The organism is Roseospira navarrensis (genome assembly GCF_009601025.1).
GTDB lineage: Bacteria > Pseudomonadota > Alphaproteobacteria > Rhodospirillales > Rhodospirillaceae > Rhodospira > Rhodospira navarrensis.
Genome location: NZ_WIVE01000006.1, coordinates 57,672 through 102,237 on the forward strand (window position 1 = coordinate 57,672; position 44,566 = coordinate 102,237).

Sequence of the window (44,566 nt, forward strand, 5' to 3'; positions counted from 1 at the left end):
GGCCGCCGACCATGAAACCCGGCGGCTCGCGATCCGGGCGGCCCAGACGCTCGGCCTTTCGGCCATGGGCGCGAGTGGCCTGTTCGCGGTCCTCGGCGTCGTGTTCGTCCTGCTGGCCGGTGACCAGCAACGCACCGACATCGACCTGTTCGGCTTCGGCGTCGGCACGGACAGTGTCGGCGTGGCCTGCGTGGCCCTGGGGGCCGGGACCTTTCTGTGGTCGCTCCGCGCCGTCCTGAAGGTCATGGACAGCGCCGCGCGCGCGGTCGGCGGAACCGCCCCATCCTCGCGGACCGAATAATCCCCCCTCACGGAAACACCCCCCGTTTGGTCCAACCGACGCGGTCGCGGGCGATCCAGGCGCGGGCGCCGTCCGGGTCCTCGACGCGCAGCAGGTCCACGACCTCGCCGCCCGCCGGACCCTGCCACCATTCGCCGCCGATGCGTTCGGGGATCGTTCGCCCGGCCTCCGTCGGCGGGATCACGGGGACGGGCCGGCGCAGCAGGCGCACCGGGCGCGGCGCGCGGTGCGCGGGCCAGTCCTGAGCCGCCTGCGGCGCGTCGGGCGCGACGGCGCGCTGGGCGCGCTCCGGCCGGTGGCTGCGCCAGGCCGACAGCCGCACCACGTTGTCGGCCCCGCAGCGCTCCACCAGACGGTCGATCAGGCGCGGCAGGGAGTCGCGCGCGCCGTCTGCCCCCGTCTCCGCCGCAAGAGTCGTCTGCGCCGGCGTCATCGGCTGGTGACGGGTCGCGTCCAGCCCCATCACCTCGATCCCGAAGCCGGCATCGAGCCCGTCGAGCCGCTCGCGGAACAGCCGCGCCAGATGCGCCGGATCGCGGCTGGGCCGCCCCGTGCCGATGCGCGCCCGGGTCACGGTGCCGTCCACCCGGTAGACCGTCAGGTCGAGCCGCCGCACCCCGCGCCCCGCCTGGTCCATCACCCCGCACAGCCGCGCCAGCAGATCGTCGAGCGCGGCGGCCACGTCCTCGGTGCGTCCGATGGGCTCGGCGAAGGCGATGCGGACCCGGTGCGCCACCGCCGGACGCAGCGGCGCCAGCGGCTCCGGCGCATGCCCGAGAAGCTGATCCAGGCGACGCCAGACCTCCGGCCCCAGACGGCGGGACAGCGGCGCGCGCGGCCGGCGCAACAGATCGTCGAGGGTGCGCAGGCCGAGGCGGCCCAGCGTCTCCCGCGCCGGCGGCGGCAGACGCAGCGCGGCCACCGGCAGCCCGCCCAGCAACTGGCGCTGGGCCCCGGGCGGGATCAGGGCCGCCCCCCCGTCCGGCACACCGTCCAGGAACCGGGCGGCCGCCCAGGCCGCGCCCGGGGTGTCGGCCATGCCGACCCGCACGGTCAGCCCCAGCGCCGCCAGCCGGTCCCGCACCGACTCGAGCAGGGCGGTCTCGCCCCCGAACAGATGCGCGCAGCCGGTCACATCCAGCCACAGACCGGCGCCGCCGGTGCCGCTCAGGCCCTCCACCGCAACCGTAGGCGTCCAGCGCCCGCACCAGCGCGCCAGCGCCCGGAGCGCCCGCAGATCGGCGGCGGGCTCCGACTCGGCCACGGCGAGGTCCGGCACCACCGCGCGGGCATCGGCCAGCGGCAGCCCGGGCGCGAGCCCCGCGCCGGCCGCCGCGCCGTTGACCGCGGCCAGACGACGCGCGCCGGCCACGGCCTCGGTGGTGGCGAAAGCTCGGTCAGCCTGTGCGGCACAGGAGGCATTCCGAATCCGCGTCAGACGGTCGGTCGCGAAGGTCGGCAGCCAGATCGAGATCACCCGTGTCATGGGTCCACTCCAGGGTCCAGTGGCGCGGCAGGCCGTTGCGGCAGTGTTCGAGGGCGACGGACCAGCGCGCGCGGCCGGGCTCGCCCCAGGGAGTGGGCACAGCCGGCGCCGGCGTCACCCGCCAGCGGGTGACGGCACCCGGCACGCTCTCGGCGGGCTCGCGGGCGGGGCGCAGCAGCACCGCGCCGCCGCCCCCGGCCTCCGCCGCCAGGGTGAGGCGCCGCCCGGCGGCCGGGTCGAGCCGCCCCGGGATCTGCCCCACCACCGCGCCCACATCGGGGCAGCGCAGGGCCTCCTCCATCGCCCAGGCCACATCGGCGGCCTCGGGCGCGCGGACCACGATCAGGCGGGCCGGCGTCAGCCCCAGGGCCGCGAGGCCGGGACCATAGAGACTGTCGTCGGGACTGCCCGCGCGCAGGCACCAGACCACCGGGCGCGGCCGCGCCATGCCAGAGGTGCGGGCCGGATCGGTGGTCGCCAGCCGGGCCGCCATCAGGGCGGCGAAGGCCAGCGCCGCGCCCCCCGCCCCACCCCCGGCGGCGCGCTCCAGGGGCGCCCCGTCGGCCACATGGTGCAGGCAACCCAACGCCAGCCCGCCGCCCCCGTCTCCGCCGTCCCCGTCTCCGCCGTCCCCGTCTCCGCCGTCCCCGTCTCCGCCGTCCGGCAGGGCCGCGTCCACGGCCGGCACCCCCAGCGGCCGGGTCGGACGCACAGGACGCCCGCCGCGCTCCAGCCGCCGCACGCGGGCGCGCAGGGTCTCCAGGTCGATCGCCGGTCCGCTCATGGGGGGGCCGCCTCGGGTCTGACGATGAGGGGAAGCGGGCCACCGGCGCCGCGTCATTGTGTTCCTATTTTGTTCTTTCGACGCCACCCCTGTCAAGCCCGGGGGCCCTCAACGGAGTCCGCATTTTACACTACATTTATGTCTTTTAATTATGTTTAACATTGCACAATGATCTATTTTCGAAGACGCTTGCCGCGCGCCCGAACCGAACTCATAGTCCGGCTCGACCCGCCGCCCCGCTCACCCCGCCGGAGTTCCCATGTCCAGCGCCGACCGCCTGACCCACCTGCAACGCCTGGAAGCCGAGAGCATCCACATCATCCGCGAGGTGGTCGCGGAGTTCCGCAAGCCGGTGATGCTGTATTCCATCGGCAAGGATTCGTCCGTGATGCTGCATCTGGCCCGCAAGGCCTTCGCGCCCGGGCCGCTGCCGTTCCCGCTGATGCACATCGACACCACCTGGAAATTCCGCGAGATGATCGCCTTTCGCGACCAGACGGCGCGGGATCTGGGCCTGGATCTGCTGATCCACACCAACCCGGACGGCCTGCGCGACGGGGTGGGGCCGATCACCCACGGCTCGGGCGTGCATACGGACGTGATGAAGACGCAGGCGCTCAAGCAGGCCCTGACCCGGTACGGCTTCGACGCGGCCTTCGGCGGCGCGCGGCGCGACGAGGAGGCCAGCCGCGCCAAGGAGCGCGTGTTCTCGTTCCGCACCGCGACCCACCAGTGGGACCCGCGCAACCAGCGCCCCGAGCTGTGGTCGATCTACAACGCCCGTATCCAGACCGGCGAGAGCATCCGCGCCTTCCCCCTGTCCAACTGGACCGAACTGGACGTGTGGCAGTACATCCACCAGGAGGACATCCCGGTGGTGCCGCTGTACTTCGCCAAGCCGCGCCCGGTGATCCAGCACAACGGCATGTGGGTGATGGTGGACGACGACCGGCTTCCCATCCCCGAGGGCGCCGCACCCGAGATGAAGAGCGTGCGCTTCCGCACCCTGGGCTGTTATCCGCTGACCGGCGCGGTGGCGAGCACCGCCACCACGGTCGCCGAGGTGGTCGCCGAAATGCTGAACTCGCGCACCTCCGAGCGCGCCGGCCGCGCCATCGATCACGATCAGGCCGGATCCATGGAACTCAAGAAGCGGGACGGGTACTTCTGATGGCCGACGACGGACGCACGTTCGATGCCGCCGCGACCGAGGCGGTTCTCAGCGGCAAGGCCGCCGAGCGCGACCTGCTGCGATTCCTGACCTGCGGCAGCGTGGACGACGGCAAGAGCACCCTGATCGGGCGCGTGCTGTACGACTCCAAGCTGATCTTCGAGGACCAGTTGAAGACCCTGGAACGGGACAGCAAGGCGCGCGGCAACGCCGGCGGCGCCCTGGACCTGTCGCTGCTGGTGGACGGCCTGCAGGCGGAGCGCGAACAGGGCATCACCATCGACGTGGCGTGGCGGCACTTCACCACCGACCGGCGCAAGTTCATCGTCGCCGACACGCCGGGCCACGAGCAGTACACCCGCAACATGGCCACCGGGGCGTCCAACGCGGACCTCGCCGTGCTGCTGGTGGACGCGCGCAAGGGCGTGCTGGTGCAGACCCGCCGCCATGCCACCATCGCGCGGCTGATGGGTCTGCGTCATGTGGTGGTGGCCATCAACAAGATGGACCTGGTGGGGTACGACCGGGCGACCTACGAGGCCATCCGCGACGACTTCGTGGCCTTCGCCCGCGAGATCGACCTGCCCGAGCCGGTCTGCATTCCGGTGTCGGCCCTGATGGGCGACAACGTGGTGAACCGGGGCGACGGCATGCCGTGGTACGATGGCCCGGCCCTGCTGCCCTTCCTGGAAGAGGTGGACGTGGTGCAGACCAGCACGCAGACACCGTTCCGCCTGCCGGTGCAGTGGGTCAACCGCCCCAACCTGGACTTCCGGGGCTACTGCGGCACCCTGGCGTCCGGCCGCGTGCGGCCCGGAGACCGGATCGTGGTCAACCCCTCCGGCCGCGAAACCACCGTGGCCCGTGTGGTCGATTTCAACGGCGACCGGGCCGAGGCCATCGCCGGCGAGTCGATCACCCTGACACTGGCCGACGAAGTGGACGTGGCCCGCGGCGACCTGCTCAGCCCGGCGGACGCCCGCCCGCAGGTGGCCGACCAGATGGCCGCACACATTATCTGGATGGGCGAGGACCCGATGCTGCCCGAGCGGTCGTATCTGCTGAAGATCGGCCACACGACCGTTCCGGCGCAGATCACCGAGATCAAGTACCGCCTGGACGTGAACACGCACAGCAAGCTGGCCGCCAAGCACCTGGACCTGAACGAGGTGGCGTTCTGCAACCTGTCCCTCGCCCGCCCCGTGCCGTTCGATCCGTACGAGGAGAACCGGGGCACCGGCGGCTTCATCCTGATCGACCGCACCACGCACCAGACCGTGGGCTGCGGCATGATCTCCTTCGGCCTGCGGCGGGCCAGCAACATCCACTGGCAGGCGCTGGAGGTGGACAAGGCCGCCCGCGCCCACCAGAAGCACCAGAAGCCCTGCGTGCTGTGGTTCACCGGCCTGTCCGGCGCCGGCAAGTCCACCGTCGCCAATCTGGTGGAAAAGCGCCTGATGGCCATGGGCCATCACAGCTACCTGCTGGACGGCGACAACGTCCGCCACGGCCTGAACCGGGACCTCGGCTTCACCGCCGAGGACCGGGTGGAGAACGTCCGCCGCGTGGCCGAGGTCTCCAGCCTGTTCGTGGACGCCGGGCTGATCGTGCTGGTCTCGTTCATCTCGCCGTTCCGGGCGGAACGCCGGCTGGCCCGCGAGAAGGTCGCCGCCGGCGAGTTCCTGGAGGTGTTCGTGGATGCCCCGCTGGAGGTCTGCGAACAGCGCGACGTGAAGGGGCTCTACAAGAAGGCCCGCGCGGGCGAGATCAAGAACTTCACCGGCATCGACTCCGACTACGAGCCGCCCGAAGCCCCCGAACTGCACCTGCGCACCGATCAGGCCGAACCGGATGAACTGGCCGATCAGGTGATCCAGGCCCTGCGCGCGCGCGGCCTGCTGCGGGAGTAGGCCGGGGCCCCATCTTGATTTGGTCCGGTCCCGTCGCAATGTCTCCCTGAACCGAAAAAGCACAGGGAGGCCCGCCATGACGTCTCACCCCCAGGCCCGACACCGTGACCGCGCCCGCGCCCACGCCATTCCGGCGGCGGACCCGCGTCCGCTCCAGTGGCTGGCCATCGCCGGCCTGACCCTGGCCCTGCTGGCCGGACTGGCCATCGCGCAGACGGCCCGGGCGGCCACCTGGACCCTGGACGGGGCCACCTCGTTCCTCAGCTTCGCCTCGATCAAGGCGCAGGACATCGGCGAGGTGCACAGCTTTGGTGACCTGTCCGGGTCCGTCGGCGAGGACGGCAGCGCGGAGGTGGCCATCGACCTGGCCTCGGTCAGCACCGGCATCGACCTCCGCAACGAGCGCATGCGCGAGATGCTGTTCAACGTGGCCCAGTTTCCGGTCGCGACCATCTCCGCCAATGTCCCCCTGGACAGCCTGATGGAGATGCCGGTCGGCGACTCGGCCGTGCGGGATGTAACCGCTCAACTGACGCTGGCCGGCGAGAGCAACGATCTGGCCATGCCCATGATGGTGACCCGATTGGGCGAGGGCCGCGTGATGGTCCAGCCGCTCCAGCTCCTGATGGTGCAGGCCGACGACTATGCGCTCGGCGAGGGCATCCGCAAGCTGCGCGAGGTGGCGGGCCTGGAGCACATCAGCCACGCCGTCCCGGCCACCTTCACGCTGGTGTTCACCCGCGACTAGCGGGAGGCGGCCGCCTCCAGGAAGGCCTTCACAATCGCCGTATCCGCCGGGTCGATGGCGTATTCGGGATGCCACTGCACCCCCAGGCAGAAGCGGCGGGTCGGGTCCTCGATGCCCTCGATCACCCCGTCCGTGTCGGTCCAGGCGTTGACGACGACCGGGTCCGGCACCGCCTTCACCGCCTGATGATGGGCGCTGTTGACGGCCGCCGAGGTCTGCCCGGTGATCCGGGCCAGCAGGGTGTCGGGCCGGATGGTCACGGTGTGGCCGGGCTCGGTGCGCGGGTTGGGCTGCTCATGGGCGAGCGCGCCGGGCACCTCGCCCGGGATGTGCTGGATCAGCGTGCCGCCCAGCACCACCGCGAGAAGCTGCTGACCGCCGCAGATGCCGAGCACCGGCATGTCCCGGTCGAGCGCGCCCTTCAGCACCGCCAGTTCGAAGTCCGTCCGGCCGGCCTTCAGGGTCACCGAGGCGTGCCGGGTCTCCGCCCCGAACAGCGCGGGGTCCACGTCGAATGCGCCGCCGGTGACCATCAGGCCGTCGATCATGTCCAGGTAGCGGCCCACCAGGGCGGATTCGTGCGGCAGGATCAACGGCACCCCGCCGGCCGCCGCCACCACGCCGGCGTAGTTCTGCCGCAGGGCATACCAGGGCAGTTTGGAGTAGCCGCCCGCCTCCTCGGCGTCGGCGGTGATGCCGATGATCGGCGCGCGATCGGACATGACGAAACCTCAAGGAACACGCGGGGATGCGGGCCGGCACTCTATCATCCCGGCCTTGGCCTGTCCCGCCCGACCGGGTGTTCCGGAACCGCCCGCGCGCCGGCGTATGATCGACCGGAGTACACCAAGAGTCAGGTTGATGCGGAAAGGCCGATCGACCATTCTTCCAGGAGCCCGGGCAGGCTGCCGGCTGACCACCACCGTGACGAGAAGGACTCGAGGCCGGATGAAAGAGGCCACCGCCGCCTTTCAGTGCGCCGACATCCCCTGGAACGAGTCCCAGCGGCTGCGCGCCCTGCGGCGCTACGGGTTGCTGGACGCGGACCCCGAGGTGCGGTTCGATCGCCTGACCAGCCTCACTAGCCGGCTGCTCAACACGCCCATCGCGCTGGTCTCGCTGGTCGATGCGAACCGGCAATTCTTCATGTCCCGCCAGGGACTTGAGGCGCACGAGACATCCCGGGACCTGGCCTTCTGCGCCCACGCCATTCATGGGGACGGCATCTTCGAGATCCCGGACGCGACGCAGGACCCCCGCTTCGCCGGCAATCCCCTGGTCGTGGGGCCGCCCCATATCCGCTACTACATCGGCAAGCCGCTGGTGGACCGGGAGGGCTTTCGCCTGGGCACCCTGTGCGCGATCGACCTGACCGCGCGCCCACCCCTTGACGCAGACGGCCGCGCCATCCTGACCGATCTGGCGGCCGCCGTCGTCGATCTCATCGAGATGCGGCAGACCGCGCTGGAGGCCGAGACCGAGCGTCAACGCACCCAGCGACTCATGGAGGTCAAGGAAGCCTATCTAGCCACCATGGCCCACGAGTTGCGCACGCCCCTGAATGCGGTCACGGGCTTCGGGCAGTTGCTCAAGATGACCGGGGCGGACGACTGCCTGTCGGACAAGCAGCGCGAATACCTGAACATGATCGTGGAGTCGGGCGAATACCTGACGATGCTCGTGGGTGAAACCCTGGATGCCGAGGCCCGCGAGGCCGGCCCGGGCGCCATGCGCTCGGAGCCCGTGCCCCTGGCGCCGGCGTTGGCGGGCGCCGCGCGGCTGCTCGCCCCGCTGGCCGTCAAGCGCGATGTCACGCTGTCGGTGGACGCGCCGCAGGACCTGTGCGTGTGGGGCGATCCCCTACGCCTGCGGCAGGTGCTCATCAACCTCGTCTCCAACGCGGTCAAGTACAACCGGGCCGGCGGCTCGGTCACGCTGCGCGCCGCCATGGGCGGGGAGGAGGGCGACAAGGTCACGATCCAGTGCCGGGACTCCGGCGTGGGTATCCCGGCCCGGGAAATCCCCAACCTGTTCCGCGCCTTCCACCGCGTCCCGGAAACCAGCGAGGACGTGGAAGGCACCGGCCTGGGTCTGCGCATCACCCGCCGGCTGGTGCGCATGATGGGCGGCGCCATCCAGGTCCAGAGCCGCGAGGGCGAGGGCTCCACCTTCACCGTCACCCTGGACCGCGCCGCGCCGGATTGAGCACGGCCCGGCCGCGTCCGGAAAATCCCTTGCCCGCGCGCGCGCGTTCCCTAGGATGCGCCATCATCATTGCGACCCGAGGGGAGAGTGCGGATATGGCGGACGCGGGCGGAAAACCTGTGATCGGGGTGATCGGCGGATCGGGCCTGTACGAGATCGACGGCCTGACCAACACGCGTTGGGAAACGGTGGAGAGCCCCTTCGGCCCGCCCTCGGACCAGCTTCTGTTCGGCGACCTGGACGGCCAGCCGATGGTGTTCCTGCCCCGGCACGGCCGCGGCCACCGGGTGCCGCCCTCGGGCCTGAACTTCCGCGCCAACATCGACGCCCTGAAGCGCGCCGGCGTGACCGAGATCCTGTCGGTCTCCGCCGTCGGCTCGCTGAACGCCGACCTGCCGCCGGGCATGTTCGTCATCGTGGACCAGTTCATCGACCGCACCTTCGCCCGCGAGAAGAGCTTCTTCAGCGAAGGGCTGGTGGCGCATGTCTCCATGGCGCACCCCACCTGCGGCCGCCTGGGCGATGCCGTGGAAGAGGCCTGCCGCGAGCTGGAGATCCCGCACCAGCGCGGCGGCACCTATCTGGTGATGGAGGGGCCGCAGTTCTCCACCCGCGCCGAAAGCGAACTGTATCGGGCCTGGGGCTGCGACGTCATCGGCATGACCAACATGCCGGAGGCCAAATTGGCCCGCGAGGCGGAGATGTGCTACTGCACCGTGGCGATGGTCACGGACTACGACTGCTGGCATCCGGACCACGACCACGTCACCGTGGACGCCATCATCAAGGTGCTGATGGACAACGCGGACAAGGGCCGGTCGCTGGTCAAGGCGGTGGCGCCGCGCCTGTCGGACCGCGCGGCGGCCTGCGAGAAGGGATGCCACGAGGCCCTGACGACCGCCCTCATCACGCACCCGGACGCCCGCGATCCGTCGCTGGTCGCCAAGCTGGACGCCGTGGCCGGGCGGATGCTGGGGTAGGCGGCCAGCACATTTTTTTCAGGGAGACGCGCCATGCCCAGGCCCGGCGTCGCCGCCGAAGGTCCCCGCATCACGTATCTTAAGGTCCGCAACTATCGGGCCCTTAGAGACGTGGAGTTGAAGGACCTGTCCCGGCTGACGGTATTCGTCGGGCCGAACGGCAGCGGCAAGTCCACCCTGTTCGATGTCTTCGCCTTTCTCTCGGAGTGCTTCAACGAAGGGCTGCGGCGGGCCTGGGATCGCCGGGGCCGCTTCAAGGAACTGCGCAGTCGTGGCGCCGAAGGACCCATTGAAATCGCGCTGAAATTCAAGATCCCGGGTGTGCCGCTCATTACCTATGGGCTGACCATTGACGAACAGAACGGCCAGCCGATCGTCACCGACGAACGCCTCTCCTGGACCCGGGGCTCCAGAGGACGCCCTTTCGATTTCCTCTCCTACAGCGCTGGCAAGGGCTTCGCCATCAAGGCCGACCAGCCCGATCCCGATGCCGAGCGGGAACATGAAACCCTGGCCGCCCCGGACATGCTGGCCGTCAACACCCTGGGTCAATTCGAACGACACCCCCGTGTAAAGGCCCTCAGAGAATTCATCACCGGATGGCACCTCTCTTACCTCTCGGCGACTGACACCCGGGGCACGCCGGAAGCGGGCCCGCACGAGCACCTGTCCCGGTCCGGCGACAATCTTGCGAACGTCATCCAGTACCTGCGCGAGCGCCATCCACAGACACTTGCGTCCATCCTGGCAAGACTGACACGTCGCGTGCCACGCCTCGAAAAGGTGTCGGCCGACATCCTCGCCGATGGCCGGCTTCTGCTGCAGATCAAGGATGCGCCCTTCAGCACGCCAATTCTCGCCCGGTACGCATCGGACGGAACGCTCAAGCTGCTGTCCTATCTGGTTCTGATGAACGATCCGGACCCGTTCCCGCTGATCGGGATCGAGGAACCGGAGAACTATCTCCATCCGATGCTGTTGCATGAACTGGCCGAGGAGTGCCAGACGGCCAGCGCCCACAGCCAATTGATGGTGACAACCCATTCGCCGCAGTTCTTGAATGCGCTGAGCCCGAAACAGGCCTGGGTCCTGTGGCGGGACCAGGATGGGTATGCCAAGGCAACCCGAACCGATCAGATCGAGGGCATTCCGGAGATGATGGAGGCGGGTGGCCAACTGGGCGCCCTGTGGATGGAAGGCTATTTCGGCATGGGAGACCCGGCCGGGGGCCCCGGCTGATGCAGCGTCAGATCCACGTCCTCCTGGAAGAACCGTCCGCGAAAGCGACCCTTGAGCACGTCCTTCCCCGGCTGCTGCCGCCGGACATTCACCATCGATGCATCACGTTCCAGGGGAAACCGGACCTCCTGCAGCAGCTTCCAAATCGACTGCGCGGTTACCGCAAGCGTCTGGACCATGAGCGTTTGCGCGTCGTCGTCCTGATTGATCGTGACACGCAAGATTGTCTGGTCCTGAAGCGCCGGTTGGAAGCCATGGCCCGGGAGGCGGGATTGACCACCCGATCGAGTCGTGGACCCGATGGAGAGTACGTCGTTCTGAACCGCATCGCGGTAGAGGAACTGGAGGCCTGGTTCCTGGGTGACGAAACCGCCTTGCGCGCCGCCTACCCGCGCCTCAAGAAGGGCGTCACGCGTGCCCAATCGATCCGGTGTCCGGACGACGTGAAGGGGGGGACTGCCGAGGCGCTGCACAGGGTTTTCAAAAGAGCGGGCTACTTCAAGGACAGCCACATGCCGAAGACGGATGTCGCCCGCAAAGTCGGGGAACATCTGTCCGTGACCCCGAACGACAATCGATCCCCCAGCTTTCAGGTCTTTCTTGCCGGACTGACAGACCTTGTCCAACGCTTCTCGGAGGAACCGCCACCATGAAGGTCAACGGCACCCCCACCCGCACCATCTGGCTGGCCGAGGACGGCCACACGGTGGAGATCATCGACCAGACCCGCCTGCCGCATCACTATGAGATCGCGCGGCTGGCCTCGCTCGACGACGCCTGCCGGGCGATCAAGGACATGCTGGTGCGCGGCGCGCCCCTGATCGGCGCCACGGCGGCGCACGGGCTGGCGCTGGCCATGCGTCAGGATGCCTCGGACGACGGGCTGGCGACGGCCTACGACCGTCTGTTCGCCACCCGCCCCACGGCGGTCAACCTGCGCTGGGCGCTGGACGACATGCGCCAGCGCCTGGCCCCGCTGCCGGCGGACCAGCGCGCGGGAGCGGCGCTCGACCGCGCCCGGGTCATCTGCGACGAGGACGTGGCCCTGAACGAGGCCATCGGCAATCACGGCCTGACCGTCTTCCGCACCCTGTGGGAGCGCAAGGGCAAGCCGGACCGCTTCAACGTTCTGACCCACTGCAACGCCGGCTGGCTGGCGACGGTGGACTGGGGCACGGCGCTGGCCCCCATCTACAAGGCGCACGACGCCGGCATCCCGGTCCATGTGTGGGTGGACGAGACCCGGCCGCGCAACCAGGGCGCCAGCCTGACCGCGTGGGAGCTGAACCAGCACGGCGTGCCCCACACCGTGATCGTGGACAACGCCGGCGGCCACTTCATGCAGCACGGCATGGTGGATGTCTGCATCGTCGGCACCGACCGCACCACGGCGACGGGTGACGTCTGCAACAAGATCGGCACCTACCTGAAGGCGCTGGCGGCGAAGGACAACGGCGTGCCGTTCTATGTCGCCCTGCCCAGCCCGACCATCGACTGGACGGTCAAGGACGGCGTCGCCGAGATCCCCATCGAGGACCGGGGGCCGGGCGAGGTCTGCCGCCTGTGGGGACGGCTCGACTCGGGCGACACCGGCTGGGTCACCGTTACCCCGGAGGGCAGCCCGGCCGCCAACCCGGCGTTCGACGTCACCCCGGCCCGGCTGGTCACGGGCCTCATCACTGAGCGGGGCGTCTGTTCGGCCAGTGCCGAGGGTCTCGCCGGCCTGTTCCCGGATCGGTCGGCGGCGGCGGAATAGGCCCCGGGCTTCCGGGGTCCGTCAGCAGCAGGTCTCATTTTGGCCGCGCTGCCTCCGATGGGTCCTGCTGGGAGGTCCAGGCGCGAACCGAACTCCCTCCCCTGGATAGGGGAGGGCTGGGGTGGGGTTGAAACAAAGCCCGTGGGGTTGAAAAAGGGCTCGTGGGGTTGATGCGGCAAGTGGGGTCCGCGCGAAAATGAACGCGCCCCCCTCCCAACCTCCCCCCGAAGGGGGGAGGCGAACAGGCCGGCACCAGCCGCAACCTTTGCCCTCCCTCCCTCCTGAGAATTGCTGGTCCGTCAGAGCAATCGGGTGAAAGGGCGTGTGGCCGGGACGCGGCCGTGTCGGGCGGATTCGACCCCGCCCATTTCCCGACAGGGAAACGCGGCGGGGCAATCCGCCGCAAGGCAGCGATATGGCGGGTTGCGCCTTCGGCGCGAACCCGCCCTACGAGGGCGCGCTCCCGTGAAACTGGCAGTCGGTCCCGCGCGGTCCGGTCTTTGATTCCCGCGCGCCGGAGGGGTAGAAGGAACGCGCCGAACGGCGCGTTCCAACCCGGAGGGGACCCCGAGATCCATGACCGAAAGCACGAAATACCTGCTGTCCGAAGACCGGATGCCCAAGGCGTGGTACAACCTCGCCGCCGACCTGCCCGGCCCGGTGCCGCCGCCGGTGCACCCGGGCACGGGCCAGCCGATGGGCCCGGAGGACCTGGCCCCGCTGTTTCCCATGGGTGTCCTGGAGCAGGAAGCCAGCACCGAACGCTGGATCGACATCCCCGAGCCCGTGCGCGACGTCTACCGGCTGTGGCGGCCGTCGCCGCTGGTGCGCGCCCGCCGTCTTGAGGCCGCGCTCGATACCCCCGCGAAGATCTTCTTCAAGTACGAGGGCGTCAGCCCCGCCGGCAGCCACAAGCCGAACTCCGCCGTCGCCCAGGCGTTCTACAACAAGCAGGAAGGGGTGAAGCGGCTGGTCACCGAGACCGGCGCCGGCCAGTGGGGCAGCTCGCTCGCCTTCGCGGGCAACCTGTTCGGCCTGACGGTCGAGGTCTACATGGTGCGGATCTCGTTCAATCAGAAGCCGTACCGCCGCGCCCTGATGGAGACCTACGGCGCCACCTGCATCCCCAGCCCCTCGCCCAACACGGCGGCCGGCCGGGCCATCCTGGAGACGAACCCCGACTCCAACGGCTCGCTGGGCATCGCCATTTCCGAGGCCGTCGAACTGGCCGCCAGCCGCGACGACACCAAGTACGCCCTGGGTAGCGTGCTCAACCACGTCTGCCTGCACCAGACCGTCATCGGCGAGGAAGCCATGCTCCAGATGGAGATAGCCGACGCCGACCCGGACATCGTGATCGGCTGCGTGGGCGGCGGCTCCAACTTCGCTGGGCTGGCCTTCCCCTACATGCGCGAGAAGATGAACGGCAAGGCGGTGCGCTGCATCGGCGTCGAGCCCACCTCGTGCCCCACCCTGACCAAGGGGCCGATGGCCTATGACTTCGGCGACACGGGCAAGCTCACCCCGCTGATGAAGATGCACACCCTGGGGTCCAACTTCATGCCGCCCGGCACGCACGCCGGCGGGCTGCGCTACCACGGCATGGCGCCCATGGTCAGCCAGGCCATGGAGCACGGGTTGATGGAAGCGCGCGCCTACCAGCAGACGGAATGCTTCGCCGCCGCCGTGCAGTTCGCGCGCGAGGAAGGCATCGTGCCCGCGCCCGAATCCTCGCACGCCATCAAGGCCGTGATCGACGAGGCGTTGCGCTGCAAGGCCGAGGGCAAGGCCGAGACCATCCTGTTCAACCTGTCCGGCCACGGCCATTTCGACATGCAGGCCTATATGGACTACTTCGCGGGCAAGATGACGGACACGCCGTTCGACGACGCCGCGCTCCAGGCCTCGCTGGAGACCCTGCCCAAGGTGGCGGTGTAGGGGAGCAAGGTGGCGCCCGCGACCCGGAGTCTGCGGGCGCCTTCCCCGAACCGTCATCCATTCGTCATGGCGCTGTCGCCGAGCGGGCCTAAAGTGGAGGTCGTCCCCCATGCCTCCACCAGCCCCATGAGGTCGCCATGCGTCGTGCCGCCGTTTCCTCGCTCGCTCTCGTCCTCGGCCTGACCGCCGCCGCCCTGCCCGCGCGGGCCGAAGCGCCGTTCGTCTCCGATCAGGCGTTCAGCTTCGTCGCGCTGGGCGACATGCCCTACGGCGACGCCGCCCAGGGCGCCTACGTGCGCCTGATCGACGCCGTCAACACGCTGGATCCCGCCTTCACCATCCACGTGGGCGACATCAAGGGCGGTGGCTCGGCGTGCTCCGACGCCCGCTTCCAGACCGAATACGACAACTTCATGCGCTACACCGGCGCTGTCGTGTACACCCCGGGCGACAACGAGTGGACCGACTGCCACCGCAAGGCCGCCGGCGGCTATGACCCGCTGGAGCGCCTCGCCGCCGTGCGCAGCCTGTATTTCGCCGAGGCCACCAGCCTGGGTCAGGCCCCCATCGACCTCACCCGGCAGGCCGATGTCTCCGATCATGACGAGATGGTGGAAAACGCCCTGTGGAGCCACGGCGGCGTGACCTTCGCCACGGTCCACGTGGTCGGCTCCAACAACAACTTCGAGATCCGCGACCCGGCCGCCGTCGCCGAGTTCTTCGCCCGCGACGCCGCCAACCAGGACTGGTTCGCCCGCGTCTTCGAGACCGCCAGGGCCGAGGACAGCGCCGCCGTGGTGCTCGCCATGCAGGCCGACATGTTTGGCGGCAAGGTGAACCGGCAGAGCGGCTTCGGCCCGACCCTGAAGACCCTGCAGGCCGAGATGGAGGCGTTCGCCAAGCCGGTGCTGCTGGTCTACGGCGACTCGCATGAGCTGGAGCTGGACCAGCCGTTCATGACCCGCGAGGGCGCGCGCATGGACACGGCCTATGCGTTGCAGGTGCCGGGCGCGGGCGACGTCCACGGCGTGCGTGTGACCGTGGACACCAGCATGCCCGGGGTGTTCGGGTTCATGCCGGTGATCGTGCCGGAGAACCTGCGGGTGAAGTGATACCGGCCGACGGAAAGGTTCATCCTTTTCGTCGGCCGGCCGGCCCGACTGGGCCGGCGCCGCGAAGCGGCGGAGCCGCGCGCCCCAAAGGGGCGCTGCGGCGATAAAAACAAAGACTCATTCTGACATGTCGTCGCAGCGACCTTTTTTCGAAAGAGTCATCCTCATCGTCGAGCGGTAAAAAAGCTGACCGGCCCGCGCACCACCGCGCGGGCCACCCCGTCTCCTACCGCCCCCGCCGCAGCGCCAGCAGGGCCACGGCCGCCAGCAGCAGACCGCCCCCCACGGCCCCCAACGGTCCCAGACGCTCGCCGAAGATCGCCCAGGCCAGCAGGGTGGCGCTCAGGGGCTCCAGCAGCACGACCACCGCCGAGCCGGTGGCGCTGGCCCGCCTCATGCCCCACAGGAACACGACATAGGCCAGCGCGGTCGGCACCACGCCCATGTAGAGCACCACGCCCCAGGCGGCGGGCGTTTCGGGCAGGATCGTGCCGCCGCCAGCCACGGCCACACCCGTCGCCACCGTGGCCAGCACGACCGCCCCGGCCCCGAACCCCAGGGCCACCAGTCGGGCCGGATGATGGCGCGGCGCCAGATGCCGGCTGGCGAGCGTGAACAGGGCGTAGCTGAGGCCCGACCCGCCGGCCATGGCGAGCCCCACCGCGACGGTGCCGCCGCCCGCCGGCAGCGGTCCGGGAAACCCGACCAGCAGGGCCGCGCCGACCACCGCCACGGCGACCGCGATCCAGGTGGTCCGACTCAACTGCTCCTTCAGCACGAGCCGGGCGAGCAGGGCCACCAGCACCGGCGCCGAGCACAGCGCCAGCAGCGTGGCCAGCGCCACGCCCACCCGGGCGACGGCGCCGAAGTAGAGGCCCTGATAGGCCGCCTGGGCCAGCCCCAGCAGCAGCAGGGCGCGCAGGTCCCGCCGGTCCAGCGGGGTGCCGGGCAGGCGCAGCGCCAGCAGCCCGACCAGCGGCGCGGCCAGCGCCAGACGCCACGCGCCGACGGTGAGCGGGTCGAGGGCGGACAGGTCGAACAGGACCCGGGACGCAATGCCGACGGTGCTCCACAACAGCGCGGCCAGGGCCACCAGCCCCAGGCCGGACGGCATCAGGGCGCGGCGGGACGTCAGGTCGAGTCGCGCCCCGCGCCCCGCGCGCCTGTTTTCTTGATGGTCCGACATGGGACGCATCCTTTCGTATCCGGTCGGCGGCCAGGGGAGGGCCGACCGCACACCAAAGCCCCCGGCCCGCGCCCGCTGTCAACGACCCGGACCATGGCCGCCGGTCCCGGGCGGGCCGCGAAAGTGTGGTCAGCCGGCCCGGAAGTCTCTAGACTGGTCGCGAGGGTTGAGGGGCCGGGGGGCCTATCCACGCTCTGAGAACAAGGGCGCTGCCGGATGAACAACGCCGACCCGATCACGGATCCAGCGGACGCGCTGACCGGCCAGGACATCGCACTGGCCGCCGGTGAGACGCTGTTCCGCGAAGGCGACATCGGCGACCGGGCCTATGTGGTGCGAAGCGGCCGGCTGGAAATCCTCCGCCATGTCTCCGGCCGCGACGTGGTCGTGGCGATCGAGGGCCCGGGCACCATCCTGGGCGAGATGGCCCTGATCGACGCCCAGCCGCGTAGCGCCACCGTCCGCGCCCTGGACGACGCCCGGCTGTCCGTGGTGCCCAAGCCGGCGTTCGAGTTTCACCTGGCGCGCACCGATCCGGTCATCCGGATGCTGCTGGAGCGCTTCACGGCCATCATCCGCACCACCACGGCGGAAAATGCCAAGCTGACCCTGGCGGCGGACCGGCACGCTCCGGAAAGTTGAGTCCATGGGTCGGCGCGCAATCCAAAATCGGTACGCCCGCGGAAAGTTGCACCACCGGGGGGATGTGATAAAATGGCTTGACAGGATTCAATTTCCTGTTGAATGCGCCAAACGTGAACCGGACCATCACCCTCACCGTAGACCGGATGGACACCGCGCCCAGAAGCTGGAGGCGGGGTGCCTGACTGATCCGGTGGCCCTTTGGAGGGGCCGATGTACAGTGCGCCTGATGTGAAAGCCGCCTATCGCCGCTCGATTCCGCTCGGCCTCGTCGAGAGCCGGACGATGCCGTCGTCGCGCACGCTGCGGAACACCCTGCTGGCGGGCCTGCGGCAGAACGGGTTCAGCAATGTGGAACTGTATCGGTCCGTGGACATGTTCCTGGATCACGAACACAGCGCCAAAGCAAAAACGGAATGCATCTTCCTGCAGTACAGCGCGGACACCCCTGCGCTGCTGGAGATCGTTGCGGATATCCGCAAGAACAAGACATGCCTGTCTCCGTTCATCTACATCTTCGTCATCGCCGAGCACATCGGTTACAGCGACATCGTCCATATCATCAAATCGGGCGTCGATGACATCATTCTGTTGCCGCTGGAATTCGGGACACTGGCGCACCGTTTTTCCTCGATCGTGCCCCGGCCCAAGAAATACCTGCTGTCCTATGACTACATCGGGCCGGAACACCCGGCCGTCCACGCCCATTTCCGCCCCGTGGCAACGCGCATCGCCCGGCACAACGGCGTCCTGGACTACCTGCGCGACGGCGTGACCTCGCCCCCGAACCCCTGGCTGACGGACAAGATCAACAGCGCCGTGGTCCTGAACGACCTGGGCGTGGACATCATGAAGATTTCCGCGAACATGCAGAAAGTGAGCACCCTGTTCTTCGAGGGCAAGAACACGGTGCGCAACTACAATGACATGTTCCGGTCCATCTTCTTCCTGCGCAAGTCCATATCCTCGGCGGTCAAGGCCACGTCGGCCACGGATCTGTCCTCGGTCAGCGACATCCTCAACGCCTCGCACATCATCCTGTCGCGGTTCCACCCGGATAAGGACCTGTCCCAGAACACGCGCGAGGTGAAGGTTTTCCAGCTCATCTCCAAGGCGTTCGAGGTCATGTACCTGGATAGCTGGGCGCGCGAGAACAGCACCCAGGACATCGTGTCGCTGATCGAACAGCATTTCCTGAAGACCAACATCTTCGAGAGCACCGGCCAGTGGCGGCAGTCCACGGCCAAGGTCTCGGTCCAGTCGGCGCCCGCGCGGGCCGCGGCCGCAGCCGGCGCGGTCCAGACCCCGGCCCCGCACGCGCCTCCTGCGCCTACGCCTGCGCCTGCGCCTGCGCCGATGCCTACGTCTACGTCTACGCCAGAGACCACCCCGCCTGCCGCCCCCTCCCCCACCAAACCCGAATCCCGCGAGTCGCGCCATCCCATCGAGTATGCCAGCCTGCGCGAGGCCTTCGCGGATCTGCGCGACGCCCGCACGGTCCCGGACCGCTTCATCGCCTTCCTGGCGGGCATGGCGCGGGTGCAGTTCACCCCCTACCGCTCCAACGCCGCCGTCGCGTCCAACGACTGCTACGCCCAGCCCTCGTTCGTGTCCGAACTGGCCACGCTGATCGAGGAGATCGTGGGCCCCGACATGCTGTCGTCGCGGTACGTGCGCTCGTGGGCCCAGGCCACCCTGGCCACGGGGTTTCGGCCGATGGAGGAGATCACCAACCTCCAGACCGACCAGGGCATGCGCCAAGCCTGGACCCTCAGCCTGCAGAAATGCCTGGAGGCGGGCGATCTGCGCGACCGCGTGGAGGCTCGGCGCGACCGCCTGCCCGGGCTGGTGGAGAGCCTGACCCCGCATGTGATCCGCGACCTGACCGAGATCATGTTCAGCGACCCGCGCGCCGTTCCCGACGCCGAGGCGGCGATCAACCGCGCCCGCTCGGAGCTGATCCAGACCCGCCACGGGTACTGGGGCGTGCTGCGGGCCATCAGCCGCAGCCGGGGCCGCCTGCCCGAGTGCTGCGACGGCTACATGATCCTGAAGATCGCCCACGCGGTGTTTTCCCGGCCACAGGCCAACGTGGTCGCCCAGTGCATGGCCCACGGCGGCGAGACCTGCTCGCTCATGCACTGCACGGAACAGCTCATGATGCCGCGCCACTGCGAGCGCGCGCTGAACCGCCAGCCGATGCGGAAAAGCGCGGCAGCCTTCCCGCAGGCGGCGGACTGACCGCCGCCGTGCCACGGTCCGCCCGCCCCCACCGATCCGGAGTCGCCTCCTCGTGGCCCGTCTGACCGCCGGCCTGCGCGCTCGCGCCATTCTGCGCGTGGTCGAGACCCGGGGCGGGTTCGGCGCGGTCCTGCGCCGCGGCGACGAGACCGCCGGGGACCTGCTGCTGCGCATCGCCGCCCCGGACGGGACGGTGGATCTGTACGCGCCGGCCACCCTGGCCGACGGCACCGCCGGCTGGATGCGCCTGGGGCAGCCGGGCTATGCGGACGCGGCCGCCGCCGATGCGGCCATCGCACGCGCCAGCACCCGGGACCCCGACCTGTGGGTGCTGGACCTGGAGCCTTCGCCCCCCGGATTCCCCCTGGACGAGCCGGTGACGGACGGACGACCCACGGCCGAGCCGGACCCGACCCTTGCGGCGGCGGAAGCCCTGTTCCGCCCCAGACGCCGGTGATGCCGTCTTGATCGACCGGAGCCGGTCGGGCATCGTCCGGGGCTCTTTCTTCTTCCAGGACCCGGCCCGTGACACAGCCCGCCGTGAACCACATCCCCGATCCCCTTGCGACCATCGCGCCCCTGGACGGGCCGCCGGTCCGCTTCCTGCTGTTCGAGGGCAATCCGCGCGTCTACCGCGAGGCGGTGCTGGAGGCCGGCGGCGGCATCGCCAGCGAGATCTATGCCCGTTCGCTGCTGGCGCTGGCGCCCCCGGGCTCGACCGTGACCACCGTCTTCCCGGCCGATCCGGACGGCGCGGCGCTGCCCGAGGGGGTGGACTGGGACCAGATCGACGCCGTCGCCTGGACCGGCTCGGCCCTGAACGTCTACGACGACCACAAGCCCGAGGTCGCCCGCCAGATCGCCCTGGCGGATGTCGTGTTCGGCCGGGGCGTGCCCTTCTTCGGCAGTTGCTGGGCGCTTCAGATCGCGGCCGTGGCCGCCGGCGGCACGGTCGCGCCCAATCCGCGCGGCCGCGAGGTGGGGCTGGCCCGCAAGGTGCTGCTGACCGAGGCCGGGCGCGCCCATCCCCTGCACGCCGGCCGGCCCTGGGCCTTCGACGCCATCGCCATCCACACCGACGAGGTCACGCGCCAGCCGCCGGACTGCACCGTGCTGTCGGGCAACGCCATGAGCGCGGTGCAGTCGGCCATCATCCGCCACCGGGGCGGCGAGTTCTGGGGGGTGCAGTACCATCCCGAATTCGATATCCGGGAGATTTCCCGCCTGTGCCGACGCTATGCGGACGGCCTGATCGCGCACGGCCTGTTCCGGGATCGGGACGCGGTGGACCGCTTCGTGGTCGAAGCCGACGCCCTGGCCGACGACCCCGCCGGACGGACCGATCTGGCGTGGCGGCTGGGTGTGGACGCGGACGTGCTGGACGCGGGCCGACGCCTGACCGAGATGCGCAACTGGCTCGCCCGTCAGGTCCTGCCCCGCCGGGACCCCTAGTACTGGCCGGGCGGTCTAAGACGCCGCACTCAAGCGGCCAGGACGGAGCTGTCCGCGCCGTCAGCGCACGCGTCTCGAGATCCCTCGCCTCGCTTCGCTCGCTCGGGATGACAGAATTCATTTTTTGGGATGTCATCCTGAGCCCCTGAAAGGGGCGAAGGATCTCGGGCGACCATCTCCATCGGTCCGGCCAGACCGGACACGCCAACCTGAACCCGATGCCCCGCCGGGACCAAAGGCCGGGTTGACAGCGGGGCCGGATCGGAGTCAAAGGCGGATCCGACACGCAGGATGCGCTTGATCCGGGACGTGTGGACCCTCCCCCCCCATTCTCGGAGCCCACGGCCATGTGGCACTCGTTCCGCCCGGTCGCCTCTCTGCTCATCAGCGTCAGCATCATGTTCCTCGGTCAGGGCCTGCTGAACACCCTTTTGGGCGTGAACCTGGCGGCCGCCGACCTGCCCTCGACGATCAGTGGACTGGTCATGTCCGGCTACTTCCTGGGGCTGGTGCTGGGCTCGATCCTGGCGGTCCACGTGATTCATCGGGTGGGGCATATCCGCGCCTTCGCCGCGCTGGCCTCGACGTTCTCGGCGGCGGCGCTGGCCCATGCGTTCTTCTCGGATCCGATCTTCTGGGGCCTGCTGCGCGTCATCGCCGGGTTCTGCATGGCCGGCCTCCTGATGTGCACGGAAAGCTGGCTGAACGAGAAAGCGACCCGGGAGACCCGGGGCACCGTGCTGTCCATGTACATGATCGCCACCTACCTGTCGCAGGGCGTTGCGCAGTTCATGCTGGAGCTGGGGCCGACCGCCGGCTACATGCTCTTTGCGCTGGTCTCCATCCTGCTGTCCGCCGCCCTTGTGCCGGTGGCGCTGACCAAGGTGCCCGGCCCGGCGCTGCCGACCCCGCGCCGCTTCGGGCTGCGCAAGCTGATCCAGATCTCGCCCACGGGCGTGGTCGGCTGCCTGTCCTCGGGTGTCGCGATGGGCGCCTTCTACGGCGTCGGCCCGCTGTTCGCGCGCAACGTGGGGCTGGACCTGTCGGGGACCGCCGCCTTCATGTCGGCGATCATTCTGGGCGGCCTGATCCTGCAATGGCCGCTGGGCTGGGTTTCGGATCGCTTCGACCGCCGCCCGGTCATCATCTTCGTGGGCATCAGCATGTCCGTCGTCAGCGCCGCGCTGGTGGCGCTGGGGCTGGCGAACCTGGACCTGAACACGCTGGGGCCCATCGCCGCGCTGCTCGGCCTGGGGGCGCTGTTCGGGGCCACCGCCTCGACCCTGTACCCGCTGTCCGCCGCGCTCGCCAACGACTGGATCGACCCGCAGGACATGGTGCCGGCGAGCGGCGGCCTGCTGCTGGCCTACAGCGTGGGCGCGGTCGCCGGACCCGTCGTGGCCTCGGTCATCATGGACCTGATGGGGCCGCCCGGCCTGTTCGCCCTGATCTCGGTGGTCGGGGTCGTGGTGACCGTCTTCACCTTCATCCGCCTGCAGGTGCGCGAGTCCATCCCGCTGGAAGAACAGGCGCCGGTGCAGATGATGCCGCGCATGACGGCGGTCGCCTACACCATGCTGCCGTCCGAGGACGAGGACGGGCAGTTGTGCTTCGACTTCGACGCCCCGCCCGATCCCGCCAACGAAACCGACGCCGAGCAAGACCCGCCGGACGCGGCCGGACAGGCGGCCTGACGCCATGGCCCCGCCATCCGATCGCGGCGGGCGCGGCACACCCGTTCCCGCGCCCCGCACCCGGCCCGAGACCCACGCCAAGCTGGCGGCGCACGCCCCCCGGACGTGGCAGCGCATGCTCTCCGGGCGGCGGCTGAACCTGATCGAGCCCTCGCCGCTGGACATCGAGATTGCGGACATCGCCCTCGGCCTGGCCCGCAACACGCGCTGGAACGGGCAGACCACGGGCGATCACGCCTGGTCGGTGGCCCAGCATTCCGTGCTCGTGGTCGAAATCCTGCGCCGACTCAATACCCCGCGCCGCGACACGACGCTGGAGATGGCGGCCCTGCTGCACGATGCGTCGGAATACGTGACCCACGACCTCATCACGCCGCTGAAGGCGGTCGTGGGCGACGTGTTCAAGGAGGTCGAGGACCGGCTGATGGTCGCGGTCCACCTGCGCTTCGGGCTGCCGGCCCGGCTGGATGCCGAGCGCAAGGCGCTGGTCAAGCGGGCCGACCTGATCGCCGGGGCGACCGAGGCGGTGCAACTCGCCGGGTTCCAGCCGGGCGAGGTCAAGTCGCTGCTGGGCATCCGTCAGAAGCCCTTGGCGGACGTGACCCTGCGCCCCCTGCCCTCGCGCGAAGCCCAGCGGCTGTTCCTGGAGACCTATGAGGCGCTCGCCGCCCGGCTGGTCCTGGAACGGCGGTAGGAGAGCGGCCGCAGGGGATCACCCCGCGCCGATGTCCTCCAGGATGGTGCCCAGTGCCCTGACGACCGCGCCCTCGGATTCCGGGCGGTCCTGAAGCCGGATATGCCGCAGGGCTCCGTCCACGACCGCGAACAGGGACAGGCCGTCGTCGTAGGGCAGGAAATTGTAGCCCCGGAACGCCCAGATTTCGCCGACCGGATGGACCTCGCCGTCATAGTCCGTGAAGGCGCGGGTCACCCGATACAGCCGACCGCGCCGCAGCGTGTCGTGATAGTGCTGCCGGGTGTGTTCGGGCGAGTCGATCTCGAACACCGGGTCAGGAGGGTGCCGCGGTCCCATTGTGGCCTCCCGGGAAAGCCCCTACCCTGGGCAAGATACGCTGGGAGAGGCCGCCATGAAAGCCCGCCTGACCCTCCAGTCCGCCGACTACGAGACCCGCGACCTGGGCCGCGTGTCCGTGCGCCGCGGTGTCGCCCGGTTCCGTCGCATCCCGTGGGACCGGCTGCGCCGCGAGGCCGCCCGCCTGCGCGATGCCGGCCAGGACTGGTGCCCGCCGGGCCTGTACGTGGAAGTCTCCTCCATCTGGGGTCAGGAGGTCTCATTGCACCTCTATGTCCCCGACCCCGACGACGACCGCTTTGACGGGCTGGCCCGCGAGACTCTGGGCGACGATCTGGCCGCGCAAGCGCGGCGGCGGGCCGCGCCCGAGACCCTGGATCGGGGCCTGAGCCCCGAGGCGGCCGCCGCGCGTCTCGGCCGGTTTCTGGACGATCTGGACGACACGCTGTTGCAGCCGACCGGGTATGAATACAGCCGGACGGCCGTCAGCCGGAGCGACTATCGCGGTGGCCTGCTCACCCTGATGGCCATCGTCACAGTCGCGGCGCTGGTCTGCGCCGTGCTGCTCGCCAGCCTGTTCCTGCGGCTGCCGGCGATCCGGCCGGACTGGTTCTGGGACCTGATGGACGCCCTGCCCTGGCTGCACGATCTGGCGTGATCCGGGCCTTGCCTCTGCCCACAGGCTGCGCCCTCCCCACGAAATGGCTATCCGATTCACACATCGCAAAGGGTCGCCCGGACAGGCTTTCCGCATGCCCGACGGGGCTTGCAGCCCCGTCCGGACCGTTTTCGCCCGCTGGATGGGGATGAAATCGGTCCGGGCGGGAGTGCAACGCCCGCCCGGCATCACCGAAATTGTGTGAAGGTGATAGATGAAATGGGGAGGGGTTGTCTCGGTTGACAGCCACGGTCCGGAAACCACCCGCCCCCGCTGTTCCGTGATGACCCTCTTGGTCCCTAAGCCCACAGGCTGTCCAGGGTGTGCGGCCCGCCGGGCAGCACCCAGAAACCGCCGTCCACATAGCGGTACCCCCGGTCGAGGCCAGCGATCTCCGCCATGTCCTGTTCGCTCAGCGAGACATCCACGGCGGCCAGATTCTGGGCGATGCGCGCCGGCTTGACCGACTTGGGAATGACCGCCGTGCCCCGGTGCAGCGCCCAGGCGATCAGCACCTGGGCGGGCGTCACCCCGTGCCGCTCCGCGATGGCGGCGATGGTGGGATCCTCCAGCAGCACGGGCTCGTCCTCGGCCCGCAGCACGTCCGGGCGGTCGCTGGACCCGAGCGGCGCATAGGCTGTCAGGTGGAGGCCCGCATCCCGGCAGAAGGCCACCATCTCCGGCTGCTGCAGGTAGGGGTGCAACTCGATCTGGTTCATCTCCGGACGGATGCGCGCGCCCTCCATGACCGTCTTCAGCTTGGCGATGCCGAAGTTGCTGACGCCGATGTGCCGGGTCAGGCCGGCGTCCACCAAGCCTTCCATGGCGGCCCAGGTGGCGGACAGCGGCACCTCGTCGGGGCTGAACATCTCGTCGGGTGTTTCCGGCACGCCCACGCCCGGCTTCTGCGGCACCGGCCAGTGGATCAGGTACAGGTCCAGGGAATCGAGACCCAGCGCCTCCAGAGTCGTTTCCAGGGCCGGGCGGACGCGCTCCGGCAGGTGGGAGTCGTTCCACAGCTTGGACGTGATCCAGAGGTCCTCGCGCCGCAGACCGCCCCGGAACGCCTCGGCCAGGGCCTCGCCCACCTCGGCCTCGTTGCCGTAGACGTGGGCACAGTCGATGTGGCGGTAGCCCAGGCGCAACGCCTCGGTCACCGCGCCCTTCACGGTGCCGTCCTTGGCTTTCCAGGTGCCCAGGCCGAAGCCGGGCATGCGGTCGCCGTTGTCGAACGTCAGGGTCAGCATGAAACCTCGCGATATGGGAAACGGAAAGACGGTGGCGGCCGGGGATCGGCCCGCCTGTGCCCTCCACATGGGGAGCGCCCGGCGATCCCGGCAACCCCGCCCTGTCCGCGGCCCGGGATCCCGGTGCCCGTCCGAGCGCCCGGGTCGGACACAAACCGCGCCGCGGACCCTGGCTGATCCTGCAGCCGATCCGTTTGTCCCAGGCCGCAAGTCGGTCTATACTGTCGCCGCCCGGGGGCAACCGGCCGCGCCCAGACGGCGGAGGCCCCGGACGGACGCGACGCCAGGACCCGCGTTCGCGAACACGCCCGGCCGGCGCAACACGCACCGCCCGGCGGCCAGGGAGGATTCAGGATGCTGCGGAAGCTCGTCCCCGACATCGTCAACACCAGCGTGCTCATCAGCGTGAGCCCATCGCAGTCTGCGCGGGAGGTGGCAATGGCCATGGCCACGCACCGCGTGGCCGCCGTGCTCATCATGGACGGCAAGCGGCTGGTGGGCATCGTGACGGAGCGGGACATCACCGTCCGGGTGGTGGCCGAGGGCCGCAACCCCGCCTCGGTCCGCGCCGACGAGATCATGACGCCCGACCCGCACACGCTGCCGCCCGACGCCATGGCCATGCAGGCCCTGGAGCTGATGCAGACCCGCAAGTTCCGCCATCTGCCCGTGGTCGAGGACGGCCGGGTGCTCGCCATGGTCTCGATGCGCGACCTGCACAGCGCCATTCACCGGCAGTTGTCGCAGGACCTGCACGACCGCGACACCTACATTCACGGCGAGAACTACGGCATCGCGTGACGGCCCGCCGGTCCGGTCAGGCGCCGCCCGCCGCGCGCTCCAGCACCAGGGCGCGCAGGGGCACGAAGGCGTCCAGGATCTCGTGCATGGTCTGCACGATGGTGTCCTCGGTCCCGGGATGAGGCAGGATGTGGGCCACGCCCTGGATCTCGCACACATCGAGGATCTCGGCCGGATCGCCCGCGTGGCAGGCCACCACCGCCGTGTTGCGGGTGCAGTACAGGTACCGGGCGAACGGTTTGGCGGCCGGCAGCGACCAGTCCAGGAACAGCAGTTCCGGGGCATAGGCGTCCACCAGCCCTTCCGCCGACGCCACGTCCGGCGCCTGCGAGACATGGAGCCGCCGGCCCTCCAGCACCGCGACCAGGGCGGCCCGGCGCACCGGGTCGCCGTGGACCACGGCGGTGAAGCGATTGACCAGGGCCGTTTCCGGCATCGGCCCGACGGACTCCTCGCGCAGCTTCAGCTTGCGGCAGATCTCGGCGTAGCGGTACTTGGCGATCTCGGCCTCGACAGCCGACTGGTCGGCCAGACGGTCGCCCAGGTCGGACTTGTCCTCCTCAAGGATATGGTGCACCAGCCACGCCCGCAGGAAATGCAAGGTTCGGTCGAAGGGAAACGTCAGCGGATCGGCGTGGAACGCGCGCACGGCGTCGGCCATCCGGGCCAGGATCCTGCGATGCACGGCGCGGTGGCGCTGGTAGGCCGCGGCCGGGACCGCCGTCTTCATCATCGCCGCTTCCTCGATGAAGAAGTGGATCTTGCAGTAGTTGATGATGAGCGACAGCTCGCGGCGCACCGCCGGCAGACTGTCCCGCCATGTGCGGCGCAGCCGGATCATTCGGTTCAGACAGCCGACCAGGATTTGATGGTGCAGGTCCAGGGTGGCCGACTGTACGCTCAGATCCTGGCTCCACTGCACCGGCTCGTCGGGCGGTCCGATCGTCGCCCGGAACTCCGCATCATCGACAAGGCTGCGCCACTGCGGCACCATTCCGTTCACTCCAGCGCCCGCACGGTCCGTTTTCCCGGACCCACAACGTTTCCCGCTAACACATGACTGTATCATGAACGCCGGGGGCGACACATCCGCGCCCTGTGCGACTCTGTCCGGCGTCCATCGCCCGGACGCCGGCCGGCCCCACGGCCGCACCACACCGAAACAGACCAGGGAGCGGCCAGCCGCATGATTCAGGTTGTCGGGCTCATCATACCGCTGTTCGGGCTGATCGCCCTGGGCGCCATCATGGGGCGGATCAAGCGCCTGCCGTTGAACGAACTGGGCTGGCTGAACACGTTCGTCGTCTATCTGGCGCTGCCGGCGCTGTTCTTCAGCCTGCTGGCCAAGACGCCGGTGGAGACCCTGACCCGCTGGGACTTCATCCTGACCAACCTGGGCGTCACGTTCCTGGTGCTGGCCGTGACGTTCACGGTCGCGCTGGCCGCCACGCGGGGCCGCATCGACGAAGCCAGCGTGCAGGCGCTGGCCTCGGGTTACGGCAACATCGGCTACATGGGGCCGGGGCTGGCGCTTCTGGTGTTCGGGCCCGAGGCGGCCGTGCCGGTGGCCCTGATCTTCTGCTTCGAGAACATGATGCACTTCACGCTGGCCCCGGCCATGATGGCGCTGGCGGGGCGGCAGGCGAAGCCGGCGTGGCGGGTCGCCCGCGACGTGGTGCGGCAGATCGTCACCCATCCGTTCATCGTGGCCACGGCGCTGGGCGTCTTGGCCGCCGCGCTGCAGGTCAGCCTGCCCGGACCCATCACCCGCCTGATCGACACCCTGGCCAACGCGGCCGCGCCCTGCGCCCTGTTCGCGATGGGGGTCACGCTGGTGCTGCGCCCGCTGACCCGAGTGCCGGCGGCGCTGGGCTACGTGGTGCCCATGAAGCTGGTGGTGCATCCCATCCTGATGTTCGCGGGCCTGACGCTGGCGGGCCCGTTCGATCCGGTGTGGACGGCGACGGCGGTGCTGCTGGCGTCGCTGCCCACGGCGACCAACGTGTTCGTGATCGCGCAACAGTACGACGTGTGGACCGAGCGCGCCTCGGCCAGCATCCTGGCCACCACGGTGCTGTCGGTGGGGTCGGTCACGCTGCTGCTGTACGCCATGACGTCGGGCCTGCTGCCCGGAGCGGTGGCGGTGCCGGTCCTGCCCGGGTAGCCACTCTCACCCCGGCCGGCGGGCGATCAGGAACAGCCGGCGGAAGGGATACAGCGCGCGGCCGTCCGGCAGCGGGGCATAGGCCGCCGCCACCCGCGCCCGATAGGCCGCCAGGAAGCCGTCTTGCAGCGCGGGGGCGTCCTCCAGCCGCGCCAGCCAGGGCCGCAACGCCGTGGAGCGCGTGAAGTCGGCGATGGTCTCCGGCGGGCCGGGCAGGATCTGCTGGTAGTCGGTCTCCCACAGCTCCAGGTCCGTGACCCCGGCTCCCAGCAGGCGCGCGGCATAGCGGTCCGGCGGGTCCACGGGCGGCGGCTTGGCGACCAGATCGGCGACCCGCTCCGCCCACGGCCCGTTCATCCCCGTCGCCTTGATGAGCGCCAGCGCCGGCCGTCCATAGTTGCGCGGCATCTGCACCGCCAGCACACCCCCCGGGGCCAGCGCCGACAGCAGGCGCGGGAACAGGGCGTCGTGATCGCCCACCCAGTGCAGCGCGGCATTGGACAGGATGACGTCCGGCCGCGCGTCCGCCGCCGGGACCCAGGTCGCGATGTCGGCCTCGGCCCAGGTGATGTCAGCGGGGCTCTCCGCCCGGGCACGCTCCAGCATGGCCGGCGAGGAGTCGAGGCCCGTGAGATGCGCGGAAGGCCAGCGCTCGCGGGCATAGCGGGTCAGCGTGCCGGTCCCGCAGCCCAGGTCCACCACCCGCCCCGGATCGGCCACCGGCACGCGCGCCAGCAGATCCAGCGCGGGCCTGAGGCGATGGTCGGCGAACGCAAGGTAGTCGGCGGGGCTCCAGTCGGTCATGCACACGTTCTCCCTTGCCCGCGCCGCCGGCAACGGTCACCATGCGGCCACCATACGGGGGCGAATGGAACCCCCGCCCCCCCGCCGCGCTCAGGAGTGACAGCCCATGCCCGTCTATGCCTTCGAGGACCTGGTTCCGGTCGTCCACCCCACCGCGTTCGTCCATCCCACCGCCATCCTGATCGGCGACGTGATCGTGGGGGCCGGCGTCTACGTGGGGCCGTCGGCCTCGCTGCGCGGCGATTTCGGCCGCATCATCCTGGAGGACGGCAGCAACATCCAGGACAATTGCACCATGCACGGCTTCCAGGGCACGGACACGGTGGTGGAGGTGGACGGTCATATCGGCCACGGGGCGATCCTGCACAGTGCGCGGATCGGCCGGGGGGCCCTGGTCGGCATGAACAGCGTGGTGATGGACGGCGCGGTGATCGGGCCGGAAAGCATCGTGGCCGCCCAGTGCTTCGTGAAGGCGGGCAGCCGGTTCGGCCCGCGCTCGCTGGTCGCCGGGGTGCCGGGCAAGCTGGTGCGCGAGGTCACGGACGAAGAGTTCGCCTGGAAGATGGAAGGCACCAAGCAGTATCAGGAGTTGGCCCAGCGCTGCCGGACCGGCCTGCGCGAGACCGCGCCCCTGACCGAGCCGGAGCCGGACCGGCCCACCGTGCAGTGGGCCGATCTCAAGCCGCTCTATCAGAGCAAGGGGTAATACCGGCCGACGGAAAGGTTCATCCTTTTCGTCCGCCGGCCGGCCCGACTGGGCCGGCGCCGCGAAGCGGCGGAGCCGCGCGCCCCAAAGGGGCCCTGCGGCGATATAAACATAGACTCATCCTGAGAGGGCGCCGGGGCGACCCTGCGTAGAAGGAGTCATCCTCATCGTCGCGCAGCGTAACGACGGCCCGGCCGTTTCGCACGCGCTCGAGTCGCGCGGCGCCGCGGCCCCGGCGTCGGATCAATCCCGGATTGATGCAGGGATGGGGCCCGATCCGGTCGCCCCTGCCCGGTACCCGAGCGCCACGCTGAGATGCTGAGAGACCAAGGGCCGCTACCACAAGTACCGGCACCCTCAACCCGTTTGCAGGCTTCGGGCGTGGTCGGCCCCGGCGGGCCATGGCCGAGGGCGATCCGCGACCGGGAAGGTTTGGCCGAGTCCCCTGGCAATGGTATGATACCCGGGGTCGAACGTAACGGCGGTCCGGAAATATGGACCCTGCACCCAGTCCGGTCGGGTGCGCCGTCGCCAGAAAGGGCTCCGTCCGTCATGTCGCATTGCACGCCCACAAACCGCGCTGCTCAGGGCTCCGCTTTATCGGAGCCGGGGGGCATTCAGGCCGCCCTCAGTCTGGTGCGTCAGATGCGCGAACGGACGCTGGCGGCCGGCGGATCGGAGCAGCAGGCCTGGCGGTCGGCCGTGGGCGCCTATCTGGAAGTGCATCCCGGCGCGGACCTGTTCACCGCCGAACGCATCGTGACCTGTCTGCTGCGCCCGCCCCCGCCGACGGGACCGTCGTCGGCCCTGGGCTGATCCGGTCGCCGCGACCGGACCATCCCCGATATCCCCGTTATCCACAGCCGCTCCGCCGTCGCCGCGCGCTGGCGCCTGCGTTAAGCTGTCGGGATGTCCACCTCCCTGTCCCATGCCCCCGAACAGGCCCCCGACGGCGGCGACCGCCCCGACGGGTTCCGCGCGCCACCCGCCAGCCTGGAGGCCGAACAGGCCTTCCTGGGCGCGCTGCTGTCCAACAACAAGGTGCTGGAGAGGGCCGGCGAGTTCCTGCGCCCGGAGCACTTCACGCACCCCGGTCACGCGCTGATCTATGACGTCTGCCGCCGCCTGATCGAGCGCAACCAGGTGGCCAATCCCGTCACCGTGAAGCCCTATGTGGAAACCGACGACGCCCTGTCGGACCTGGGGGGCGCCCGCTATCTGGCGACCCTGATGGGGTCGGTGGTGACGATCATCAACGCCGGGGATTACGCCCGGCTGATCCACGACTACTACCTGAGGCGCGAGATCATCGGCCTGGGCACCGACATGGTGAACGAGGCCCACGAAAACGACATCGAGATCAACGCCACCGACCTGATCGAGGCCGGCGAGCAGCGCCTGTACGACCTCGCCACCCATGGGCAGTACGAAGGCGGCCTGACGGACTTCTCGACCGCGCTCAAGGGCGCGCTGACCATGGCCGAGGCCGCCCACCGCCGTGAAGGGCGGCTGGCGGGCGTCACCACCGGCCTGCTGGACCTGGACCGCAAGCTGGGCGGCCTGCATCCCTCCGACATGCTGATCCTGGCCGGCCGTCCCTCCATGGGCAAGACGGCGCTGGCCACCAACATCGCGTTCAACGCGGCCAAGTACTGCATCGACGAGGCGGACGACGAGGACCGGGGCAAGGCGGTCGCCTTCTTCTCGCTGGAAATGAGCGCCGAGCAGCTCGCCACCCGTATTCTGGCCGAGCAGGTCGAGGTTTCGTCGCACAAGATCCGCACCGGCGAGCTGTCCAACGAGGACTTCGACCGCCTGCTGGTGAAGAGCGCCGACCTGAACCGCATCCCGCTGCACATCGACGATACCCCGGCCCTGACCGTCTCGGCCATGCGCACCCGGTGCCGGCGGCTGGCCCGCCAGCACGGCCTCGCCCTGGTGGTGGTGGACTACCTGCAGCTCATGAGCCCGGGCAAGGTCGCCAACGCGGACTCGCGCGTGCAGGAGGTCTCGGCCATCACCCGCGGCCTGAAGGCGCTGGCCAAGGAACTGAACGTGCCGGTCATCGCGCTGTCGCAGCTCTCCCGCGCGGTGGAGCAGCGCGAGGACAAGCGCCCGCAGCTCGCCGACCTGCGCGAATCGGGCTCCATCGAGCAGGACGCCGACGTGGTCATGTTCGTGTTCCGCGAACAGTACTACCTGGAGCGCGCCGAGCCCATGCGCCGGGCCGACGAAAACGACGACAAGTACACGGAACGGCACCAGAAATGGCTGGAGCGCTGCGAGAAGGCGCACAACGTGGCCGAGGTCATCGTCGCCAAGCAGCGTCACGGCCCCATCGGCACGGTCCGCCTGTTCTTCGACGGCAACTACACCCGCTTCGGCAACCTGGAAAACAGCGACGCGCCGGACGGCCCGGACTTCTGAGCCCAGGGCAACGGGCTCAGGTTCAACATGACGGCACTTGCCGCAGCAATTCTCAGGATGGAAGGAGAACACCGTTTGCGGCCGGTGCCGGCCTGTTCTCCTCCCCCCTTCGGGGGGAGGTTGGGAGGGGGGCGCGTTAATTTCCGCACGGATCTCGCTTGCCGCGTCAATCCCACGGAATTTATTTCAACCCCACGGGCATTGTTTCAACCCCACGGGCATTGTTTCAACCCCACCCCAGCCCTCCCCTATCCAGGGGAGGGAGTCCGGTTCGCGCCTGGGGCTCACAGCCGTTCATTTCGGAGGCCGCGCGGCCAAAATGAGAACGGCTGCACTTGCCGCGCCGTCACAGCAGACCTCTCGAGATCCCTCGCTTCGCTCACTCGGGATGACGCACCAAAACCATAGGATGTCATCCTGAAGCTGCGAAGCGGCTGAAGGATCTCGAGCGCGGGTCTCCGACCCGTTGCACAGACCTGCAGGAGCGTTCCCGTTCATGAGGGCCCGTTACCCTGCTTCTGAGCCGATCCGGGTTGACCGGGGCGTCCGGTCGCGGGACAACCGGACGGCGTTCTTCCTTCCCTGTCAGCGTGGACCCGCCCCCATGGATGCCGCCTCGGCCGCCCAGGCCAGCCTTTCCGACTACCTCTCCGACAGCCTCGCCGTGCTGCGCGACCTGCAGGCCGCCGACCTGACCCCGGCCGTGGAGGCCGCCACGGACGCGATCGTCGCCGCCCTGCGCGCCCGCCGCCCCGTGCTGGTGTGCGGCAACGGCGGGTCCATGGCCGACGCCCTGCACATTGCGGGCGAACTGACGGCCCGCTTCCTGCTGGACCGCACGGGCCTGCCGGTGATCGCGCTCGGCACCAACGCCGCCACCCTGACGGCCTGGAGCAACGACGTGGGCTACGGCAGCCACCTGGCCCGCGAGGTGGAGGCCTACGGCCAGCCGGGCGGCGTGCTGCTGGCCATCAGCACCAGCGGCAATTCCCCCAACGTCGTGGAGGCCGCCGAGGCCGCGAAAGCGGGCGGACTGTCCGTGATCGCCCTGACCGGCGCGGGCGGCGGGCGGCTCGCCCCGCTCGCCGACGTGCTGCTGGCCGCGCCGTCCCGCTTCACGCCCATGATCCAGCAGGCCCACCAGTGCCTGTATCACTATCTGTGCCTTCGGGTGGAAGCCGCCCTGGCCTGAAGCGCCGATCCCGCAGGAGACGCCCCCATGTCCGACCCCGGACCCGCCCACCGCCGCTTTTCCGGCGACACCCTGGTGGTCGCCAGCCACAACCCCGGCAAGGTGCGCGAGATCGCCGACCTGCTGGCGCCCTTCGGGCTGTCCCGGGTGATCTCGGCCGGGGAACTGGACCTGCCCGAGCCGGAGGAGACCGGCACCACCTTCGCCGCCAACGCGGAACTGAAGGCGCACGCCGCCGCCGTCGCCAGCAGGCACCCCGCCCTGTCGGACGATTCCGGGCTGGAGGTCCACGCCCTGGACGGCGCGCCGGGCATCTATTCGGCGCGCTGGGGCGGGCCGGACAAGGACTTTGGCCTCGCGATGGCGCGGGTGAACACCGAGCTGGGCGACGCGGCCGACCGCCGCGCGAACTTCACCTGCGCGCTCACCCTGGCCTGGCCGGACGGCCACAGGGAGACCTTCGAGGGCCGCGTGTTCGGCGATCTGGTCTGGCCGCCGCGCGGCGAGAAGGGCTTCGGCTACGACCCCATCTTCCGCCCCGACGGCCACCCCATCACCTTCGCCGAGATGGAGCCCACCGCCAAACACGCCATGAGCCACCGCGCCGATGCCTTCCGCCAACTGGTGGCGGCCTGTTTCGCCACGCGGGGGTAAGGGGCAGCAGCAATTCTCATTTTGGCCACGTGGCCTCTGGTGGGAGCCGCCGGGAGGCCCGGGTGCGACCTTAACTCCCTCCCCTGGATAGGGGAGGGCCGGGGTGGGGTTGATGCGGCAAGCGGGACCCGTGCGGACATCTCCTTCCCCCCTCCCAACCTCCCCCCGGCGGGGGGAGGGGAACAGTCCAGCACCGGGTGCAGCGGTGGTTTGCCTTCATCCCGAGAATTGCTGGAGGGGCAGCGCCACCCTTTACGGCCCAGGCCGCGCGCCCTATTGTCTGCGGCCCGTGAGATCACACCGACCGACGGAGATCCCCATGCGCGCCGAAGCGCAGACCCTGACCGACCAGATCCAGCAGTCGATGGCACTGCTGAGGAGGCATCTTTGACTGGGACAACGCTCTCAGACGCCTCGATGAACTGAACGCCCTCGTCGAGGATCCCACCCTGTGGGACAAGCCCGACGCGGCCCAGGCCCTCATGCGCGAGCGCACTAGGCTGGAGGGCGCCATCACCGGCTTTCGCAACCTGGAAGCGCGGCTGGACGATGCCCACACCCTGATCGAACTGGGCGAGGCCGAGGAGGACGAGGCCAGCATCCAGGAGGGCGAGGAGATCCTGCGCGCCCTCAAGGACGACGCCGCGCGCAAGGAACTGGAAAGCCTGCTCTCGGGCGAGGCCGACGGCAACGACTGCTACGTGGAGATCAACGCCGGCGCCGGCGGCACCGAGGCCCAGGACTGGGCCCGCATGATGCAGCGCATGTACGTGCGCTGGGCGGAGGCCCAGGGCTACAGCGTGGACTATGTGGAAGAGAGCGAGGGCGAAGAGGCCGGCATCAAGTCGTGCACCATGCAGGTCAAGGGCCTGAACGCCTACGGCTGGCTGAAGACCGAAAGCGGCGTGCACCGGCTGGTGCGGATCTCGCCGTTCGACAGCTCGGCGCGGCGGCACACCAGCTTCGCCTCGGTCTGGGTCTATCCGGTGATCGACGACACCATCCAGATCGACATCCAGGAAAAGGACTGCCGCATCGACACCTACCGCGCCTCCGGGGCCGGCGGCCAGCACGTGAACCGGACCGACAGCGCAGTGCGTATCACGCACGAACCGTCCGGAATCGTGGTCCAATGCCAGTCGCAACGCTCCCAGCACCAGAACCGCGCCTTCGCGTGGGACATGCTCCGCGCCCGCCTGTACGAGTCGGAACTGCAACGCCGCGAGGCCGAGGCGCAGGCCCTGGCCGATTCCAAGACCGACATCGGATGGGGCCATCAGATCCGCTCGTATGTGCTGCAGCCCTATCAGATGGTGAAGGACCTGCGCACCAACGTGGAGACGTCGGACACCCAGCGGGTGCTGGACGGCGATCTGGATCGCTTCATGGCGGCGGCGCTGGCGGCGCGGGTGCAGGCGACCACCGATGCCGAGGCGGCGGCCTCCTGACGCAGGAGGGCGCCGCCCCATGCTGAACGTCATCGCCGGGGTCGCCGGAAGCGCCGTGGCCCTCTACCTGGCCTTCGGCGTCGGGCTCTACCTGTTCCAGGAGCGCCTGATCTTCGTGCCCGGGCCGCCGCCCCCGCCCCCGGCGGAAACGGCCGCGCCCGAACTGGCGCCGGTCTTCGTGACCACATCCGACGGCCTGGAGCTGATGTCCTGGTACGCGCCCCCCGCCGATCCGGAGCGCGGGCGCGTCATGGTCTACTTCCACGGCAACGCGGGCAACATCGCGGATCGGGCCTACAAGGCGCGGGCCTTCCTGGACATGGGCCTGGGGGTCATGCTGGTGGGCTACCGGGGCTACAACGGCAATCCCGGCCGGCCGGGCGAGGAGGCGTTCCGCCGCGACGGCCGGGCCGTGCTGGCCTTCCTGGAGACGCGCGGCATCGGGCCGGACCGGCGCGTGCACTACGGCGAGTCCATCGGGTCGGGCACCGCCCTGCCCCTGGCCGTGGAGGCGGGGGCCGCCGCCGTGGTCCTGGAGGGCGCGTTCACCTCCATCGCCGACATGGCCCGGCTGCAGTATCCGGTGTATCCGGCCGGCCTGCTGGTGCGGCACCCGTTCGACAACCTCGCCGCGGTCGAGCGGCTGGACGTCCCGCTGCTGGTGCTGCACGGGGAGCGGGACGGCATCGTGCCCCCCGCCATGGCGCAACGCCTGTTGGACACGGCGCGCACCGCCGGCAATCCCCGGGCGGAGGCGGTGGTCTTTCCCGAGGGCAACCACGTGGACCTGTTCGACCACGGCGCGGCGGGGCATGTGCGCGATTTCCTCGACGAGCTGGCACTGCCACCCCAAACGGCATGTCGCCCGCCCCTGCGCCCTATGCTAAGATAAACGTGGCCAGTGGTGCTCGGGGGGGGGGGCTCCGAACCGCCGCACCGGAGCGCGCCACGGCAGGAACACAACGGAAGGGACGGCATGCCCAGGGAAATGCGGCGCCTGATTCTGGACGACTCGGAGTTCAACGAGGCGATCCGGGTGTTCGTCGAGAGCCGCGAGCAGATGTTTCATGGCGCAACCCTGGTGTCCAGCCGCATCTCCGGCGAGACCCCTCTGGAAGCGGAACTGACGGTCCTGACCCAGTCCCGCCAGCAAAGCACCGTCAAGCTGACGGCCGCCCATCTGGCGGCGGCGGTCATCGCCTACTGCTTCGCCTACCGCATCCCCCTGCCGCGATCGTCGGACAAGTCGGTGAAACGGGTCCCCGGGGGCATTGCACTGGACATCATGATGGGCAAGAAATAGGGACGCTCCACGCGCCCGCCCGGTGTCCCCCACAGCGCCGTCCCGCCGCCGCCACACCGCCCGCCCGCACGGCCCCGATCCGCCAGCAAGGGAGCGCCCATGGTCGCCGTCCTGTTCGTCTGCACCGGCAACATCTGCCGCTCGCCCACCGCCGAGGGGCTGTTCCGTCACAAGGTCCGGGCCGCCAGGCTCGGCGATGCGATCACGATCGACTCCGCCGGCACCACCGCCTTTCACGTCGGCGAACCACCGGACGCCCGCGCGGCCGAGGCCGCCGCCCGGCGCGGCTACAGCCTGGACGGCCAGAGCGCCCGGCAGGTGCGCCCCGACGACTTCCGCCGCTTCGATCTGCTGATCGCCATGGACCGGGGCCACCACAAGCGCCTGCGCGCCATGGCGCCGGACGCGGCGGCGCTGGCCCGCGTGGTCATGATGAGCGACTTCGCCAGCCGCCCCGGCGGGCCGGCCGACGTACCCGACCCGTACTACGGCGGCGGCGACGGCTTCCAGCGCGTGCTGGACATGCTGGAGGACGCCACCGAGGGCCTGCTGTCTCACCTGCGGGAGCGCCTGGAGGCGCGGGCCTGATGCGGGCGGAGGCACGGACCCGGGTGGAGGCGGCGAGCGGCCTGCGGATCGCCCACAGTCGGCCGCTGTCCGGCGGCTGCATCGGCGAGGTCTACGCCCTCACGATGTCCAGCGGCCCCGATCTGGTGGCCAAGGTGGGCGGCCCCGGCAGCGGCCTCGCCCTGGAAGGCCGCATGCTGGATCACCTGCGGCAGGCCGGTGCGCCCGCGCCGGAGGTACTGGCGGCCGACGATCACCTGTTGCTGATGACCCTGTTGCCCTCGGGCGACGCGCTGGGGCCGAAGGTGCAGGACCACGCCGCGCATGTGATCGCGGCCCTGCACGATCAGGTCGGGCCGGCCTTCGGCTTCGACTACGACACCGTGATCGGCGGGCTGCACCAGCCGAACCCGCAGACCGACGGATGGATCGCCTTTTTCCGCGATCACCGCCTGTTGTATATGGCCCACGAGGCCGCGCGCGCCCGCCGCCTGCCCCCCGCCGTGCTGGGCCGCCTGGAGTCCCTGGCCGAGCGCCTGGACGACTATCTGGAAGAGCCCGCCCACCCCAGCCTGCTGCACGGCGATCTGTGGACCGGCAACGTGCTGGCGCACCAGGGCCGCCTGTCCGGGCTGATCGACCCCGCCATCTATTGGGGCCATCCGGAGATCGAGCTGGCCTTTTCCACCCTGTTCGGCACCTTCAACGACGTCTTCTTCAACCGCTATCACGAGTTGCGGCCGATCCGGCCCGGCTTCTTCGAGGAACGGCGCGATCTCTACAACCTCTATCCCCTGCTCGTCCATGTGCGGCTGTTCGGCGCGGGCTATCTGGGCGGGATCGAGCGCACCCTGCGCCGCATGGGGTTCTGATCCCGCCCCCCTCGCCGTGCCACATTCCCGTGATAGCCGGATGGGGACAGCCCTGATTTAATGGGGCGCTCGGCTCAACGGGGAGGCGCCGCGATGGCTCTGCACGAAATCCACACGACACCGGCCCGCCGCCTGCTGGCGGAGCTCGGCCTGCTGGCCGGCCTGCTGGTCATGGTGGCGGTCTGGGCCGGAACGCCCGCGCCCGCGCGCGCCAACGACCTGCCGCCGAGCGCCTCGCCGCTGGTCACGCAACTGGCCGAGATCGAGCGCCTGCGCACCCTTTCGCAGGACGCCCGCGCCTACGCCCGCGCCCTGCGCACCCGCGACGCCGTGGCCGAGGAGTCCTGGAGCACCCGCAGCGAGGCCCTCGACCGCTACCGCGACGCCGCCCAGGCCGACCGGACCGGCGACGCCATCGCCGCGCTGCATGACTACATCGACGCCGGCGGCGACGACGACCCCGACCGCTGGCGGGCGCTCGCCAGTCTGCACCTGCGCCAGGACGGCCGGTCGCGCGAGGGCGTGCTCGCCGCCTGGACGGCCTATGCCGTCGCCGGCCGGGACAGCGAGCGGGCCCAGGCCCTGATGATGCTGGGCCGGGTGGCCGAAACCGTGGCCGACAGGGACCTCGCGGTGCCCTTCCTTCAGGCCGCCATCGCCTACGGCGCCGGCCAGGAGGCCCGGGAGCGACTCGCCGCGCAGACCCCGGACGCGCCCGTGACCACCGCCGTGGTGGGCCGCATCGAGCAGGATGTGCCCGAACTCTGCGTCACCTTCACCGCCGATCCGGTGACCGACGGCAGTGTCCGCTACGAGGACTTCGTGGCCCTGGCGCCGGCCGACGATGTGGTCGCCCGCGTGGACGCGGACGCCCTGTGCCTGTCCGGATTCCGCCACGGCGCCGACCTGGACGTGACCCTGCGCCGGGGCCTGCCGCTGGCCGGGGGGGCCGCGCTGGCCGACTCCCGCACCTGGACGGTCGCCATCCCCGACCGCGCCCCGCGCGTGGCCTTCGTCGGCGAGGGTCATGTGTTGCCCGCGCGCGGCAGCCAGGGCCTTCCGCTGGACAGCGTGAACGTCGAGCGCGTGGACCTGGAGATCTACCGCCTGCCGGCGCGCGGACTGGCCGCCGCCCTGCGCGACGGCGACGTGTTCCGCCCCCTGCCCGGCTGGTCGGCGGATGCGTTGCGCCAGGAGACCGGCACGCTGGTCTGGTCCGGGTCCATGGACCTGCCCCATGAGCCCAACCGCCAGCGGCGCTCGGCCGTGCCCTTCGCCGAGGCGGTGCCGAACCCCGAACCCGGGCTGTACGCGGTGACCGCCACCCTGTCGGCGCGCGAAACGCCGAACTGGTGGGATCGTCCCACGCAATGGGTGCTGGTGACGGACATAGGCCTGCAGGCCTATCACGGCGCGCGCGACCTGGTGATCGCCGCCCGCTCGCTGGAGACGGCGCAGCCGCTGCCGGGCGTGGACGTGGCCCTGATCGCCCGCAACAACGATGTGCTGGGCACCGCGACCACCGATGCCGACGGCCTGGCGAGGCTGCCCGCGACCCTGCTCGCCGGCGACGGCGGCGCGCGCCCCAGCCATCTGACCGCGACCGCGCCCGAGGGCACGGATCAGGCGATGCTGGACCTGGGCCGGCCGGCGCTGGACCTGTCGGACCGGGGCATCGGCGGTCGGCAGGTGCCCGGCCCGCTGGACGCCTTCCTGTATCTGGAGCGCGGCATCTACCGCCCGGGCGAGACCATCGAGGTGATGGCGCTGCTGCGCGACGACCGCGCCCGCGCCGTCACCGGCCTGCCCCTGACCCTGAAGGTCATGCGGCCGGACGGCGTGGAGGTCCGCCGCGAGGTGGTCACGCCCGATTCCGGCGGCGGCGCGGGGGCGCAAATCCCCACCGCCGACGCCGACCGCACCGGCGCGTGGACCATCACCGCCCACGCCGACCCCGACGGCCCGGCCATCGGACAGGTGAGCGTGCAGCTTGAGGACTTCGTGCCCGCGCGCATGGAAGTGCTGCTCGACGCGCCCGAGGCGGCCGTGCTGCGCCCGGACGCGCCGCCTGTGACGGTGGGCGTGGAAGCCCGCTACCTGTACGGTGCGCCGGCGGCCGATCTGGCCGCCGAGGCCGAGTTGATCCTGCGCCACGACCCGCGCCCCTTCGGCGAGGCGCGGGCGGACTACACCTTCGGTCTGACCACCGAGACCTTCGAGGCGTGGCGGACCGACCTGACCATCCCCGACACGGATGCGGAGGGCCGCACCCGCGTCGAGGCCATGCTGCCCGAGGCGCCGGACACCACCCTGCCGCTGTCGGCCCTCGTCCGCGCCACGGTGCTGGAGCCGGGCGGGCAGGCCACCAACCGCGCGGTCTCGCTGCCCGTGCGCCTGACGGACTCCCTGGTGGGCCTGGACCCGCTGTTCGAGGGCGGGCGCGTGGACGAGGCCGGCGAGGCCCGCTACCGCGTGCTGGCGGTGGACGCCTCGGGCGCACCGCTGCCCGGGCGGACCCTGCGCGTGATCCACTACGCCGAGGACTGGGACTATCAGTGGTACCAGGAAAGCGACGGCTGGCGGTATCGCGCCGTCGTGCGCGACCGCCGGCTTGATGCGCGCGATGTGACCACGGGGCCGGACGGCACGGCCGAGGTGGTCCTGCCCGTCCCCGACTGGGGCCGCTACCGCATCGAGGTGGCGGACATGGGCAGCGGCGCCGTCTCCAGCGACCGCTTCCGCGCCGGCTGGCGGGTGCCCGGGCCGAGCGCGCAGGACACCCCCGACACCCTGCGCATGACGGCCGAGGCCGACACCTATGCCGTGGGCGAGACCGCCCGCGTGTCACTCGACCCCCCGTTCGCGGGCGAGGCGCTGGTGACCGTGCTGGGACAGGACGTGCTGGACGTCCGCACGGTGTCGGTGCCCGACGAAGGGCTGGTTGTTGAGGTGCCGGTCACCGGGGACTGGGGCGCGGGGGCCTACGTCACCGTTTCGCTGTTCCGGCCGGGCACCGATGCCGAGCGCGGCCCGGGCCGCGCCGTCGGCGTGCAGTGGATCGCCGTGGACACCGCCGACCGCACGCTCTCGGTCACCCTGGACACGCCGGAGACCATGCGCCCGCGGAGCCCCCTGACCATCCCGGTCTCGGTCGCCAATGCGGGGCCGGACACCCGGGTGACGGTGGCCGTGGTGGACGAGGGGATCCTGCAACTCACCGGGTTCGCCACCCCGAAGCCGGACACCTACTTCCTGGGCAAGCGCCGCCTGGGGGTGGATCTGCGCGACGCCTACGGCGCGCTCATCGACGGCCGGGACGCCACCTTCGGCCGCCTGCGCACGGGCGGCGATGCCGCCGGACGCCACGCCCCCGGCCTGCCGGACAAGACGGTGGAGCCGCTGGCCTTCTTCTCCGGGCCGGTGGCCCTGGACGCGGACGGCACCGCGACCGTCAGCGTGGACATTCCCGCCTTCAACGGGCGGGTGCGGGTGATGGCGGCGGCCTATGACGCCGCCGGCGTGGGCCACGGGGAAGCCGAGGTCACGATCCGGGACCCCATGGTGACCCTGGTGACGCTGCCGCGCTTCCTGGCGCCCGAGGACCGCGCCGCCATGCACGTGACCCTGGACAACGTGGACGGCCCGGCCGGCGACTGGCGGGTGTCCGTGACCGCGCGGGGCGGTGTGGCGGTCGCCTCCAACGGCGCGGCCACGCTGACGATCCCCGAAGACGGGCGGGCGACCCATGTGGCGACCCTGCGCGGGGCGGCCATCGGCGGCGGCGGCGTGACCCTGACCGTCACCGATCCCGAGGGGGCCACCACGACCCAGTCGTGGGGCCTGTCCACCCGCCCGGCGGCGACGCGGGAGACCCGCGCCGTGGCCACCCGCCTGGAGCCGGGCCAGAGCACGCCGGTGGACCCGGGCGTGCTGGACGGCTTCACCCCCGACACCGCGAGCGTGACCCTCAGCCTGTCCACCCTGCCCGACCTGGGGCTGGTGGCGCTGCTGCGCGACCTGGACCGCTACCCCTATGGCTGCGTCGAGCAGACCGTCAGCCGCGCCCTGCCGCTGCTGGCGCTGGCCGACGTGGCGGCGGCGGCCGGCGTGCTCGACCCGGACGACCCCGACGCCCGCGCCCGGCGCATCGACGGCGCCATCAGCCGCGTCATCGCCATGCAGCGCGGCGACGGCGGGTTCAGCCTGTGGGGCGGTTCCGAGCGTCAGGAGTGGCTGAGCGCCTACGCCACCGAGTTCCTGGTGCGCGCCCGCGACGCCGGGCACCGGGTGCCGCCGTTCGCGCTGGAACGCGCGCTAGGCTTCCTGGAAGACACGGTCATCGGGCTGGACTACCCGGACGAGGCCCTGCCCGCCCGGGCCTATGCCCTGTACGTGCTGGCGCTGGCCGGCGCGGCCGATCCGGGGGCGCTGCGCTATGTCCACGACGCGGACCTGGTGCGTATGCCCGCGCCCTTGCCGCGCGCCCATCTGGGCGCGGCGCTGGCGATGATCGGCGACACGGCGCGGGCGCGCTCGGCGTTCGAGGCCGCCGTCTCGCCCTCCGTGCGCCTGTCGTCCCTGACCGACGGGGGGGACGAGACGCGCCGCGCCCCCTACGGCTCGGCGCTCAGCGATCTGGCGACCACCGTGGCGCTGATGGCCGAGGCCGGGCTGGGCGACGCCCTGGCCGAGGCCGAGGATCTGGCCGGCGAACGGGCCGGGCGGCGCTGGCTGAGCACCCAGGAGCAGGCCCGCCTGGTGCAGGCCGCCGCCGCGCTGCGGGACCTGCAGGGGCCGCTGTCGGTCTCCGTGTCGGGTGCGCCGCTGATCCCGGCCGGCGAGGGCTTCGCGCTGGTGCGGCCGTTGCTGGATCAGGTGGCGGCCGGGCTGTCCGTCACCAACACCGGCGCGGGCACCGTCACTCTGGTGACCACCGGGGACGGCATCCCGACCCAGCCGCCGGGCGCGCTGGAAAACGGCCTGTCGATCACGCGGGCGTTCTACACCCTGGAGGGCCGGCGCGTGGACCCGGGCATGGTGGACCAGTCCGACCTGATGGTGGCCCTGATCTCGGCCGAGGCGGTCGATCCCATGGCCCTGGGCAACGACGACACCCATCACGCGCTGGTCGTGGACCTGCTGCCGGCGGGTCTGGTGCTGGAGAACGCCGCCATCGGCGACGGCCGCTCCACCGCCGGGCTGGACTGGCTGCCCGAGCTGGACACCCCGGACCACGTGGAGCTGCGCGACGACCGCTTCGTGGCCTCCATCCCCATCGACCGGCAGGATCCGGCCTTCACCCTGGCCTACATGGTGCGGGCGGTCACCCCGGGGGTGTTCACCATGCCGGGGGTGTTCGTGGAGTCCATGTACCGGCCGGCGCTGCGGGCGCGCGGCCCGGCGGGCCAGATGATTATCGCGCCGCGGTAAAGGTTGTGGGGCACGCGGGAGAGGGGCGCCGCCCCCGCCCCCTTCCCCCAGGGCAACGGCTCAGGTTAACGGCATCGCTCTTCCAGGTCGTTTCAGCGGGTCGGAGACCTGCGCTCGAGGTCCTTCAGCCGCTTCGCGGCTTCAGGATGACATCTTATACCAACGGCATCTGACGATGACCGTTGAAGTCCGTGGCCGGCCCTCTCCCCCACCCGGCCACCCCCCATCTTTTCCTTTGGGCCAGTATCCTATGGGTGGCCGGGTGGGGGAGAGGGCCGGCGTTGCTCGGCGGGTGAGTCAAACTCACCCGCCGCTGGTATTATAGTTTGGCTCAAATAGCGTTCGCTATGCATTCCCGGATTTGGTATCATGAAGGATACCGAACGCGGGAGGCGGGCATGGATCGGGACACGTT

Annotated in this window: 39 protein-coding genes (1 of these 39 running past the window's edge); 31 read left to right on the top strand and 8 right to left on the bottom strand. The window is 70.4% G+C overall.

What is annotated here, in order from left to right:
- A protein-coding gene (locus GHC57_RS03800; protein ID WP_153341330.1) for a hypothetical protein crosses the window boundary here: on the top strand, positions 1-301 show its 3' portion. It extends 98 nt beyond the left edge of the window; only the last 301 of its 399 coding nucleotides appear in the window; its start codon lies off the left edge, out of view; the stop codon is at positions 299-301.
- 7 nt (positions 302-308) lie between these two features.
- Here the strand turns inward: GHC57_RS03800 and GHC57_RS03805 are convergent, their stop codons facing one another.
- On the bottom strand, positions 309-1,787 hold the full coding sequence (locus GHC57_RS03805; protein WP_153341332.1) for a Y-family DNA polymerase: 1,479 nt from the start codon (positions 1,785-1,787) through the stop codon (positions 309-311).
- Positions 1,699-2,571: an ImuA family protein gene (locus GHC57_RS03810; RefSeq protein ID WP_153341334.1), complete on the bottom strand. Its 873-nt coding sequence runs from the start codon at positions 2,569-2,571 to the stop codon at positions 1,699-1,701. Before GHC57_RS03810 ends, GHC57_RS03805 begins: the two co-directional genes overlap by 89 nt.
- Positions 2,572-2,848: 277 nt before the next feature.
- Here GHC57_RS03810 and cysD point away from each other — a divergent pair, with 277 nt between their 5' ends.
- From cysD to GHC57_RS03825, 3 genes are all read left to right on the top strand, one after another.
- Positions 2,849-3,742, top strand: a complete 894-nt coding sequence (cysD, locus tag GHC57_RS03815; protein ID WP_246152119.1) for a sulfate adenylyltransferase subunit CysD — start codon at positions 2,849-2,851, stop codon at positions 3,740-3,742.
- Entirely contained in the window at positions 3,742-5,652 is a 1,911-nt protein-coding gene (cysN, locus tag GHC57_RS03820; RefSeq protein ID WP_153341338.1) for a sulfate adenylyltransferase subunit CysN, read from the top strand. Before cysD ends, cysN begins: the two co-directional genes overlap by 1 nt.
- A 76-nt stretch (positions 5,653-5,728) precedes the next feature.
- The gene (locus tag GHC57_RS03825) at positions 5,729-6,400 is read left to right on the top strand and encodes a YceI family protein (RefSeq protein WP_153341341.1); all 672 of its coding nucleotides are present in this window, start codon (positions 5,729-5,731) and stop codon (positions 6,398-6,400) included.
- On the opposite strand, the gene GHC57_RS03830 is transcribed toward GHC57_RS03825, so the two are convergent.
- Positions 6,397-7,122 carry a gamma-glutamyl-gamma-aminobutyrate hydrolase family protein gene (locus GHC57_RS03830; protein ID WP_153341343.1) on the bottom strand — a complete coding sequence of 242 codons (726 nt, stop codon included), beginning with the start codon at positions 7,120-7,122 and terminating at the stop codon, positions 6,397-6,399. The two genes, GHC57_RS03825 and GHC57_RS03830, sit on opposite strands and share 4 nt — an antisense overlap.
- A 226-nt stretch (positions 7,123-7,348) precedes the next feature.
- Here GHC57_RS03830 and GHC57_RS03835 point away from each other — a divergent pair, with 226 nt between their 5' ends.
- The 7 genes from GHC57_RS03835 (at position 7,349) to GHC57_RS03865 (ending at position 15,630) form a co-directional block, all read left to right on the top strand.
- The gene (locus GHC57_RS03835; protein WP_170294665.1) at positions 7,349-8,605 is read left to right on the top strand and encodes a GAF domain-containing sensor histidine kinase; all 1,257 of its coding nucleotides are present in this window, start codon (positions 7,349-7,351) and stop codon (positions 8,603-8,605) included.
- Positions 8,606-8,700: 95 nt separating this feature from the next.
- Complete coding sequence (locus GHC57_RS03840; RefSeq protein WP_153341347.1) at positions 8,701-9,585, top strand: S-methyl-5'-thioadenosine phosphorylase; 885 nt, start codon at positions 8,701-8,703, stop codon at positions 9,583-9,585.
- A gap of 33 nt (positions 9,586-9,618) precedes the next feature.
- Positions 9,619-10,824, top strand: a complete 1,206-nt coding sequence (locus GHC57_RS03845) for an AAA family ATPase (protein ID WP_153341349.1) — start codon at positions 9,619-9,621, stop codon at positions 10,822-10,824.
- Positions 10,824-11,477, top strand: coding sequence for a DUF4276 family protein (locus GHC57_RS03850; RefSeq protein ID WP_153341351.1), 654 nt, complete (start codon positions 10,824-10,826; stop codon positions 11,475-11,477). Before GHC57_RS03845 ends, GHC57_RS03850 begins: the two co-directional genes overlap by 1 nt.
- Positions 11,474-12,580 carry an S-methyl-5-thioribose-1-phosphate isomerase gene (mtnA, locus tag GHC57_RS03855; RefSeq protein WP_153341353.1) on the top strand — a complete coding sequence of 369 codons (1,107 nt, stop codon included), beginning with the start codon at positions 11,474-11,476 and terminating at the stop codon, positions 12,578-12,580. Before GHC57_RS03850 ends, mtnA begins: the two co-directional genes overlap by 4 nt.
- 576 nt (positions 12,581-13,156) lie before the next feature.
- The gene (locus tag GHC57_RS03860; RefSeq protein WP_153341355.1) at positions 13,157-14,518 is read left to right on the top strand and encodes a TrpB-like pyridoxal phosphate-dependent enzyme; all 1,362 of its coding nucleotides are present in this window, start codon (positions 13,157-13,159) and stop codon (positions 14,516-14,518) included.
- A gap of 137 nt (positions 14,519-14,655) precedes the next feature.
- Positions 14,656-15,630, top strand: a complete 975-nt coding sequence (locus tag GHC57_RS03865) for a hypothetical protein (RefSeq protein ID WP_153341358.1) — start codon at positions 14,656-14,658, stop codon at positions 15,628-15,630.
- Between the two features lie 226 nt (positions 15,631-15,856).
- Here GHC57_RS03865 and GHC57_RS03870 read toward each other — a convergent pair whose 3' ends face one another.
- Positions 15,857-16,816 carry a DMT family transporter gene (locus tag GHC57_RS03870; protein WP_211369115.1) on the bottom strand — a complete coding sequence of 320 codons (960 nt, stop codon included), beginning with the start codon at positions 16,814-16,816 and terminating at the stop codon, positions 15,857-15,859.
- 216 nt (positions 16,817-17,032) lie between these two features.
- Here GHC57_RS03870 and GHC57_RS03875 point away from each other — a divergent pair, with 216 nt between their 5' ends.
- The 6 genes from GHC57_RS03875 to GHC57_RS03900 all read left to right on the top strand — a co-directional run bounded on the left by GHC57_RS03875 (position 17,033) and on the right by GHC57_RS03900 (position 23,539).
- Entirely contained in the window at positions 17,033-17,458 is a 426-nt protein-coding gene (locus GHC57_RS03875) for a cyclic nucleotide-binding domain-containing protein (protein WP_153341360.1), read from the top strand.
- 213 nt (positions 17,459-17,671) lie between these two features.
- The gene (locus GHC57_RS03880; protein WP_153341362.1) at positions 17,672-19,699 is read left to right on the top strand and encodes a hypothetical protein; all 2,028 of its coding nucleotides are present in this window, start codon (positions 17,672-17,674) and stop codon (positions 19,697-19,699) included.
- A 52-nt stretch (positions 19,700-19,751) separates the two neighbouring features.
- Positions 19,752-20,156: a DUF1491 family protein gene (locus GHC57_RS03885; protein WP_153341364.1), complete on the top strand. Its 405-nt coding sequence runs from the start codon at positions 19,752-19,754 to the stop codon at positions 20,154-20,156.
- Between the two features lie 68 nt (positions 20,157-20,224).
- The gene (locus tag GHC57_RS03890) at positions 20,225-21,151 is read left to right on the top strand and encodes a glutamine amidotransferase-related protein (RefSeq protein WP_343031098.1); all 927 of its coding nucleotides are present in this window, start codon (positions 20,225-20,227) and stop codon (positions 21,149-21,151) included.
- Positions 21,152-21,498: 347 nt separating this feature from the next.
- On the top strand, positions 21,499-22,845 hold the full coding sequence (locus tag GHC57_RS03895; RefSeq protein ID WP_153341366.1) for an MFS transporter: 1,347 nt from the start codon (positions 21,499-21,501) through the stop codon (positions 22,843-22,845).
- A gap of 4 nt (positions 22,846-22,849) precedes the next feature.
- Positions 22,850-23,539 carry a YfbR-like 5'-deoxynucleotidase gene (locus GHC57_RS03900; RefSeq protein ID WP_170294666.1) on the top strand — a complete coding sequence of 230 codons (690 nt, stop codon included), beginning with the start codon at positions 22,850-22,852 and terminating at the stop codon, positions 23,537-23,539.
- 18 nt (positions 23,540-23,557) lie between these two features.
- Here the strand turns inward: GHC57_RS03900 and GHC57_RS03905 are convergent, their stop codons facing one another.
- On the bottom strand, positions 23,558-23,878 hold the full coding sequence (locus tag GHC57_RS03905; RefSeq protein WP_153341368.1) for a DUF3601 domain-containing protein: 321 nt from the start codon (positions 23,876-23,878) through the stop codon (positions 23,558-23,560).
- Positions 23,879-23,933: 55 nt separating this feature from the next.
- Between GHC57_RS03905 and GHC57_RS03910 the strand changes: the two genes are divergently transcribed.
- Positions 23,934-24,536 (top strand): hypothetical protein, encoded by a 603-nt coding sequence (locus GHC57_RS03910; RefSeq protein WP_153341370.1) that lies wholly within the window; start codon positions 23,934-23,936, stop codon positions 24,534-24,536.
- Between the two features lie 299 nt (positions 24,537-24,835).
- On the opposite strand, the gene GHC57_RS03915 is transcribed toward GHC57_RS03910, so the two are convergent.
- Positions 24,836-25,783: an aldo/keto reductase gene (locus GHC57_RS03915; RefSeq protein ID WP_153341372.1), complete on the bottom strand. Its 948-nt coding sequence runs from the start codon at positions 25,781-25,783 to the stop codon at positions 24,836-24,838.
- Positions 25,784-26,137: 354 nt separating this feature from the next.
- Here GHC57_RS03915 and GHC57_RS03920 point away from each other — a divergent pair, with 354 nt between their 5' ends.
- Positions 26,138-26,584, top strand: a complete 447-nt coding sequence (locus GHC57_RS03920) for a CBS domain-containing protein (RefSeq protein WP_153341374.1) — start codon at positions 26,138-26,140, stop codon at positions 26,582-26,584.
- Between the two features lie 16 nt (positions 26,585-26,600).
- Here the strand turns inward: GHC57_RS03920 and GHC57_RS03925 are convergent, their stop codons facing one another.
- Complete coding sequence (locus GHC57_RS03925) at positions 26,601-27,578, bottom strand: hemerythrin domain-containing protein (protein ID WP_170294667.1); 978 nt, start codon at positions 27,576-27,578, stop codon at positions 26,601-26,603.
- A gap of 192 nt (positions 27,579-27,770) precedes the next feature.
- Between GHC57_RS03925 and GHC57_RS03930 the strand changes: the two genes are divergently transcribed.
- Entirely contained in the window at positions 27,771-28,748 is a 978-nt protein-coding gene (locus GHC57_RS03930) for an AEC family transporter (protein WP_153341377.1), read from the top strand.
- A gap of 6 nt (positions 28,749-28,754) precedes the next feature.
- Here the strand turns inward: GHC57_RS03930 and GHC57_RS03935 are convergent, their stop codons facing one another.
- The gene (locus tag GHC57_RS03935; protein WP_153341382.1) at positions 28,755-29,552 is read right to left on the bottom strand and encodes a methyltransferase domain-containing protein; all 798 of its coding nucleotides are present in this window, start codon (positions 29,550-29,552) and stop codon (positions 28,755-28,757) included.
- Positions 29,553-29,658: 106 nt separating this feature from the next.
- On the opposite strand from GHC57_RS03935, the gene GHC57_RS03940 reads away from it, so the two are divergent.
- The 11 genes from GHC57_RS03940 to GHC57_RS03990 all read left to right on the top strand — a co-directional run bounded on the left by GHC57_RS03940 (position 29,659) and on the right by GHC57_RS03990 (position 44,151).
- On the top strand, positions 29,659-30,258 hold the full coding sequence (locus tag GHC57_RS03940) for a phenylacetic acid degradation protein PaaY (RefSeq protein ID WP_153341384.1): 600 nt from the start codon (positions 29,659-29,661) through the stop codon (positions 30,256-30,258).
- Positions 30,259-30,903: 645 nt separating this feature from the next.
- Positions 30,904-31,074: a hypothetical protein gene (locus GHC57_RS03945; RefSeq protein ID WP_153341385.1), complete on the top strand. Its 171-nt coding sequence runs from the start codon at positions 30,904-30,906 to the stop codon at positions 31,072-31,074.
- Positions 31,075-31,167: 93 nt separating this feature from the next.
- Positions 31,168-32,685, top strand: coding sequence for a replicative DNA helicase (locus GHC57_RS03950; RefSeq protein ID WP_153341390.1), 1,518 nt, complete (start codon positions 31,168-31,170; stop codon positions 32,683-32,685).
- Positions 32,686-33,289: 604 nt separating this feature from the next.
- Positions 33,290-33,877: a D-sedoheptulose-7-phosphate isomerase gene (locus GHC57_RS03955; RefSeq protein ID WP_153341391.1), complete on the top strand. Its 588-nt coding sequence runs from the start codon at positions 33,290-33,292 to the stop codon at positions 33,875-33,877.
- A gap of 27 nt (positions 33,878-33,904) precedes the next feature.
- The gene (rdgB, locus tag GHC57_RS03960) at positions 33,905-34,531 is read left to right on the top strand and encodes an RdgB/HAM1 family non-canonical purine NTP pyrophosphatase (RefSeq protein WP_153341393.1); all 627 of its coding nucleotides are present in this window, start codon (positions 33,905-33,907) and stop codon (positions 34,529-34,531) included.
- Between the two features lie 319 nt (positions 34,532-34,850).
- Positions 34,851-35,979, top strand: a protein-coding gene (gene prfB / locus GHC57_RS03965; RefSeq protein WP_153341394.1) for a peptide chain release factor 2 whose coding sequence is annotated in 2 segments (ribosomal slippage) — positions 34,851-34,919 and positions 34,921-35,979 — 1,128 coding nt in all. Because the reading frame shifts where the segments join, the coding sequence is not laid out codon by codon here.
- A 19-nt stretch (positions 35,980-35,998) separates the two neighbouring features.
- Entirely contained in the window at positions 35,999-36,871 is an 873-nt protein-coding gene (locus tag GHC57_RS03970; protein WP_153341395.1) for an alpha/beta hydrolase, read from the top strand.
- Positions 36,872-36,955: 84 nt separating this feature from the next.
- On the top strand, positions 36,956-37,282 hold the full coding sequence (locus GHC57_RS03975; RefSeq protein WP_153341396.1) for a hypothetical protein: 327 nt from the start codon (positions 36,956-36,958) through the stop codon (positions 37,280-37,282).
- Positions 37,283-37,381: 99 nt separating this feature from the next.
- Positions 37,382-37,870, top strand: a complete 489-nt coding sequence (locus GHC57_RS03980; protein WP_153341397.1) for a low molecular weight protein-tyrosine-phosphatase — start codon at positions 37,382-37,384, stop codon at positions 37,868-37,870.
- Positions 37,870-38,721 carry a fructosamine kinase family protein gene (locus GHC57_RS03985; RefSeq protein WP_153341398.1) on the top strand — a complete coding sequence of 284 codons (852 nt, stop codon included), beginning with the start codon at positions 37,870-37,872 and terminating at the stop codon, positions 38,719-38,721. The genes GHC57_RS03980 and GHC57_RS03985 overlap by 1 nt, the downstream gene beginning before the upstream one ends.
- Positions 38,722-38,814: 93 nt before the next feature.
- Positions 38,815-44,151 (top strand): alpha-2-macroglobulin family protein, encoded by a 5,337-nt coding sequence (locus GHC57_RS03990; protein ID WP_153341399.1) that lies wholly within the window; start codon positions 38,815-38,817, stop codon positions 44,149-44,151.
- The last annotated feature ends 415 nt before the right edge of the window (positions 44,152-44,566 follow it).

Coding starts and splice junctions, on each gene's coding strand:
- GHC57_RS03805 (WP_153341332.1), bottom strand. CDS start 1,787: ATGACACGGGTGATCTCGATCTGGCTGCCGACCTTCGCGACCGACCGT.
- GHC57_RS03810 (WP_153341334.1), bottom strand. CDS start 2,571: ATGAGCGGACCGGCGATCGACCTGGAGACCCTGCGCGCCCGCGTGCGG.
- cysN (WP_153341338.1), top strand. CDS start 3,742: ATGGCCGACGACGGACGCACGTTCGATGCCGCCGCGACCGAGGCGGTT.
- GHC57_RS03825 (WP_153341341.1), top strand. CDS start 5,729: ATGACGTCTCACCCCCAGGCCCGACACCGTGACCGCGCCCGCGCCCAC.
- GHC57_RS03830 (WP_153341343.1), bottom strand. CDS start 7,122: ATGTCCGATCGCGCGCCGATCATCGGCATCACCGCCGACGCCGAGGAG.
- GHC57_RS03835 (WP_170294665.1), top strand. CDS start 7,349: ATGAAAGAGGCCACCGCCGCCTTTCAGTGCGCCGACATCCCCTGGAAC.
- GHC57_RS03840 (WP_153341347.1), top strand. CDS start 8,701: ATGGCGGACGCGGGCGGAAAACCTGTGATCGGGGTGATCGGCGGATCG.
- GHC57_RS03845 (WP_153341349.1), top strand. CDS start 9,619: ATGCCCAGGCCCGGCGTCGCCGCCGAAGGTCCCCGCATCACGTATCTT.
- GHC57_RS03850 (WP_153341351.1), top strand. CDS start 10,824: ATGCAGCGTCAGATCCACGTCCTCCTGGAAGAACCGTCCGCGAAAGCG.
- mtnA (WP_153341353.1), top strand. CDS start 11,474: ATGAAGGTCAACGGCACCCCCACCCGCACCATCTGGCTGGCCGAGGAC.
- GHC57_RS03860 (WP_153341355.1), top strand. CDS start 13,157: ATGACCGAAAGCACGAAATACCTGCTGTCCGAAGACCGGATGCCCAAG.
- GHC57_RS03865 (WP_153341358.1), top strand. CDS start 14,656: ATGCGTCGTGCCGCCGTTTCCTCGCTCGCTCTCGTCCTCGGCCTGACC.
- GHC57_RS03870 (WP_211369115.1), bottom strand. CDS start 16,816: ATGTCGGACCATCAAGAAAACAGGCGCGCGGGGCGCGGGGCGCGACTC.
- GHC57_RS03875 (WP_153341360.1), top strand. CDS start 17,033: ATGAACAACGCCGACCCGATCACGGATCCAGCGGACGCGCTGACCGGC.
- GHC57_RS03880 (WP_153341362.1), top strand. CDS start 17,672: ATGTACAGTGCGCCTGATGTGAAAGCCGCCTATCGCCGCTCGATTCCG.
- GHC57_RS03895 (WP_153341366.1), top strand. CDS start 21,499: ATGTGGCACTCGTTCCGCCCGGTCGCCTCTCTGCTCATCAGCGTCAGC.
- GHC57_RS03900 (WP_170294666.1), top strand. CDS start 22,850: ATGGCCCCGCCATCCGATCGCGGCGGGCGCGGCACACCCGTTCCCGCG.
- GHC57_RS03905 (WP_153341368.1), bottom strand. CDS start 23,878: ATGGGACCGCGGCACCCTCCTGACCCGGTGTTCGAGATCGACTCGCCC.
- GHC57_RS03910 (WP_153341370.1), top strand. CDS start 23,934: ATGAAAGCCCGCCTGACCCTCCAGTCCGCCGACTACGAGACCCGCGAC.
- GHC57_RS03915 (WP_153341372.1), bottom strand. CDS start 25,783: ATGCTGACCCTGACGTTCGACAACGGCGACCGCATGCCCGGCTTCGGC.
- GHC57_RS03920 (WP_153341374.1), top strand. CDS start 26,138: ATGCTGCGGAAGCTCGTCCCCGACATCGTCAACACCAGCGTGCTCATC.
- GHC57_RS03925 (WP_170294667.1), bottom strand. CDS start 27,578: ATGGTGCCGCAGTGGCGCAGCCTTGTCGATGATGCGGAGTTCCGGGCG.
- GHC57_RS03930 (WP_153341377.1), top strand. CDS start 27,771: ATGATTCAGGTTGTCGGGCTCATCATACCGCTGTTCGGGCTGATCGCC.
- GHC57_RS03935 (WP_153341382.1), bottom strand. CDS start 29,552: ATGACCGACTGGAGCCCCGCCGACTACCTTGCGTTCGCCGACCATCGC.
- GHC57_RS03940 (WP_153341384.1), top strand. CDS start 29,659: ATGCCCGTCTATGCCTTCGAGGACCTGGTTCCGGTCGTCCACCCCACC.
- GHC57_RS03945 (WP_153341385.1), top strand. CDS start 30,904: ATGCGCGAACGGACGCTGGCGGCCGGCGGATCGGAGCAGCAGGCCTGG.
- GHC57_RS03950 (WP_153341390.1), top strand. CDS start 31,168: ATGTCCACCTCCCTGTCCCATGCCCCCGAACAGGCCCCCGACGGCGGC.
- GHC57_RS03955 (WP_153341391.1), top strand. CDS start 33,290: ATGGATGCCGCCTCGGCCGCCCAGGCCAGCCTTTCCGACTACCTCTCC.
- rdgB (WP_153341393.1), top strand. CDS start 33,905: ATGTCCGACCCCGGACCCGCCCACCGCCGCTTTTCCGGCGACACCCTG.
- GHC57_RS03970 (WP_153341395.1), top strand. CDS start 35,999: ATGCTGAACGTCATCGCCGGGGTCGCCGGAAGCGCCGTGGCCCTCTAC.
- GHC57_RS03975 (WP_153341396.1), top strand. CDS start 36,956: ATGCCCAGGGAAATGCGGCGCCTGATTCTGGACGACTCGGAGTTCAAC.
- GHC57_RS03980 (WP_153341397.1), top strand. CDS start 37,382: ATGGTCGCCGTCCTGTTCGTCTGCACCGGCAACATCTGCCGCTCGCCC.
- GHC57_RS03985 (WP_153341398.1), top strand. CDS start 37,870: ATGCGGGCGGAGGCACGGACCCGGGTGGAGGCGGCGAGCGGCCTGCGG.
- GHC57_RS03990 (WP_153341399.1), top strand. CDS start 38,815: ATGGCTCTGCACGAAATCCACACGACACCGGCCCGCCGCCTGCTGGCG.